The sequence below is a fragment of the Pseudomonas persica genome, from assembly GCF_900291015.1.
GTDB lineage: Bacteria > Pseudomonadota > Gammaproteobacteria > Pseudomonadales > Pseudomonadaceae > Aquipseudomonas.
In genome coordinates this window covers 115,027-171,841 of the sequence record NZ_OLKL01000029.1, presented here as the reverse complement: position 1 = coordinate 171,841, position 56,815 = coordinate 115,027, and the positions used below count along the sequence as shown (strand labels likewise).

Sequence of the window (56,815 nt, the reverse complement as noted above, 5' to 3'; positions counted from 1 at the left end):
GCCTCCAGGATCAGGTTGAACGGTGTCTGCGTCGCCCGCCGGAACCGGCTGAACCCCGCCTCCTCGAACACCGCCCGCAACCGCGCTTCCCCGGCTTGGGCACCCAACCCCAACCCTACCTCCTGCGACAACGAATTAGGCGTGCAGATAAACGTCGATGCCGCATAGAACAAGCGCCCGACCGGTGTCAGGTTGCCGTCCAGCGAATCCTCGGCGTAAGGCTCCACCAACATCACCGTGCCGTCGGCCTTCAAGGCACGGTAAGCATGCTTCGCGGCCCCCACCGGGTCGCCCATGTCGTGCAGGCAATCGAAGAAGCACACCAGGTCATGGTCATGTCCTGGGTAGTCCTTGGCGCTGGCCTGCTGGAAGCTCACCCGTCCCGCCAACCCCGCCTCGCGCGCACGCTCGTTGGCGATGGTGATGGAAGGCCCGTGGTAGTCGTAGCCGACGAAGGTGGATGCCGGAAATGCCTGAGCCATGACCAGCGTCGAAGCACCATGCCCACAGCCCACATCCGCCACCTTGGCGCCCGCCTGCAGCTTGGCCACCACGCCCTCCAGCGCCGGTAGCCATTCGGCCACCAGGAAGGTGCGGTAGCCCGGCCGGAAGAACCGTTCGGTGCCGCTGAACATGCAGGGGTGGTGGTCGCCCCACGCCAGCCCGCCGTCGCCGCGCATGGCCGCTACCAGCTTGTCCTTGTCATGGAACAGCGCTGCCACCACCGCCGCACCACCGGCCATGTAGGCCGGGGAATCTTCCAGCGCCAGGGCCATGGCCTGCTCTTCGGGCAACACGAAACAGCCTTTGTCATGCACCATATAGCCCGAGGCGGCCTGCGCGCTGAGCCATTCGCGCACCAGCCGTGGGTGGCAGCCGGTCTTTTCCGCCAGCGCTTCGGGGGTGGTCGGCTGGCTGTCGGCCATGGCCCGGTACAACCCCAGTTCGTCGCCAAGAATCACGTTGGCCAAGGTCGCCGCCGCGCCCATGTCGCCCACCAGCTTGCCCATGAAATCGTGAAGCCTTGCCTCGTCCATGACCTGCCCTCCTCTGCAAGAAGGCCATCGCCAGCGAGGGATATCCGCTCCGGGGAGGCGGTGGTCGATTGAATGGTGTGAGCCTGCCGAGCGTTGCCCAACGCAGGCCACTTGTAAGTCTAGATGCCCTGATCAGAAGGCTTTGCCTGCCCAGCCAACTTTTCCAGTAGCACCTTGGCCAGCGCCTTGTCCGAGAACGGGTTCTGCCCGGTTATCAGTTCGCGGTCCACCACCACATTGGGTTGCCAGGCCTTGGCGTAGCCCATGTCGCCCCCGGCCATTGCCATGGCGTTGGCCGGGTAGAACAACAGCCGCTGGTCCTTGAGCGAACCTTCGAACACCTGCTCCTCCGGGTCGGAGAAGATGGTCATCTTGTAGCCCTTGTACAACCAGTCGTTGGCTGCCGGCTTCTCGCCACGCGCCAGCGCCGCCTGGTAGCCGGCCGGGTCCTGCTGCGCCGAAAGCAAGGCAATAGGGCCGTGACAGATGGCTGCAGTGGGTTTGCCCGCCTGGTGAAAATGCCGCAGCAAGGTGCCCACGTCCGGATTGTTGGCCAAGTCGATCAACGGCGCATGGCCGCCGGGGATGAACAGCCCGGCATAACGCCCCAGGTCACCTGCCAGGACTTCTTTCACCGACAGGGTATCGTCAATACCCGGCAGGCCTTGCACGACCTTCTCGATCCGGCGCATCTCCGCCGCATCACCGGCAAAGTAGCTTGGGTCGATCGAACGCTGGTCGACGCGCGGGGCATTACCCTTGGGGGTAACCAGCACCAGCTTGTAACCAGCCTTGAGCATCTGGTCGGCAGGCACGCCGAACTCGTTGAGGTAGTAGCCGGTGGCGTAGCGCTTGCCGTCCTGCAGCGGCAGTTGGTGCTCGCTGGACAGCAGCACCAGCACCTCACCCTTGGGTGCCGCATGGGCACCAGCGGCAAGCAGGGTGCCGGCAACAGCCAAGGCAAGCCGGGACATTTTGGTCATGCAACAATCTCCTGATCTGGCAAATAGGGCCTTCCGCTCATGGTGGCGGGATGCGTTCATGCTAATGGCAAGGCTATGATTCGATAATTCGAAAGCCCGCATGCCTGTGATCCAGAAAATGAATATCACCAGCAAGGACCTCAACCTGCTGTACCTGTTCCATGTGCTGTATCAGGAACGCAACGCCACCCTCGCCGCCCAGCGCATGGCGCTGAGCCAGCCCGCGCTCAGCCACAAGCTCAACAAGCTGCGCCATCAGTTTGGCGACCCGCTGTTCGTCCGCGCGCCCAGGGGCCTGACCCCGACGCCGCGCGCCCACGAACTGGCGCCCGAGGTAGAACGCTTGGTGGTGGGCCTGGAAGGTTTCTATGAACGCTGCGAAGGGCAGGACTTCCTCGCCCGCCCTGCCCGCTTGCACCTGTATAGCACTGACTATGTAGAGCAGACGCTGTTGCCCAGGCTGCTGCCGATCCTGCGCAGCCAGGCACCGAACCTGACGCTGGTCACCCACAACACCCGCGGCCAGCTACCTCGCGAAGAACTGGAGAAAGGCACCTGTGACCTGGCTGTTGCCGGGTTCTACACCGACCTGCCAGAAACCTTCCACCAACAGCGCCTGCTAAGCGAACACTTTGTAGTGCTGGCCTCGCGCAGCCATCCAGGCCTGGGCAACGGCCTCGACCTCGATACCTTCCTCGCCAGCGACCACCTGCTCACCACCCTCACCGGCGACCTCGATGGCCTGGTCGACCGCGCCTTGCGCAGCCTGGGAATGCAACGACGGGTCGTGGCTGGTCTGTCGAGCTTCTTGGCACCCACGCGCCTGCTGCGCGGCACCAACCTGCTGCTCACCTGCCTGCGCTCGCTGGCCATCGAAGCCAGCGCGCGTGATGATGACCTGCTCATCTACCCGCTACCGCTGACATTGCCAGCGGTCGAGGTGATGCAGATCTGGCACGAACGCACCCATGCCGATCCTTTGCGACGCTGGTTCCGCCATCAGCTATGGAGCGTCGCTCAACAGGCAGCGGCCGGCGCAAGTAACAATTCCTAAACAACAATGTGACATTTTTTTTCAGCTTTCTCCCCAAGGAGCTGTCAAATGAAGGTCACGGTTTTCGGTACCGGCTATGTCGGCCTCACCCAGGCAGTGTGCCTGGCCCAGGTGGGCCACTCGGTGTTGTGCATGGATATCGACGCCGAGCGGGTCGCCAGCCTCAATGAAAGCCATTGCCCGATCTTCGAGCCCGGCCTTGCGCCGATGCTGGAGAAGAACCTGGCCTGCGGTCGCCTGCGTTTCACCACCGATGCCAGCGAGGCGGCCAACTACGCCAGGTTGCAGTTCATCGCCGTCGGCACCCCGCCACAGGCCGATGGCAGCGCCGACCTGAAGCACGTATTCGCCGTGGTCGACAGCATCCTCGAACATGCCGACGGCCCCAAGGTGATCGTCAACAAATCCACCGTACCGGTCGGCACGGTGCACCGCATCAAGGCACGCATCGCCCAGGCCGTGGCCGATAGCAGCCGCTTCCACGTCGTCAGCAACCCCGAGTTCCTCAAGGAAGGCTCGGCTGTCGATGACTGCATGCGCCCGGAGCGCATCATCATCGGTGGCGCCGAACCTGCCGAGGTGGAGTTGCTGCGCGAGCTGTACCTGCCGTTCAGCCGCAACCGCGAAAAACTCATGGTCATGGATGCGCGCAGCGCCGAGCTGACCAAGTACGCGGCCAATTGCATGCTGGCGACCAAGATCTCCTTCATCAACGAAATCGCCAACATGGCCGAGCACTTGGGCGCCGACATCGAAATGGTGCGCCGCGGCATCGGCTCGGACCCGCGCATCGGCTACGACTTCATCTACGCCGGCTGCGGCTTTGGCGGCTCGTGCTTCCCCAAGGACCTGCAAGCCCTGCGCCGCAGCGCCGAGGCCGAAGGTTTCGAACCGCAGCTGCTGCGTGCGGTGGAGTCGGTCAACGAGCAGCAAAAGGGCCGGCTGTTCAGCAAGATCCAGCGCCACTACCCACGTGGCCTGCGGGGCAAGGTCTTCGCTTTGTGGGGGTTGTCGTTCAAGCCCAATACCAACGACATCCGCGAGGCCTCCAGCCGGGTCCTGCTGGAAGCCCTGTGGGCCGCCGGCGCGCGGGTGCAGGCCCACGACCCGCAGGCCATGGAAGAGATCCTGCGCCACTATGGCCCGCGCGCCGACCTGCAACTGGTGCCGTGCAAGGACGATGCGCTGCGCGGCGCCGATGCCCTGGTGATTGTCACCGAATGGCAGGACTACCGCGTGCTCAACCTGGACAAGGTGCCGCAACAACTGGCCGATCGGGTGGTATTCGATGGGCGCAACCTGTTCGAACCCGAGCATATGGCCGCCGCCGGCCTGACCTACTACGGTATCGGCCGTGGCCAGGTGCAGCCAGCATGCCCGTACTGATTACCGGCGTGGCCGGTTTCATCGGCTACCACGTTGCACGGCGCCTGTGCGAAGCAGGCATCGAGGTGGTCGGCATCGACAACCTCAATGCCTACTACAGCGTCCAGCTAAAGCTGGCGCGCCTGCAGCAGCTGTTCGGCTTTGCCAATTTCCGCTTCCACACCCTCGACATCGCCCACCCCGGCGAACTGCAACAGCTGTTCGCCGGGCAGGCGTTCGGTGAGGTGATCCATCTGGCGGCGCAGGCCGGGGTGCGCTATTCGCTGGACAACCCCGGCGCCTATGGGCAGACCAACCTGGTCGGCTTTCTCAACCTCCTCGAAGCCTGCCGCCAGCAGCCGCCCCGCCACCTGATCTACGCCTCCAGCAGTTCGGTGTACGGCGCCAACGCCAAGCTGCCGTTCAGCGTCGACGACCCGGTCGAGCAACCGCTGTCTCTGTACGCCGCCAGCAAGCGCGCCAATGAACTGATGGCGCACAGCTACGCACACCTGTACCAGCTGCCGACCACCGGTCTGCGTTTTTTTACCGTCTACGGCCCCTGGGGCCGCCCCGACATGGCCTTGTTCAAGTTCACCCACGCCATGCTCCAGGGCCGGCCAATCGCGGTCTACAACAACGGTCTGATGGGGCGCGACTTCACTTATATCGACGACATCGTCGAGAGCATTGTGCGCCTGCGCCTGAAGCCGCCACTGCCGGCCGAGGGGCAACCGCCCTGCCAACTGTTCAACATCGGCCGAGGCCAGCCGGTACGGCTGCTGCACTTCATCGAAAGCCTGGAGCGCGCCCTGGGCATCAAGGCCCGGCGCGACTACCTGCCGCTGCAAGCGGGTGACGTGCTGGAAACCTGGGCCGACGTCGGCTCGCTGACGCGCTGGATCGACTACACCCCGGGCACATCGCTGGAACACGGCGTCAACGCCTTCGTTGGCTGGTACAGGGATTTCTACCGGGGTTGAACCGCGCAATCACAACAAGATCACAGGTAGCCTCATGACAGATCCTCTTGACCTCTCGGTACTCATTCCCGCCAGGAACGAGGTCGACAACCTGCCGTCACTGCTGATGGAAATACGCACCGCGCTGGCGGCCGAAGACTATGAAGTGCTGGTGGTCGATGATGGCAGCAGCGACCGCACCCTGAGCGTACTGCAGCAACTGAAAAGCCAGGGTTACACGCAACTGCGCATCCTCCGCCACGAGCGCTCGCTGGGCCAGAGCACCTCGCTGTGGCATGCCGCCCAGGCGGCACGCGGGCGCTGGCTGGCGACCCTGGACGGCGACGGCCAGAACGACCCGGCAGACATCCCTGGCATGCTGGCCCTGGTGCGCGCCAACCAGGACCTGGCCGGTGGCGTCAAGCTGGTGGCCGGGCACCGGGTCAACCGCCGCGACAGCGCCAGCAAGCGCTGGGCCTCGCGCTTTGCCAACGGCCTGCGCAGCCGCCTGCTCAAGGACGCCACGCCAGACACCGGCTGCGGGCTGAAACTGATCGAGCGCACGGCCTTCCTGCGCTTACCCTATTTCGACCACATGCACCGTTTCATCCCGGCACTGATCCTGCGCCACAACGGCCGTATGCTGGTGCACCCGGTCAACCACCGGCCACGGCACGCCGGGGTATCCAAGTACGGCAATCTGGACCGCGCCCTGGTCGGCATCCTCGACCTGTTCGGGGTCTGGTGGCTGATCCGTCGCACCCGCCTGGACACGCCCGCCCAGGAGCTCGAAGGATGACCCGTGAGACCCTGTGGTTGATCATCGGCTTCGCCGGCCAGGCCGTATTCACCGGGCGCTTCGTGTTGCAGTGGCTGTACAGCGAGTTCAAGCGCCGCAGCGTGATCCCGGTGGGTTTCTGGTACCTGAGCATGCTCGGCAGCGCACTGTTGCTGACTTACGCCATCTATCGCCAGGACCCGGTGTTCATCATCGGCCAGAGCTTCGGCTTGCTGGTCTACCTGCGCAACCTGCAGCTGATCGCCCGCCATCAGGAACAGAAGGAATAACCCTTGCCAAGGTTCAACACGCTCGGGGCCGAACGCCTGACCCTGATTGCCTTCGCGGTGCTGCTGGTGGGCGCAGGTATCGGCTGGCGCCAGCCGATGAATGTCGATGAAGAACGCTTTCTCGGCATCGCCCTGGAAATGCTGCAGAGCGGCAACTGGTTCATCCCGCACCGGGCGGCGGAAATCTACGGCGACAAGCCGCCGCTGTTCATGTGGACCGTCGCCCTGTTCAGCCACCTGACCGGCTCGCCCAAGGTTGCCCTGTACCTGCCAGGGCTGCTGTCGGCTGCGACCATCACCTGGGTGCTACATGACCTGGGGCGGCGCCTGTGGCACCGGCGCATCGGCATGATCGCCGCCTTGCTGTTCCTGGCCACCTACCAGACATACAGCATCCTGCGCACCGGGCAGATCGACAGCTTCCTGTGCCTGTGGGTGGCGCTGGGTTTCTACGGCATGGTTCGCCATCTGCTGCTGGGGCCGGCCTGGGGCTGGTTCTACCTGGCCTGCGCGGCCATGGGCCTGGGTATCATCAGCAAGGGCGTGGGCTTTGTCCCGGCGCTGATGCTGCTGCCCTATGCCTGGGCGGTGCGCCAGCGCTGGCACGGGGTGGTAGTCATGCCCGGCCAGGGTTGGCGCTGGAGCCTGGGGCTGCTGGCGCTGCTGGCCGGTTGCGCGGTGTGGCTGCTGCCACTGCTGATATCGATCGCCCATGGCGGCGGCACGACTGAGCTGGCCTACCTGAAGGAAATCCTGCTGCGCCAGACCGCCAGCCGCTATGCCAATGCCTGGGACCATCGCGAGCCGTTCTGGTACTTCTTCGTCAAGGTCATTCCCAAATACTGGTTGCCACTGGTGCTGGCCCTGCCCTGGCTGATACCGGCCTGGCGCCGGCAGCTGCAAAAACACGACGGGCGCTTCCTGCTGCTTGGCTGGGTAGCGCTGGTGCTGTTGTTTTTCAGCCTCAGCAGCGGCAAGCGCAAGCTGTACATCTTCCCGGCGCTGCCGGGCCTGGTGCTGGCCATCGCGCCACTGCTACCGTGGCTGCTCCAGCGCTGGCTCAGGAGGCGGCCGGCCTGGCGCAAGGCGTTCACTGCCGTGGCCCTGGTATGGTTCGCGCTGTGGTTCGCGCGCGGCTTCGTCGAGCCGCTGAAGGAAGGCCGCAACCCGCATGAGACATTGATGAGTGAAGCTGCGCGGGCCACCGGCGGTGCCGAGCTGGTGCTGGTCGACTGGCGCGAGGGGCATTGGCTGTTCGCCCGGCAACCCATCGTGCACTTCAGCTTCACCGACCAGTCCAAGGCAAATGCAGCCGCCTACTGGCTGCGCCACAACCCCACGGCCTTCGCCCTGATCCCGGCTTCGGAACTGGGCCGCTGCTTCAGAACCGACAAGGCACGCAGGCTGGGCGAGACCTCGCGCGCCGAGTGGTATGTGGTCGGCGCCGATGCCGATAACGGCCAGTGCCAGGCCACAGCCCCAAGTCACGTCTACCATTTCGCCTGGGCGGCTTCGCCCGGCAACCTGCAAACCGCCGCGGAGCACCCCGGGAAATGACCAGCCAGACCCTGCCGGCCCAGCGCCGGCGTTGGTGGCAGCGGGTAAACCGCTGGCGCCAGGTAGCCGCCGTGACGCTGCTGCTGGCCATGGGTGTGCTCGGTATCGAGGCCGCCCGCTCGTTCTGGCCCCAGCAGCTCTACGCCCACCTGAGCAACCGCTGGAGCGGCGACACCGCACCCGGCCAGAACATCTGGCTACCGGCCTACCAGCTGGCGATCGACGCCAAGGTGGTGGAACAAGGCCTGGGCAACCTGTCCGGGATCACCTACGACGATGACCACGACCGCTTGCTGGCCATCACCAATAGCTACCCCATGGAGCTGCTGGAGCTGAGCAAGAGCGGCGACATCCAGGCCCGCTACCCGCTGGTGGGCTTCGAGGACGCCGAGGGGCTCGCCTACCTAGGCAAGGGTCGCCTGGCCATCAGTGACGAGCAGCTGCAACGGCTAAGCGTGATAACCCTGCCCGACCACCCGCAGCCAATCGACGCCAGCCAGGCCCAGTGGATCACCCTCGGCATCAACCCGACCCACAGCAACAAGGGCTTCGAGGGCGTGACCTACGACCGCCAGCACGACCGTCTGTACGCCATCAAGGAACGTGCCCCACGGCAGCTGTTCGAGGTAACCGGCCTGGTCGATGCCTTGAATGGCGGGCCCTTGCACCTCACCGTCAATGACCGGCGTCACTGGGTCAAGCGCAGTGTTTTCGCCACCGACCTGTCTGACGGCTACTATGACGCGCGCACGGGCCACCTGCTGCTGCTCAGCGACCAGGCGAAGAACATCAGCGAACTCGACAGCGATGGCCGCTTCGTCAGCATTCGCTCGCTGCGCGCCGCTATCGGTGGACTGGGCCGCGATGCACCGCAGCCCGAGGGCATCACCATGGACAATGCCGGCAATCTGTACGTGGTCAGCGAGCCGAATTTGTTCTACCGGTTCAGCAAGCCTTGAGCTTGATGCCTGTCAGTCAAGCGAACTGGGGCCGCCTTGCGGCCCATTGTCGACAAGCCACCCACCTTGTGGGAGCGGGTTCACCCGCGAGGAATTCCACGCGGTGCATGGCACCGGCTACGCCGGTGTTCGCGGCCGATCCCACAGGGATCTGGGCAAGCTGCCAGATTTTGCACAAGATACAGAGCCTGCGCTGTTTTCATCAATCCAACATCCACCCGGCATCGCCCTCCTCCAGCACTCCACCGTGATCCGTCCGGTCACCTTTACGCGCCACGGCCGCGCCTTCGATCAGGAAATGCTCAGCCCCACTTTCGATCACGGCGCCGCACGTGGTCCGATCCCCCACCCTGGCAACCGCCCTGCCATTGAAGGTGTACGTGGCACTGCCGCTTTCCACCTGGTTGGTGCCATGTAGCGGGCAGACATGTCGATGACCTACAAGTACGACAGGGTTCATTGAGCTTCTCCTTCTGATGGCCCAGTACGCGATTCACGGTCCATTTCCTGAGGCCAATCAACCTTCGGCGCCAGGCAGTGCATGTGGCTGAGGCCATCGTCATCGTTCCAGTCACGGGGTGGGTGCACGAATTTCGGCAGGGCTTCGGGGCCTTGCTGCATGAATAGCCGGGCGATAGCCCAGTAGGCTTCTCCGTGGTAGAGGTCGTGGGTGAATAACACGCGGTCGATGACTTCGTCGGTGTCCGGGTTGCGAACCGACAGCATGACGTTTTCGATCAGGCCACCGTAGCCGGGGGCGTAGACTCGGTAGACTTCGGCGGTTACGTCGTCCCAATTGTAGGCGACAGGTTTGACGCCCCAGTGTTTGCGGCTGAACAGGAAGAGGTAGTTGCATCTGAATTGATAAACATAGATCTTTCGACGCAAGCGATTAAAACGTATTGGTTCGTCTCGTGGAAGTGCCAAGTCTAGCCGAACAAATGAAAAGACGACCCATATGCAGATTAGAGGCCCGAGTATCAAGATTAGCTTCATAATCCAATCGAAGGCCTGACTGTAATCAATGAGACCCCAATACACTTGTACAGTTACAAAAAACAAGAACAGCAGCGTCGGAATGCCAAGCAAGGCCAATACACCTCGTAGACGGACTGTAGATCGAGGCAACTCCATGTATACATCATCAGCATGGTTTGGTGGCGGATTGATATCATTCAAATTCAAGAGAGATGTGGGTGCTTCGTGGGCGCTCGGTAGATCGTAGCGCCAGGCTGGCGCACGTCTCATTAACACTCTTGGCTCATGCGTCGTCATTTGCCCTCCGGTTACATACCTCAATATACGCACTTTCAATTTCTCGGTCCGGCCAGTACATTACCAGCAATGTTGCTGCGACAATGGAGTGCGCTCCAATTGTCGGCATGAGTTCTATAAGGCCTGAGATAGCCAATTGGGACCGGTCATTACCCTCCGAAAAAGAAGAGTACTTTTTATCAATATTAAAGTCGCTTTTATAGTCGGGCAGCCTAGGTGGAGAAAAGCCAGGGAAGCTGGCCGACTTGGAAAAGCCAGTTGAGCGACGTGCATGAAACTCATCCACAACCAGCGTCTCTCCTCCCGTGTAGTCCGGGAACTGGCCATCACCTAGACGATGGACTGTCAGGCACCACCGATATGCCGACATTCCGTCTTTGTACTGAGGTAGGATTATCTTGAATTTTATTTTTTGTTTCCGTTCAAGACCGGTCAACCCTCCGATCCTTGGAGTGGCCGGGTCGCTTACCAGATTCGATTCGAAGTGGAATTCTGCCTGTACACCTAGCGTGGCGGCGTTGAGCTCCGCAAATGCGATGTCTGCGTATTCCGGGCTTCTCCAGTGAATGACTGGCGTCTCATCTGCCTTTCCAAAACAGCACCGTCGGGCCCACCGTTCCAGAGCGGATGACTCATTCTCTTCAGCGCTTTTGCTAAGCGTATAGGCAGTCAACGCCAGCACTACAGCGAGGCCTACGGGTCCCCATACAGTGGAACTTAATGCTGTTCCAGCGACGGCAATGGCGCTGGCCCCGTAAAAACCTGCAGCCAACCAGTATCGTATCGCTGCTGCACCATCTCCTGCTGCCGATACACGTTTAGCAGCAGAAACTGCCTGTGCTGCCTCAACAAACCCGACGACAGCGCCTACTACAGCACCGATTTTTATCAAGGTCTCGCCTGTGGCAGTAGCACCTTTGGCCCATGGCATACCCTTATAGGCACTTGCCCGCAACATGAGCCCAACCAGTTCGATATGCCCTCCCAACACTCCCAAGTACGATCCTTGCAACGCCAACTTGGCCTCATACGCCTTGGGCCCAATCTCCGTTTCCGCCTTTTCCTGATTCCTGCCCAGGCTGTCCTGTTGCAAATACAACCCGCCTATCGCCAGCAGAACCTCCCAGCTGCCAGCAATCCCGCGCAACCCGGAAAAACCGGTTCTAACCAATCGGGCTGCCTGCTGCGTCGTGATCTTCATCCCCTGCAACAACCTGCGCGCATCGGTTTCCAGCGTCCCCGCCGCCACCGAGATATCCACCAGGGCAAGCTGCGCCGCGCTGCTCGCCTGGGTCACGCCCATGCTGACTTCCTTGAACAACCGCCCATGCACCTCCTCAGCCTTGCCTTCGACCCACACCGTCACACTGATCATAGTATTGGTGAGCCGTGGATCGAGCACGGCCAGGCTCATCAAGCCGTGCTGGATAATCGGCCGCACCTTGCGCATGGCCTTCATCGAGCCAAACTCGAAGTCATCGATATTGCGGCGCATCCGGTCCCGCGCCTCGGCGATCGACGCATTGGCCTTGTGCTGCAACTCCCGGAGGTGGGCACTTTGCAAGGCGTAGTACTCACCCAGCTTCATCTTCACTTCCAGTTCGATCAGGTGCACGCCGTTGTAGAGAAACTGCGTGGCGCTGTTCAGGTGCCGCACGGCCTTCTGAATGCCAGGCGACAGACATGGCGCCAGCCGCTGACTGGCCGCATTGAGCGCACCCTGCGTTTCAGCAATGGCCTGCTTGAGGGTGTTGCGCATGCGCAGGCCGGCGTCATCGCTGGCGATGATCTTGCTCAGCATGCCGTAGAGCTTGTCGCTGTCGTTCCAGTTGATCGCTTCTGTGGCGGAGAAACTGGGCAGCAGCCCGGCCAGCAATGACTGGTCGCGCATCAGCAAGGCGCGGTAGGGCGGGCTGTCCGGATCCTGCAGCCATTTCAACCAGAGCAGTTCGCTGGTGCCGGATGCGGGAACATGCGGTTCAAGGCGGAGGACGACAGCTTCCGTAACGCCGCCACCCAGGCACAGGGCCATGGTCTTGGCATAGGCCACCCCGGACTCACGATCGTTACCGTCGTAGTCGTACGCCTCGGCCACCTTGAACATGGGCGTATCGAACAAGGCAGCGTACGCCTTTGCATCCTTGTCGATGTAACGCTGAAACTCGCGCTCCTGCTGCTCATATTCAGCCTGGAACGCGGCCCGCTGCGGTTCGTGGTAGCGCTCTTCAAGCCGCTCGTCACTCTCCTGCTGCGCACGCTCGACCAATAGCTGCCGCTCGACTGCCGGGGCGGTGAACACCGGCGGCCCATCGCCCGTCATCGGTTCCAGCGACGGCACCTTCTGCGCCGCCCATTCCCTGTGCGTGGCACGAATGATCTGCAGGATCTGCGAGGTCTGCAGTTGATAGGCCCGCATCGGTTCTTCACGCCAGGCCTGACGCTTCAGTACCCAGTTCAGGCGCTGATGGTTGTACTCCTGAATCAGCCCGACGGTGTCGTCGAGCACCACCGCCAGCACGCCGTTTTCCAGCTTGTGCCGGTTGATCGCATTGATCAGATACCCACGCAGGGCGAACCGGCGCAACCAGCGGCTGTGGAAGCCATGCGCACTGTCGAAGGGGGCACAGCCATGCTGGGCATACTCGAACACCTGCTGGTCGACCCCAAGCTTATCGGGCGTCATGGCGATGCCTAGGAGTTCGGGATTGCTGCGTGCCTGAATCAGGTCCAGGCCCTCGAAGCGATGCGCAGGCGACGCGCCGCTCTTGTAGGCGTTCAGCACGCTCACCGGCCAAGGATCGCTGGAGAAGGCCAGCCAGGCGCTGGCGTACCTGCTGGTATCGATGTTGAGAAAGGCCGAAGGAATGTCGTGATCTGCGTTCACGCATTTTTCGGGCAGCGGCGAAGGCGGGCCGTCTGGCGGCTCATAAGGATTAAAGCGGCGCAGATGACCTTGCTCGCTGACGGCATAGGCGTGCCAGACCTGCTGGTCGAGCAGGACATACAGGTAGCCCCTGCGCAAAGTGCGCAAGCCGATCTTTGTCGAGATATGCCGGTTATCCGCCACGGTGGAGACACACCCGGGGCGGGTATCCGGCACCAGGGCGCGACGCAGCGGCAGGATCGGCAGGCCCTGGCGCTCGCAGGACATGCACTGGTCGTGCGGGAGCCCGGCTTCGGCGGCTGCGAGGGCAATACGTTGGCTGATGGTCATAAACGACTCTCGGATTTCGGCAGGCATTCGATCAGTTGGCGCCATTGCGCCTCGGAGTAGCGGGCAAGCAACGCGGCAAGAGGGGCCCGGCCTCTGGCTGCTGCGTCGATCATTTCGCCCACCGCAGGTACGGTATGCAGCCTGGGGTGAATGCACAGGTGATGGAGAGCGAAAACCACGATGTCCTCCATCTCGCTCAGGCCCAGCCTGCGCGCATCATCGACATGGTTCGAAGCACGCACCGCAGCAAACGGTGGAATCTGACACTGGTTGACGTTGTGCGAACCCGCCCGCAACACTCTCCAGGTAGCCAGTACACGTTCAATCAGCCCCACGTCATCCTGAATCCGCCGCGCAGGTGCCGGCAAAGGGTGTCTCTGCCCGCTCTGCCCTTTCAGGCTTGCCAACCTCCCACCGCTACTCAGGAACAACCAGTCACTGATCGGCCACCACGGGCCTTGTTCAAGCCGCTCGAACGTCGCCGCAAGCAACTCCAGACGGACTGGTTCGTAGACCGGGTAGCAGCCAAATTCCCGATTGGGATCGGGTAGCCGACACAAGACTGTGAGATGGGACGCGACAGTGGCCGAAGGTGCCTCACTGAACAGCCAGCCACATAGGTAACGCCGTTGCTGAAACAACGCCCTCTGCGCTGCTCGGGCGGTCAGCTCCAGCAGACAGCGACCGGGGACCGTTCCGGGCGAAGCCAGGCAGGCCAGTACGGGATGCAGTTGGGGTGCATGGGCCAGGTCGGCCCGGTGCACACGGGTAAAGGCATGCTCACCCAAGGCATTGCGCAGCGGGGCAAGCACGGCGTGGTCGCCATTGTGAGCAGTCGCAAGCGGATCTATCAGCACATGGCAGTACAAGTGCGCCCGATGGTGGCTTTCGATGAGCCTGACCAAGTCATCAGTGTCCATCAGACCTTGGCCTCGCACTTGTTGCTGGCGTCAGGGGTAAGCATGAGTGACTGGCTATTTCCAGCCCCTGACGCAGCCGCGCTGGTTGGCCCCAGCAGGTCGAGTTTCAGCCCATTGATGGTGATGCCCTGCTCATCCAGTACAATGCTACCGCCCACGGTTCTGAACTCGATCCGCTCACTGGCGCGCACCTGATAGGTCGTCGTACGTTGCTCCATGCCCTGCCCGACGGTGACCTTTTGCGCACCTTTGACGACAAGCTCGGCGTCCTTTCCGACAAAGACCTGGTGATTGGCCCCCGTTGATTCGCTACGGTCGTTGCCTACCTTCTCGATCAGGTCATGCTTGATGTCTACGCTGCAGGTTTGCCCGATGAGCTGGGTATGGTCACGCCCGGTTTCCTGGCGGAAGTCATTGCCGATATTCAAGTGCTCATCATTGCCGACCTGCTCGACACGATTACGCCCGATACGCGTGGTCTCATCATTACCGACTACATTGTTCTGGTCCCGCTGGGCATGGATGAACACTTCTTCCTTGCCCAGTTCGTCCTCGAAGCGCAGCTCGTTGAAGCCATCGCCCTTGTGGGTCTGGCTCTTGATGGTCATGCGAGTCTTGTGTTCGGGCAGGTCGTACGGCGGCAACTGGTTGCCGCAGTAGGTACGCCCGGTGATCATCGGCTAGTCGGGGTCGGCGTTGACGTACTGGATGATCACGTCCTGGCCGATGCGCGGAATGGCCATCGAGCCCCAGCTGCCGCCGGCCCAGCCTTGCGACACGCGCACCCAGCAGGAGCTGAATTCGTTGTTCTCGCTCTCCCGATCCCAGGGGAAGCTGACCTTGACCCGGCCCCACTCGTCGCAGTAGATCTCTTCCCCGGGCGGCCCGACGACGGTGGCCATGTGTGGGCCGTCGATGCGTGGCTTGGGCAACGGCGCCGGACGCCATTCGATCCGGCCGGGTACCAGCACGGCTTCCTGCGAGTAGCGCGTTCCTTGTTCGGCTCCGGCAGCTTCTTCTTGCAAGCTGGTGAATTGGCTGCCCTCGTGATGTATACGCATCACACGCCAATGTGCGTTGAGGTCTTTGCGCGGATGTTCGATGAGGGTGAAGCTCAGCCCCGGTTGCAGGCGGACATCGTCACCCTCGACTTCGGCAATATGGGCGTCATGGCGCAGGGCCGTTAGACGGGTGGCGGTGAAGGGTACACCGACCGCATCGCGCTTGTAGCGGCCGGGGTAATCGAAGCGCTCATAGTCCCGGGACTGATGGGTGATGCCACTGTCACCTGCGCGGTGTTCCTGCCGGTACTGCGGATTGGTGAAGGTGTAGTCCCGCTGCACCTGGCGTGCGGTGCGCACCTGTTCGCTGTAACGCAGGCGGCGCAGGCAAGGCCTGGCCTGGTCGCCACCGCTGTTGGCGCGGTACAGCACCTGGTCGGGGCCGATGTCACCTTCATCGAAGAAGACATCATCCTCGTCGTCGGCCTTGATCGCGCTCCGGCTGATCTGCCCCAGCGCCAACAGTCGGTCAGTGATGACCAGTTGGTGGTGTTTCGGCGTGTGCTCGAAGCGATAGACGAAACCCTCTTCACCAGCCAAGCGGGCGATGAAGTCGAGGTCCGTTTCACCGGCCTGTACGCAGAACTCGCGCACCTGATGCTCGCCCATACTCTTGATTTCGAAACGGGCAATGCCCTGGCGCTTGAGCATCAATTCGAGAATCTGCGGCACGGTTTTCTGCTGGAAGATGCGCCAGTTCGAACGCAAGCCGGCACGGGCCAGCACGGGCTCGACCAAGGCGCGGTAACGGGTGCGATAGAACCCCGTCTCACCCTGGCTGAAGCTGCTGACCAGGCCGTGCACATAGCGCAGGGGGCGCTCACCGCACCAGATCGTGAACAGCACCGGCTTGTCGAGCAACTGGCCGAAGTCGACATCGTCTTCGAAACTGATCAACTCCAGCTTCAACTGGAACGGTGTGCTGATGGCTTCGTCGAATTCGAACGAAACCACTTCGAACTCATGCTGGCCAGCCAGCGGCTGGAAGGTAAAACGCAAAGCGGATTGGCTAGGCATGTGGATTCCCCCTGCTACTGCTGCAAAATGCCGTTGAGCGATTCCAGAACCTCGGCGGTGATCAAGCTCAGGCGGTAGCTGTAGTAGCAGTAGGCGCAGACCATGGCGATAGCAGAGATCACCAACGGGCTCCACCAGGGCCATTCCCAGCGCCGCATGCGGTGTGGGCGATGGACGACGTTGGTATAGGGATCGCCCGGGAATTCCGGCGCGGGGCTGCGCAGTTCACGAATGACCCTGTGCATCCGCGAAATCAGGGCGTTGATGATTTCATCGCACTTTGGGTCTAGGGCGTACTTGCCCTTCAGGCCCAGGCAAAAGCAGAAGTACAGGAACTCCAGCACATCCTGGAATTCCTCGGGCGACTGCATCATCCGCTCCAGCAACAGGAAGATCTTCTCGCCACCGTGAGTTTCGTCATGGAAGATGCTGAGCAGTGGTTCTTGGCTCCAGCACGAATTGTTGCCCCAGGGTCGGCTCATCACGGCCTCGTCCAGATACAGGCACAAGGCATAGGAATAGACTTCGAGATGCGCAGTGGAATAACCGTGCTGCTGTATTTCCTCGCGGATGGCGCTGACCTGGGTCTGCAGGGTCTTGTGCACGTATTCGATGTTGGGCAAGTCATCCAGCGTGCGCAGGCGCATGACCAGGCCGAACAGCGGGTTTGCCGCGTCAAGCATCAGGTTGGCGAAGCCGCCGCGTAGCTGGAAGTCCGGGTCGGCCGGATAACCCTCATGACCTGCGCGCCTGCCCTGACCGGGCGGATAGGGTGAATCGGTGCCCTCCGGGACATCGAGCATGGCATGCAGGCTGTTTTCAGTTACGTCATGGGCAGTGTTGGCTGACTGGAATTTTCCAGGAGGCACAGCAGATGGGCCGGGCATGAAGAGGTCCTTGTCTTCCAGTAGACTGAAGACATGAACACTATCGGGGAATCAATTCTTCGAGGAGCTTGGGGCGTCCCAAAACGTTGTAGGAATTTTCTCCTTTTCTCCTTTTCTGGACGCCTCAGCAGTTGATCGGTTACCCCGAGTCCCAGCAATTGTCGCCGTGATGCCGGAATTCTGGGGCCGCTTTGCGGCCCTTTCGCGACGCAAGGCCGCTCCTGCAACGACTGCGCCAGCCCTCGTGTGGGCGGTGCAGCGCCGCAACCGTTCAATCAGCCAAACAACCTGGCCAGAAAACCCAGCTTCTTCTTGTACGAGCGCCGTGCTTCCAGCGCATCCTCCAGGCTCACCGCCAGGAACCGCGCCTGCTGGCTGGGCTGCATCTGCCCGATCAGGTCCAGGTCGGCGCTGATCACCGTGCCGATCATGGCGTAGCCGCCACCCGACACCGCATCACGGTGCAGGATGATCGGCTCCAGCCCCGCCGGTACCTGGATCGAACCGATCGGGTAGCAGCTGTCGACGATGTTCGACGGGTCCGAGCCGGCCCCGAACGGCTGCTCCCGCGGCTGAAAGCTCAAGGCACTGCCGCCCTTGTAGCGATAGCCAATACGGTCTGCCTCGGAACCGACCGTCCAGGCCTCGGTGAAAAAGCTCTGCGCCGCAGCCTTGGTCAGGCGGTGAAAATACAGCCCCGGCACCACCCGCAGCACCACCTCGCCACCCAGGGCCTGGCGCAAGGCCATCGGCAGGCTTGCACCGGCGCGGGTCTTGCCGCTGGCTACGCCGACCGGCAACAGGTCGCCCGCCATCAGCTTGCGCCCATGGAAGCCACCCAATGCACCCAGCGCATAGGTTGAGCGGCTGCCGAGCACCTCGGGTACATCGATACCACCGGCCACCGCCAGATACGCCCGGGCGCCTGCGGTAGGAAAGCCGAAACGCAACACCTGCCCGGCACGCACGGCAAATGCGGTGTCCGGGCGTTGCTCGCGGCCATCGAGCAAGGCTGGCATCTGCGCACCGCACACCGCCACCAGTGCATCCTGCTGAAACTCCAGCTCCGGCCCCACCAGCGCGCACTCCAGGCCCGCGGCGCCGGCCGGGTTGCCCACCAGGTGGTTGGCCGCCCTCAGGGCGTACTGATCGAGAGCGCCGGACGGCGGGATGCCCAGGTGGTAGTAGCCTTCGCGGCCCAGGTCCTGCACCGAGGTAGCCAGGCCGGGTTTGAGTACCTTGATCATGCCAGCACCTCTTGCAGGGTCCGTGGATAGCCGACCGGGTCGGCGAGGAACGCGTCCAGGGAGAATTCCACCGGGCGAATGCGCAGGTCGAAACGGCCTTCTTCTACATCCGCCACCGTCTGGTCGTAAGTACGGCGATCGATGGGCTTGAACTGCACGATGTCTCCCGGGCGGAATAACACCATATGCTCCTTCAGGTAGTTCAGTGTCTGCTGCGGGTCGTAGATCGGCGCCGGGGTCACGCCGAACATCTGGTAGCCGCCGGCCCCGCGCACGGAATAGATACACCCGAAGCAGCCGCCATGGCCGAGGGTGAGTTTGGGAGTGTCCGTACGCGGGCGCAGGTACTTGGGCACCTGCAGTTGCCGCTCGCGCTCGACCATCTGGAACATGAACGGCAGGCCAGCGACGAAGCCCACCATCGACACGAACCACGGTGCGCCGCTGTGTGCGGCAATGAATGCCTCGACATCGGCCAGGCCGTTGACCCGCGCGGCGTACTCCAGGTCGGTGCTGCCCGGGTCCTGGTGGCGGTCACGAAAACGCATCAGCGTTTCATGGGTCCAGGGGTCGTTGTACAGCACCGGAATCTCGATGATCCGCGTCTGCAACGAGCGCTCGGCCACCGCCTGCGCTTCAGCACCGCGCACCGCTGCCAGCAGCGCCTGCGGTGCGATACGGTCCGGGTCGAAGCGGATCTGGAACGAGGCGTTGGCCAGGCACACATCCAGCACGCCATCCAGGGCCAGCCGTTCCACCGCACGGGTGACGGCCATACCCTTGAAAAAAGCCTCCAGCGACATGCTCTCGCTGACTTCGGCAAACAGGTGCTCGTCGGCGCCAAAGCTGTAGCGGATCGGGGTTGTAGCAAGCGGTTCGGCCATGACTGTTCCTTTTCTTGGAGTCTTTATAGAAAGGCAGGCGAAAGCAAACTGCACAGGCTCAGCGTGGCGCGCGTACCACGATACCGGCAGCGTCCAGCGCCTTGCGCGTGGCCTCCACCAGGTCGAGCGCACTTGGGGTATCACTGTGCAGGCAGATGGAATCGAACGCGATGGCCAGGTCCTGCCCCTCGACCGTGCGCACCACGCCTTGCTGGCAAGCCCGCAACACCCGCTCAGCAACGGCCCTGGGCTCGTAGCCCCGCACATTGCGGGTAAACACGATCGACCCGCTCAGGTCGTACTCGCGGTCGGCGTAGAACTCGCGAATCACCGGCTGGCCCAGTGCCTGGGCAATGCGGCAGATCACCGAACCCGGCATGCAGTACAGCAGCAGCTCCGGCTCGATCACCCGCAGGTTTTCCACCAGCAGCCGCGCGGCTTCTTCGTCACGTGCCAGATGCATGTACAGCGCACCGTGCGGTTTGATGTGCTGCAGGCGCACGCCTTGGGCGCGGGCAATTTCACGCAGTGCGCCGAGCTGGTAGAGCATGTCGTCGACCAGTTCCTGGGCCGGGGCATTAATGTGCCGGCGGCCGAAGCCGACCAGGTCGCGGAACCCAGGGTGCGCCCCCACAGCAACGCCTAGGGCCTTGGCCCGCTCGACGGTGCGGCGCATGGTGCCGGGGTCACCGGCATGGAAGCCGGTGGCAATGTTGGCCGAGCTGATGTAGCCCATCAGCTCGTTGTCGACGCCGTCGCCAATGGTCCACGGGCCAAAGCCCTCCCCCATGTCCGAGTTGAAATCCACCACCTGCATGACTGTCTCTCCTGGCGTTTGTGACTGCATGCAAGCCACGTTAGATTCTCCGCACCCCCTTGGGAAGATTTATAAACAGATAGGGTGTCTTCGGAAAATCAGATACCCAGGGAGCCTACCGTGTCACTGACCCTGCGCCAGGTCCGCTACTTCGTCGCCACCGCCGAGATCGGCCAGATTTCCCAGGCGGCGATCCACCTGAACATTTCCCAGTCTGCCGTGACCACGGCGATCAAGGAGCTGGAGGCGATGCTCGGCGTGATGCTGTTCCAGCGCTCGGTCCAGGGCATGAGCCTGACCGAGGCCGGTCGGCACTTCCTGAACCGCGCCTACGTGATCCTGCGCAGCGTGGACGATGCGCTTAACAGCCCGCTGCCGGATGTGCGCGCCAGCGGCCTGCTGCGCCTGGCAGCAAGCTATACGGTGATCGGCTACTTCCTGCCGCATCACCTGCAACGCCTGGAACACTGGCACCCGGACGTGACCCTGGAACTTTACGAACAAGAGCGCAGCGCCATCGAGCAAGGCCTGCTGGAGGGGCGTTTCGACATGGCGGTGGTGCTCACCGCCAACCTCACCCACCCGGACATCGTCTCGGAAACCCTGTTCAACTCCGAACGCCGCCTGTGGCTGCCCGGCCACCATCCGCTGTGCGAGCGCTCGGCGGTAAGCCTGGCCGATGTGGCTTGCGAGCCGTTCATCCTGCTGACCGTGGATGAAGCCGAGCAAAGCGCCATGCGCTATTGGGAACAGGCCGGGCAGCGGCCGAAAGTGCGGGTGCGGACCAGTTCGGTGGAAGCCGTGCGCAGTATGGTCGCCAATGGCAGCGGTGTGGCGATCCTGTCGGACCTGGTGCACCGCCCGTGGTCACTGGAAGGCAAGCGTATCGAGACGGTGACCATCAGCGACCCGGTGACGCCGATGAGCGTGGGGTTGGCCTGGCACCGGGAACGGGCGTTCAGCCCGGCGATGCAGGCCGTGCGCAACTACTTCCATGATGCATTTCTGGCGCCGCAGCAGTTGTCGGCACGGCGCTGACCAGTTTTTTGCCGGCCCGGCCTCTTCGCGGGCATGCCCGCTCCCACAGGGGCCGCGTGGCTTTCAAGTATCCAGACCAAGGCCGGCTTGCTTTTACCGCTCCACGGGCATAGCGTTCGGGAGTTTTCTTTACTGTGCCCAGGAGCAACTCCATGTACACCGGCATCGTCCAGGCCGTCCGCCCTCTGCTTGATGTGACCACCTACCCGGGCCACAACCAGTTCACCATCGACCTCACCCCGGAACTGCTCGACGAGCTGAAGATTGGCGCCAGCGTCAGTGTCGAGGGCACCTGCCTGTCGGTCACCGAAATCGATGGCACCCGGGTCAGGTTCGACGCCATGGCTGCCACCCTCGAACGCACCAACCTGCGCCACTTCCAGGCCGGCCAAGGCGTCAACATCGAGCGCTCGGCGAAGATGAACGCCGAGGTCGGTGGCCACCTGATGGCTGGCCACATCGCCACCACCGCCGAAATCGTCGAGCTGTCGATCAAGGAAACCGGCGCCTTCATCAAGTTCCGCATGCCACCGGAATGGGGCAAGTACGTGTTCCCGCGCGGTTTCATCGGGGTCAACGGCTGCAGCCTGACCGTCGCCGATGTCGAGGACAACCTGATCACCATCAACCTGATCCCGGAAACCCTGCGCCAGACTACCTTCGCCAGCTACAAGGCCGGCGAGCTGCTCAACATCGAAGTGGACCACCAGACCATGGTCCTGGTCGATGTCGTAGAGCGCACCATCAAAGGCACCCTGGCCCGCGAAAAACTGCTGCCCTGAGACCCGCACATGCTGCCTACCGTCCTCCCCGCACGCACAGCCAAACGGCTGCGCCTGCAAATTCTGCGTGGTCGTGTCGGCCTTGGCCTGGTCGCCGGCCTGTCGGTGCTGGCCGGCATGACCGATGCCATCGGCCTGCTGGCGCTGGGTGACTTCGTGTCGTTCATGAGTGGCAACACCACGCGCCTGGCCGTCGCCATCAGCGAGGCGGACCTGGCCCTGGTGCTGCGCCTGAGTGGTGCGGTGCTGGGCTTCGTCGTCGGCAACGCCCTGGGCGTGCTGCTGGCGCGCGGTTTCCGCCGTCGGGCCTGGCCGGTGCTGCTGGTGGTCGCCGCCCTGCTGGCCTTTGCAGCCGCATGGCCCCTGGCAGCGACCTTTCCCGCGCTGCTCGCTGCCACGCTGGCCATGGGCATGATCAATGCCGTGGTCGAACAGGTGAACGGCCTGCCCATCGGTCTGACCTACGTCACCGGCGCCCTGTCGCGCTTCGGGCGTGGCCTGGGGCGCTGGCTGCTGGGTGAGCGGCGCAATGGCTGGCGGGTGCAACTGGTGCCCTGGGCCGGCATGCTGCTGGGTGCCGCGCTGGGAGCCTGGCTGCAACACCACCTGGGCCTGCTGGCACTGACCGGCAGCTGTGCACTGGCGTGTGTACTGGCCATGGTGTCGCGGTTCATTCCAGGCGCCTGGCAACGCGGTTACATGCCGCGCTGATCACCTGTGCGGCTTGCCGGCGATGCGCCGCGAAAGCGGCGCGCGCTGAAATCAGATGCCTTCGCGGGCCAGGTCCATGGCGAAGTAGGTCAGGATCAGGTCGGCACCGGCACGCTTGATCGCGCCAATGCTTTCACGCACCACCCGGCCTTCATCGATGGCGCCAGCCAGGCCGCCGAACTTGATCATCGCGTACTCGCCGCTCACCTGGTACGCCGCCAGCGGCAGGCGCGATGCTGCGCGGATATCGGCGATCACGTCGAGGTAGGCACCGGCCGGCTTGACCATCAGCACATCCGCCCCTTCCTGCTCGTCGAGCAGCGATTCACGCACGGCTTCACGGCGGTTCATCGGGTTCATCTGGTAGCTCTTGCGATCGCCCTTCAGCGCGGTCCCACCGGCTTCACGGAACGGGCCATACAGCGACGAGGCGAACTTGGTGGAATAGGCCATGATCGCGGTATCGTGGAAACCGGCACCGTCCAGCGCGCTGCGGATGGCCTGGACCTGGCCGTCCATCGCCGCCGACGGGGCAATGAAGTCGGCACCGGCGGCAGCAGCGATGACCGCCTGCTTGCCCAGGTTGGCCAGGGTGGCGTCGTTGTCCACACCATGGTCGTGCAGCACACCGCAGTGGCCATGGCTGGTGTATTCGCAGAAACAGGTATCGGACATCACCACCATTTCCGGCACGGTGTCCTTGCAGATGCGCGACATGCGCGCGACCAGGCCGTTTTCGTTCCAGGTGTCGCTGCCAACAGCGTCCAGGTTGTGCGAAACGCCAAAGGTCATTACCGACTTGATACCGGCGCGGGCGTAGCGCTCGATTTCCTGGGCCAGCAGCTTCTCGGGGATGCGGTTGACACCCGGCATGCTGGTGATCGGCACGAAGTCATCGATGCCCTCTTCGACGAAGATCGGCAGGATCAGGTCTTCAAGGCGGAATTCGGTTTCCTGGAAGATCGTGCGCAGGGACTCGTTCTGGCGCAGGCGGCGTGGACGAACGGACGGGAATTGGTTGGACATGACAGCTCCAGGGAATTTGAACGGCGTATACCTTATGCCTGTCGCGCGCCAGTGAAAAGGCCAGATAACGAGATATTGTCTTGCGTCAAAGGCAATGGCCGCATTTTTCCTGTACCGGCCTCTTCGCGGGTAAACCCGCTCCCACAAGTACAGCGCGATTCCTGTGGGAGCGGGTTTACCCGCGAAGAGGCCAGTGCAGGCAATCTATTACTGAAGCCAGGGCGGCGCAGGCTCCTCTGCCCTGGCCAACCCATGCTCGGCCTCGGCCCGCGCCGCACGCCGGCGCGCATCATCCAGCCGGGCCGCATCGATCTCGCGCATCACGCCAGACACATCGGCGGCATGCTCGTCTTCCTCGAACAGCCCCGTCAGCAGGCTGTCCGGGCGCAACTCGCCCGCCTCGTACAGGGCCCACATTTCCTGCGCATAGCGGGTGCTTTTCAGCTCCGGTGCAAAGCGCCCGAAATAATGGGCCATGTTGGCCACATCACGCTGCAGCATGCTGAAGGCATGGTTGTTGGCCGCTGCATCCACCGCCTGCGGCAGGTCGATGATCACCGGCCCGTCCGGGCCAAGCAGCACGTTGAACTCCGACAGGTCGCCATGCACCAGCCCGGCACACAGCATCAGTACGATCTGGTGAATGACGAAGGCATGGAACGCCCGGGCCTCCTCGGCGTCGAGGTGCACGTCGTTCAGGCGTGGGGCCGCGTCACCGTCGGCATCGGTCACCAACTCCATCAACAGCACGCCGTCCTGGAAGTCGTAAGGCTTTGGAACCCGCACGCCAGCGCCGGCCAGGCGGAACAGCGCCGCCACTTCAGCGTTCTGCCAAGCGTCTTCGGCTTCCTTACGGCCGTATTTGCTGCCCTTGGCCATGGCCCGGGCCTGACGGCTGTTGCGCACCTTGCGGCCCTCCTGGTACTCGGCGGCCTGGCGGAAACTGCGCTTGTTGGCTTCTTTATAGACCTTGGCGCAGCGCACCTGGCTGCCGCAGCGCACCACATACACGGCAGCTTCCTTGCCACTCATCAACGGCCGCAGTACTTCATCGACCAGGCCGTCCTGGATCAGGGGTTCAATTCTTTTCGGTGTCTTCATCAGGCTGCGTTCGGGGTCCTGGCTGTGTTGGCGGACATCCTCTCACAGCCTGATGCGACTTGCTCGTCTGTCTTCAGGGCTCAGGCGCCCTGCCCTACACTGCCAACCGCCACCTCGCGCGCCCGACGCCGTGTCACCAGAAGGCCCGAACACACCACCAGCACGGCCAGCACCATGGTCGATACCACTTCCAGACGGTGGTCCGGGCGGAACAGCATCAGCACCAGCACGCCGCTGATGAACAGAATCACTCCCCAGGTCAGCCACGGGAACAGCCACATGCGGTAGCCCAACGTCTTGCCCTGCGCGTTCAGGCGCTGGCGCAGGCGCAGCTGGGAAACGGCGATCACCAGGTACACCAGCAGGGCAATGGCGCCGGAGCTTGCCATGAGGAAGCCGAACACCTTGGCCGGTACCAGGTAATTGGCGATCACCGCCAGGAATGCCGCGCCGGTAGACAGCAGCACCGCCACCACCGGCGTGCCACTGCGGCTGGTCACCTGGGCGCAGGCAGGGGCGTCACCGCGGCGGCTCAGCGAATAGACCATGCGCGAGGCGGTGTACAGCGACGAGTTCAGGCAGCTGGTCACCGACGTCAGCACCACGACGTCGATGATGGCCTTGGCATTCGGCACACCGAGGATGTCCAGCACCGTGACATAGGAGCCTTCGCTGGCCAGGCGCGGGTCGGTCCACGGCACCAGCGCGATGACGATGAAGATCGACAGGATATAGAACAGGGTGATCCGCCAGATCACCGAGTTGGTGGCCTTGGAAATATGCTTGCCTGCTTCGTCGGATTCGGCCGCGGCAATGGTCACCACCTCGGCCCCGAGGAACGAGAACATGGTAATCAGCATGGCGCTCAGCACCGCACCAAAACCGTTGGGCATAAAGCCGCCGCTATCCCACAGGCGCGACACGCCGCTGACAGCGGAGCCTGGCAGCAGGCCGAAGATGGCGCACACACCCAGCGCGATGAAGCTGACGATGGCCACCACCTTCACCAACGCCAGCCAGAACTCGAACTCACCGTAGTTCTTCACGCTGAACAGGTTGGTGGCGGTCAGCAACAGGGTAATCACCAACGACAATACCCAGATCTCCAGTTGCGGGACCCAGGAATTGATGATGGTGGCAGCGATGTTGGCCTCGATGGGAATGATCAGTACCCAGAACCACCAGTACAGCCAGCCGATGGTGTAGCCGGCCCACTTGCCAATGGCGAGGTCGGCATAGGTAGAGAACGAACCGGTGTCCGGCGAGGCAACGGCCATTTCAGCCAGCATGCGCATTACCAGCACCACCAGTGCGCCGGCCAGGATATAGGCAAGGATGGTGGCGGGCCCAGCTTCGGCAATCGCACGGCCGGAGCCGACGAACAGGCCGGCGCCGATCACGCCGGCAATGGACAGCATGGTGACATGCCGTGATTTCAATCCATGACTCAAATTGTTCTTGTGGGTTTGCATGGCGCTACCTTGTTGTTTTTGTCATGCCCACGCAGGGGCCGCCGGCTTGCACGTCACCGACGCAGGCGCGAAAAAGCCCGCCCTGCCCTAGATGGTGAGTAGGGCAGTACGGGTTGAGTAAAACGAAACCGCAGAACGTATTACGGGTACGTCAGCCGGCAGCCCGCTGACCGGGCGCCAGGTCGGCTTTGGGGAAACCGCCGCCCTGGCGGCCGACCTGTTCACATACCTTGTCGACGATGTAGGCGCCGATCGGGATGGCGGAGGTGGCGGCCGGCGACGGCGCGTTGCACACGTTGACGCTGCGCGCGGTGTTGACGAACAGGAAGTCATCGATCAGCTTGCCGTCACGCGACACGGCCTGGGCACGCACGCCGGCCGGGTAAGGCGTAAGGTCGGCCTTGGTGATGCTCGGGCAGTACTTCTGTACCTGCTTGAGGTAGCCGCCCTTGAACAGCGAGTTCTTCATCTCGATCAGGCCCGGGCGGAAGTTCTTCGCCAGCACCTTGAGGATGCCGGGGGTGGTCAGGGTCTGGAACAGGTCGCCGGGGCTGACGTCGCTCTTGCGGTAACCCTCGCGCTTCATCGCCAGTACTGCGTTGGGGCCAACCGTGACGGTGCCATCGATCATGCGTGTCAGGTGCACGCCCAGAAACGGCATGGACGGGTCGGGAATCGGGTAGATCAGGTGGTTGACGATCTGGTTGTGCTGCTTGGGTAGCAGGTAGTACTCGCCGCGGAACGGGCAGATGACGAACTCGGTACGCAAGCCGAGCATGCTCACCACGCGGTCGGCCATCAGGCCCGAGCAGGTCACCAGGAAACGGCTGCGGAATTCGTCCCCCTGCGTGCGTACGATCACTTCGCTGGCCAGTTCCTGCAGGCCGACCACCTCGGCGCCATAGCGGATTTCGCCGCCGGCGCGCTGGAACTCGGCGCCCATGGCCGCAGTCACCTCCGCGTAATTGACGATGCCACTGGACGGCACGAAGATGCCGCCCATGCCGACGATATTGGGCTCGCGCTCGCGCAACTCGGCCGCCGACAACCAGTAACGCTCCAGGCCATTGGCCGCGGTACGCTCCCACAGCGCCTTCATGCGCTGCATTTCCAGGTCGTTGGTGGCCACCAGCAGCTTGCCGCACTCATCGAAGCGGATACCGTGCTGGGTGCAGAAGGACTTGGTGGCCTTGTTGCCTTCCAGGCAGAAGCGCGCCTTGAGGCTGCCGGGGGTGTAATACACGCCGGCGTGGATCACGCCGCTGTTGTGCCCGGTCTGGTGGCGGGCCGGGCCGGACTCTTTTTCCAGCAGGAGAATCTTCGCGTCCGGGTAGACCTTGACCAGGTGCATGGCCGTGGACATACCCACAATGCCACCGCCAATGATGATGAAATCGTACATAGCCTTACCTCACACGCAGGCATTGCCTGACTGGCTCACCAAGGCCCGAAAGGGCCCTGGTGGCATCGTTTTATGCAAAGACGCGTGGGCAGGCACCCGCCCCGCGTCCTGTCATTATTGCCCACGCTGGTACAGCGGTTTGGGGAAGGCTACGTAGCCGCGCTGGCGCATCAGCTCGCGGCGCAGGCCTTCGTGCGGCGTAAAGCGGTCGCGGCCATGCAGCCAGAACAGGTTGTTTATCAGCAGGAAGCTACCCACGCCCACCGGTACCGACAGCTTCTTCTCGCTGCCTTCCAGCGATTCGGACAAGGCGCTCAGCCAGATGCCCTCTTCGTAGTTCTCCGGCTGCACGAACTGGTCGATGTAGCGCATGGTCGGGCGACCTTCGGCATCGGTGTCGAATACCGAGTGGAACACGTCCTCGAACACCTTCTTGCTCGGCGGTGCGGTCCAGCGCATTTCGCGACGGGCCAGCGGGTGGCGGAAGAACTCGTCGCACTGCTCCCAGTCGTCCAGGTGCAGCAACAGTGAGTTGCCGCCTTCCATGTTCTTTTCGTCGATCTTCAGCATCAGCACATAGTCGGTGATCTGGTTGACGAAGGTGCCGTCGTTGTGCAGCTCCATGACCCGGTGCGGCTGGCGCAGGTAGCTGTCGGAGTTGTCGCTGTTGACCACCACGAAGCGGGCATAGAACTGGCCGCTCATCGCGTCGTAGTTGGAGCGGCCGATCAGGTGTGCGCAGGCGGTGGTGAACTTGACCATGTCCTCGGCCTGGCTCACGTCATCCAGGCCGACCGGGGTGATCAGCATCCCGCCGCTGGCGCGATTGAGGATGGTATTGAGCAGCACCGGCCGCAGGGTGCCGTGGCACAACTCGTCGAGAATCTCGCCAACCCGGAAACGCAGGAACGACTTGTACTCCAGCGCCTGCACCGGCCACTGGGCAACGGCCTGGACGAACGCTTCGACCGTTTCGCGGGCAAAGGTCAGTTCAAGCAGGCGCGGCGACTGTTTCGAGGGGGCGATGGTGTAACCACGCGGTTCGAGCGGCAGTGGCATCACAAGTTCGTCGATCTGCGTAAAAGCGTTCATGGCAGTGTCCTGGCAAAAAAAGTGGGTGGCGCCGTCCGGTCATGAGCTGGATCAGTGCGGGCGAGATAAAAATATCGTCACAAACTTAAAATGTCTACATTTTTGTTATTCGGCGACGAAAAGCATTTTTGTCCATTGTTTTTCGCCAGCGAGCGCTTTCGGTATGATCGGCAAAACCGTTTGAGGAACAGGACTTTGGAAGCGCTCGCCCCCCGACAAAACTCAGCATTCAGCGGGTATGAGAGGCTCAAGAAGGACATTATCCGCGGCGTGTTCAAGCCCGGAGAAAAGCTGTTGATGAGCACTCTGAAGGAACGCTATGACCTGGGCGTGGGCCCGCTGCGCGAAGCGCTGTCGCAGCTGGTGGCCGAGCACCTGGTGAACGCGATCAGCCAGAAGGGCTACCGCGTGGCGCCCATGTCGCTGGACGAGATGAACGACATCTACGATGCCCGCGCCAACCTGGAGGCGATGATCATCACCCTGGCCATCGAGCGTGGCGACGACGCCTGGGAGGCGTCGGTACTGGCCCACTCGCATACCCTGGCCAAGGTGGTGGAAGTGAAGACCCGCGAGCAGCGCCTGGATGTGTGGGACGAACGGCACAAGGCGTTCCACACGGCCATTGCCTCGGGCTGCGGCTCCAAGCACCTGCTGCAGGCGCGCACCTATCTGTTCGACCAGGCCGAGCGCTACCGCCACCTGTGGCTGACCCAGACGGTGTTTTCCGAACAGGCCCTGGAGCTCAAGCGCCAGGAGCATGCTGCACTGGTTGAAGTGATTCTGGCCCGTGACGCCAAGCGCGCCAGTGCCATGATGCGTTCGCACCTGATGACTCCGGTGCCGATCATTGCGCAGATCATGCATGCTGAAGGGATTGGCGCACGCTGAGACACCACGGTGCCTGCTTCGCGGGTAAACCCGCTCCCACAGGGATGTCACCGCTCTTGGGGGCGACGCTGCACCTGTGGGAGCGGGTTTACCCGCGAAGAGGCCAGTGCAGGCAAAAGACGCCAGATGAATTTTTCTTAAATCGCCGTTTGGCTATTCTTTGGCACAATCAAGTTTCCATTAGATGCCTGGGAACCAGCATGCCTCGCGTACTGACCATCGAAGACGACGCCGTCACCGGCCAGGAAATCGTCGCCGAACTTACCAGCCACGGCCTGGAGGTGGATTGGGCCGACAATGGCCGTGAAGGCTTGGCCAAGGCCATTGCCGGCGGCTACGACCTGATCACCCTTGACCGCATGCTGCCCGAGGTGGACGGGCTGACCATCGTTACCACCCTGCGCAGCCTCAAGATCGCCACACCGATCCTGATGATCAGCGCCCTCTCCGATGTCGACGAGCGGGTACGCGGCCTGCGTGCCGGGGGTGACGACTACCTGACCAAACCGTTCGCCTCCGACGAGATGGCTGCGCGGGTCGAAGTACTGCTGCGCCGCAACAGCGTACCCATGACCCAGACCCGCCTGCAGGTCGCCGACCTGCAACTGGACCTGATCAGCCACGAAGCCCGCCGCGGCGAACAAACCCTCAACCTGCTGCCCACCGAGTACAAGCTGCTGGAATACCTGATGCGCCATAGCGGCCAGGTGATCACGCGGATGATGATTTTCGAGGAAGTCTGGGGCTACCACTTCGACCCGGGCACCAACCTGATCGACGTGCACATCGGCCGCCTGCGCAAGAAAATCGACTCACCCGGCCAGTCGCCGCTGATCCGTACGGTACGGGGCTCGGGCTATGCCATTGCTGAACCCGTCTAAGGGCTGGAGCTCCTCGACCAGCCGCCTGCTGGCGCTGTACAGCTTTCTGTTCGTGGCCTGGAGCAGCGTCCTCATGGGGGTGCTGTACTTCGAGGTATCCAGCTACCTGAACAAACTCACCCGCCATTCCATGCTGCAGCGCCAACACCTGTTCGCTCACATGAGCGGCAAACAGCTGGACGACGCCCTGGTCGCCAGCCAGGCCTTCGAAGAACGCAGCTTCGACGCCTATGGCCTGTTCGACAGCCAGCTCAACCCGATCGGCGGGCGCATTCGCGCCATCCCGCCAGAACTGGGGCTGGACGGCAAGGTTCACGAGCTTAACCGCTGCCTGGACGCCGACGACCCGCACATGCCGCGCGACAGCTGCGACGCGGTGGCGATCAAGGTGCAGGATGGCCGCTGGCTGGTGCTGGTGCGTGACAACGGCTCGCTGTTCGTGGTCACCCGGATCATCCTGCATGCCCTGCTCTGGGGGATCTCGCTGACCCTGATCCCGGGCTTTGCCGGCTGGTATCTGCTAAGGCGACGGCCGCTCAAGCGCATCCGCGCGATCCAGGCCCAGGCCGAACTGATCGTCGCCGGTGACCTTACCCACCGCCTGCCGCTGTCGGCCCGACGTGACGAGCTGGACATGCTGGCGGCCATCGTCAACGCCATGCTCGACCGCATCGAGCGGCTGATGCACGAGGTCAAGGGCGTGTGCGACAACATTGCCCATGACCTGCGCACCCCGCTCACGCGCCTGCGCGCGCAGCTGTACCGCATTCGCCAGCAAAGTGACGTCGACTCCACCCAGGCCGAGGCACTGGACCTGGCGATCGGCGAAACCGACACCCTGATGGCGCGTTTTCGCGGTTTGTTACGCATCAGCGAACTGGAAGACCGCCAGCGGCGGGCCGGTTTCGTCCAACTTGACCCGCATGAACTGCTGGTGGAGTTGCACGACTTTTACCTGCCGTTGGCCGAAGATGGCGGCATTCGCCTGGAATTGCGACAACCCGATGAGCTGCCGGCATTGCACGGTGACCGCGAGCTGCTGTTCGAGGCGCTGGCCAACCTGATGGGTAACGGCATCAAGTTCACGCCCGAGGGTGGACTGGTGCGAATTACTGCCACGCAGGATGACAAGGGCCTGCACCTGGCCATCGAGGACAGCGGGCCGGGTATTCCGGAAGAGGAACGGGCGGCAGTGCTGAAGCGCTTCTACCGTAGCGATGAAGGCCACCGCCATGCGGGGTTCGGGCTGGGGCTGTCGATCGTGGCGGCGATCGTCGACCTGCATGGGTTCGGGCTGGAGGTTGGCGAGAGCCAACTGGGTGGAGCGAAGCTGGTATTGCATTGCCCATTGACCGGGCTACCTAAATAAAAGCCGGGCCGCTCTGCGGCCCTTCGCGGGCTTGCCCGAGAAGGGCTGCAAAGCAGCCCCAACAAAGCGGATCAGTCAGCCAGACGCCAGGTAGTCCCACCCTTGCCGTCTTCCAGCACCACACCCATGGCGGTCAGCTGGTCGCGAATGCGGTCGGACTCGGCCCAGTTCTTGTCCGCACGCGCCTGCAGGCGCGCCTGGATCAAGCCCTCGACCTCAGCTGCATCCACCTTGCCTTCGGCACCGGCACGCAAGAAGTCATCGGCTTCCAGCTGCAGCACACCCAGCACATCACCCAGCTCGCGCAGGCGACCGGCCAGGCCGGCAGCGGCCTCCACATCGCTGTCGCGCAGGCGGTTGATCTCGCGCACCAGGTCGAACAGCACGGCGCAGGCTTCGGGGGTGCCGAAGTCGTCATTCATGGCCACGCTGAAGCGCTCGACAAACGCTTCGCCACCCTTGGCCGCCACCCGTGGCAAGCCGCGCAAGGCGTGGTAGAAACGCTCCAGTGCGCCCTTGGCATCACGCAGGCTGTCTTCCGAGTAGTTGATCGCGCTGCGGTAGTGGCTGGCCACCAGCAGGTAGCGCACCACTTCCGGGTGATACTTCTCGAGCACGTCGCGGATGGTGAAGAAGTTGTTCAACGACTTGGACATCTTCTCGCCATTGATACGGATCATGCCGCAGTGCATCCAGGCATTGGCGTACTGCTTGCCGGTGGCCGCCTCGCTCTGGGCAATCTCGTTCTCGTGGTGCGGGAACTCCAGGTCGCTGCCGCCACCGTGGATGTCGAAGCTTTCACCCAGGCAGCAGGTGGACATCACCGAACACTCGATGTGCCAGCCCGGACGCCCCGGGCCCCATGGCGATTCCCAGCTCGGCTCGCCCGGCTTGACACCCTTCCACAGCACGAAGTCCAGCGGGTCCTGCTTGGCTTCATCGACCTCGATACGGGCACCGATGCGCAGGTCTTCGATCTTCTTGCGCGACAGCTTGCCGTAGCCGACGAACTTGCCGACGCGGTAGTACACGTCACCATTGCCGGGGGCATAGGCGTAACCCTTGTCGATCAAGGTCTGGATCATTGCGTGCATGCCGGCGATATGGTCGGTGGCACGCGGTTCCTGGTCCGGCGGCAGGATGTTCAGACGGCGCTCGTCTTCGTGCATCGCGTCGATCATGCGGGCGGTCAGCGCGTCGAAGCTTTCGCCGTTCTCGTTGGCCCGGTTGATGATCTTGTCATCGATGTCGGTGATGTTGCGCACGTAGGTCAGCTCATAGCCGCTCTTGCGCAGCCAGCGGGTGACCAGGTCGAAGGCCACCATACTGCGGCCATGGCCCAGGTGGCAGTAGTCGTACACGGTCATGCCGCACACGTACATGCGCACCTTGTTGCCATCCAGCGGCTTGAAGACTTCCTTCGCTTTGCTCAGCGTGTTGTAGATGGTAAGCACGGCGGTTCCTCAGCTACCCCAGGAGTCACGCAGGGTGACAGTGCGGTTGAACACCGGGCGACCCGGCTGGCTGTCTTTCAGGTCGGCGCAGAAGTAGCCTTCGCGTTCGAACTGGAAGCGGTCCTCGGGCTGCGCCTGGGCCAGCGACGGCTCGGCACGGCAGCCGCTGAGCACTTGCAGCGAGCCTGGGTTGATGTTGTCCAGGAAGCTGCCGCCCTCCTCGGTCTTTTCCGGGTTCGGCGAGCGGAACAGCCGGTCGTACAGGCGCACTTCGCACTCGACACTGCCCTCGGCCGGCACCCAGTGGATCACGCCCTTGACCTTGCGGCCTTCCGGGTTCTTGCCCAGGGTGTCCGGGTCGTACGAGCAGCGCAGCTCGACGATGTTGCCGTCGGCATCCTTGATCGCCTCGTCGGCGCGGATCACGTAGCTGCCGCGCAGGCGCACTTCCCCGGTCGGCTCCAGGCGCTTGTAGCCCTTCGGCGGCTCTTCCATGAAGTCGTCGCGGTCGATGTACAGCTCACGGGAGAACGGCAGTACGCGCACGCCCATGTCCTCCTTCGGGTGGCGCGGCAGCTCGAGCTGCTCGACCTGGCCTTCCGGATAGTTGGTGATGACCACTTTCAGCGGGCGTAGCACGCACATGGCGCGCGGTGCGGTGCGGTCCAGGTCGTCACGGATGCTGAACTCGAGCATCGACATGTCGACCACGCCGTCGGAACGGTTGGTGCCGATCATTTCGCAGAAGTTGCGGATCGAGGCCGGGGTGTAGCCGCGGCGACGGAAACCGGACAGGGTCGACATGCGTGGGTCGTCCCAGCCTTCGACGTGCTTTTCGTCGACCAGCTGCTTGAGCTTGCGCTTGGAAGTGATGGTGTAGTTCAGGTTCAGGCGGCTGAACTCATACTGGCGCGGGCGTGCCGGCACCGGCAGGTTGTCGAGGAACCAGTCGTACAGCGGACGATGCCCTTCGAACTCCAGGGTGCAGATCGAGTGGGTGATGCCCTCGATGGCGTCCGACTGGCCGTGGGTAAAGTCGTAGTTGGGGTAGATGCACCACTTGTCACCGGTCTGGTGGTGGTGGGCATGGCGGATGCGGTACAGGATCGGGTCGCGCAGGTTCATGTTCGGCGAGGCCATGTCGATTTTGGCCCGCAGCACGCGCTCACCGTCCTGGAACTCGCCAGCCTTCATGCGGGCGAACAGGTCGAGGTTGTCTTCCACACTGCGCTCGCGGAACGGGCTGTTCTTGCCCGGCTCCTTGAGGTTGCCGCGGTATTCCTTGGCCTGCTCAGGGGTAAGGTCGCAGACGTAAGCCTTGCCACGCTTGATCAGTTCGACTGCCCAATCGTGCAACTGGTCGAAGTAGTCGGAGGCGTAGCGCACGTCGCCGGCCCAGTCGAAGCCCAGCCACTTGACATCGCTCTGGATGGCGTCGATGTACTCCTGGTCTTCCTTGGCCGGGTTGGTATCGTCGAAACGCAGGTGGCAGACACCCCCGAATTCCTTGGCCAGGCCGAAGTTGACGCAGATCGACTTGGCGTGACCGATGTGCAGGTAGCCATTGGGCTCCGGCGGGAAACGGGTGACGATGCTGCTGTGCTTGCCCGAGTCCAGGTCGGCCTGGATGATCGGCCGCAGGAAGTTCGCAGGGACAGCGGGGGCGCCTTTGGCAGCGGCGTTGGGCGCGTTGTCGGCAGTGGGCTTGCTCATAGGATCCTTGAATGCACGTGTCCGGCCTGGGTAGGCCGATTGAATCAAAGGGCCTATCATAGCCGAAGCAGTCAAGCTGCTGACAGTCGGGCCCGGACAAACTGGCGTGATTTATCACGGCTTTTTGCCGCAGCCTGGCAAAATGGCCAGTGCGCGCCATGTGTCGCGATCGCCTGATCCTGCGTCAGGTGATAACCCGCGCCCTGCGCACCCTAATTCCCGATTGCCTTGAAAGAGCGAGTTTCAGCATGTCCAAAGTCAAACTGAGCACCAACCACGGCGACATCGTCCTGCAACTGGACGCCGAGAAAGCGCCACTGACTACCGAAAACTTCGTTCAGTACGTCAAGGACGGCCACTACAATGGCACCGTGTTCCACCGTGTGATCAAGGGCTTCATGATCCAGGGCGGCGGCTTCGAGCCTGGCATGAGCCAGAAGAAAACCCGCGCCAGCATCCAGAACGAAGCCGACAACGGCCTGAAGAACAAGAAGTACAGCATCGCCATGGCCCGTACCATGGAGCCGCACTCCGCCTCGGCGCAGTTCTTCATCAACGCCTCCGACAACGACTTCCTCAACCACAGCGGCAAGAACGTGCAGGGTTGGGGCTACGCGGTATTCGGCGAAGTGATCGAAGGCCGTGAAATCGTCGACGCGATCGAGAAGGTCGCCACCGGTTCCAAAGCTGGCCACCAGGACGTGCCGAAAGACGACGTGGTCATCGAGAAAGCCGAGATCGTTGAGTGATCCTGCTGATCTCCGATCTGCACCTGCAAGAAGAACGCCCGGACATTACCCGGGCGTTTCTTGATCTGCTCGATGGCCGTGCCCGCCACGCCAAGGCGTTGTACATCCTCGGCGACTTCTTCGAAGCATGGATCGGCGACGATGCCATGACCCCCTTCCAGCAGTCGGTCTGCCACGCCATGCGTCGGCTGAGCGACAGCGGCACGGCCATCTACCTGATGCATGGCAACCGTGATTTCCTGATTGGCCAGGCCTTCTGCGACGCTGCGGGCTGCACGTTGCTGCACGACCCCTGCGTGATCGAACTGGGCGGTGAACAGGTGCTGCTGATGCATGGCGATACCTTGTGCACCCGCGACCTGGCCTACATGAAAATGCGCCGTTTGCTGCGCAACCCGCTGAGCCTGTGGGTGTTGCGGCACCTGCCGCTGTCGGCCCGCTACAAGCTGGCACGCAAGCTACGCAGCGAAAGCCGCACGCAAACGCGGATGAAGTCCACCGAGATCGTCGATGTCACGCCGGAGGAAGTGCCGAAGGTGATGGCGGCGCATGGTGTGCGCACGCTGGTACATGGCCATACCCACCGGCCGGCGATACACAAGCTGGTGGTCGACGGGCAACCGGCACGGCGTATCGTGCTGGGCGACTGGGACCGCCGGGGCTGGGCCTTGCAGGTTGACGAGCAAGGTTTTCAGCTGGCGCCGTTCGAGTTTTCCTGAGCAACCAAGTCGCCTTCTTCGCGGGTACAACCGCTTCCACAGGTATTGCGCCGCTTGTAGCCCTGGTGCAGTACCTGTGGGAGCGGGTTTACCCGCGAAGAGGCCGGCACAGGCTGACACCTCAAGGCCGGCTGACTACCGCCCCCTTGTCCCCTTCACTGATCACCACTTCCCGGTACTCAGGATCAGCCTTGATCTGCGCCTCGGTAAACGGAATCACCGCCAGTTGCCCGGCCGCAAACGCCTTGGTCTGGTCACTGGCATGCACCGAAGCCGCTTCACTCGACTGGGAGAACGCCAGTAGCCCGCGGGCCTCTGGCCCCTTGTCGGTAAAGCTGACCACTTGCAGGTAGCTGGTACCACTGACCACCAGCCGCTTGCCCTGGCCGTGCGGCACGCTGTAGATCGCGTTGTACACGCCCAACGCCTGCGGGCCACCCGGTACCGGCGTGCCATCGCTCGCCTGTTGCACCTGCCCCCAGCGCGCCTCCCCCGCTACGCCGCTGTCACTTACCAGCTTGAGCGAAGCGAGCGCGGCCTGGTGCAGCAGCTTGCGCACGGCCGCCTGCTCGACCGCCAGCCCACGCGGGGTGTGCTGCGGATCGGCCGGGTCGAAGGCCACCCGCCAGCTTTCCGGGTGCTCGACCAAGGCATCGAACAGGTTCTGGAAATGCACCAGACCAATGCCGCTATCGAGGTTGGCCTTGCCATTCCAGGCGGCCAGACTGCGGCACAGGGCCTGCACGTCCGCACCAGCGCCTTTGCACCATTGCAGCAGGTCTGGCAGCACCAGGCTGGCCAGGTAGACCTCGTCATCGGTCACCATACGCTGCAGGTCGTCGACGCCCAACCGGGCGTTACCCTGCAGGCGTTGCAGGGCAAAGCGGCCACGCATACCCAGTGGCTGGTCACCGCGGCTGACCAGCGGCGAGTAGCCGGTCAGCGGCTGCGCCGGGTTGGCCATCCAGGCCGGGTCATTGGAATTCTGCACGAAATCTTCGCGCTCCAGGCTCGGCAGCAGCCGTGCCGGGAAGATCCCCGGTTGCGCGGCCTGCACATCGACTTTCCACTGGCACGCGCTGCGTGAGCCATCCAGTACCACCAGGCGCCCTTGTGCCTGCGGGTTGCTGCATGCGTCCAGCAGTTGCTGATCCACATAAGGCACCACTGACTGGTTCAGGTACAAGGCCTTGCCAGCCTGGTCCACCGCCAGTGTGTTGACCCAGGGAATGCCCTGCAGTTGTTCGATCGAGCCTTTCAACGTCACCAGGCTGTCGGCACGGTTGATCTGGTACCACTGCCGCAACACCCGGGTGTTCTCGAGGTTGGCGTCGCGCAAGCTGTAGGCTGCATGTGCATCCCAGTCCAGGCGCCCCGGCCATTGCACCACCGGGCCGAATTGCGAGCTGTAGACCTGGCGCTGCACCTGGCTGATGCGGCCATCTTCGGCCTTGACCGCTACGCTGACGGTTTGCCGGGCCAGCGGCAGCGACTTGCCATCGAGCAGGTAGCGGGTCGGGTCCTTGGGGTCGAGCTGCAGGCGGTACAGAGTGAAGTGCTTCGAGGTATCGACCGTGTGCGTCCAGGCCAGATGCTGGTTGAAACCGATGTTGACCACTGGCAGGCCCGGCAATGCCGCCCCCATCACATCGAGCTGGCCGGGAATGGTCAGCTGCATCTGGTAAAAGCGCATGCCCCCCACCCAGGGGAAGTGCGGGTTGGCCAGCAACAGGCCGCGGCCATTGGCCGAACGCTGCGCTCCGACGGCCACCGCATTGCTACCGCGTTCCGTGGCAAAACGTTGCTGCCGGGCCAGCGCCATGGCAAACCCCGTCGGCGCCTGCTGGCTGGCCAGTGTTGGCGGTTGCGCCCCCGCCAGCGCCTCGACGAACTGCCCGACACCGCCTTCGGCCAGCAGCCGACGGGTCAGCTTGACCAGGTCCTCGCTGCTGATCGGCCGCAGCCACTCGCCGTTGCCACATTCGCTGGGCAACCCTTGGCTACGGCGCTCTGCCAGCGCCCGGTTGTAGCCGCTGGCATAACCTGCCAGCAGCGCCTGCACCGGTGCCGGCTGCGCCTGCAAGAACGCACTGACCGCTGCCGGGCTGTTGAGCCAGGTGAAGAACACATCGCTGGCCAGGTTGTCACGCTGCTCCAGGGTCTTGCCCTTGGCGCCGAAGTAGCGTGAGCGCTCGCCGCTCACGGTCAGCACTTCATTGGCCAGCAGGCACAGGTTGTCCTGAGCGTAGGCGTAGCCGATGCCATAGCCCAGGCCACGTTCGTCCTTGGCCACGATATGCGGCACCCCGTAACTGGTTCGACGAATCTGCGCGCTGGCATCGGCGGCGGCGGACTGCGCCGGCACTACGCCGATGCTGAAAGCTACCAGGGCGGCAGCCAGGCCAGCGCATGTCATGGGACGGGAAAGTGGAAACACGGGCACTCCTCGGGTTCGGGGTCATCCCGATCAGACGAATGGCCAGGTGAGAACTTTACGTACTACAAGGCCATGGAACGTCTTGAACAGAACCAAGGATTTTTTTGCGATTGGGCTGCAGTTTTTTCGTTCTCATTCGTCCTAGTAAGTGAGGCACCCATATTTCGGGTTCGTCCACGAAAAGGAGCATTCACATGTACAACCCGCAACCCTCAATCCAGACTGGGCACGTCCCAGGCAAAGCGCCCAAGGGACAGGACGTTTTGGCTGACGAACGCATCGGCAACGAACAGATCCGCGAGCTATTGCGCAGCTTCGGCCTGCGCACCAGCCTGATCCGCCTCAAGGTCATCGATGCCTTGCACGCCGCCGACCGCAATGGCCGCAGCATTGGCGTGCGCGGCGTGCACGCGCAGCTGGAACAGCTGGATATCCCGCTGTCGTTCCTCAGCGTGCGCGAAGTGCTCAAGCGGCTGTGCGCCGAGGGCGTCATCCAGCTGGGGGGCGACAAATGCTATAGCCTCAACCCCCAGGCGCGCGCCGTGCTGGAGCAAGCGCCTTCGCGCTGAGCGCATGGCCGGCCATATCTGGCCGGCCCGCCAAGGTCAGGGCTTGACCTTGCGCCGCAGAATGCCGTTGATCACCACGACCACCACGGCGATGGCGATGGCCAGCATCTGGAAGGTCTGCTCACTGATCGTGCCCTGCTTCTGCAGGTGCGACAGACCCAGCATCAGGCCCAGTACCACCAGGATGATCAGAAGAGAATATTTGAGGCGCTGCACGTGTGTCATCGAAGGTTCCTTGCAACATCAGGGGCAAATGGCTCGCAACGAGCACGAGCCGCGCCAATGATACAACGGTCCCCCGCCCCGGCGCTGCATTTCCTGCTGGGTGAGGTGGCGGCTGCCTGAAAGCATTGGGCTCCCAAGCACCCATGCCGGAGGCACCATGTACAAGCCCCTACTGTTCACATCGCTGTTCCTGACACCCTTTTCCCTTCATGCACTGGACACCCGCCAACCCGCAGCCGAGCAACTGCTCGAACTGGGCCGCGAACTGGCTGCCCACGCCGGCAGCAGCCAATGGCAACAACTGTGGCAACGCGTGCGCCGGGCCGGTTACCTGCAGGTCAATGGTGCTCCGGTGCATTTCAGCGTACCGCTGGCGCAACTGCCCGAACTGGCCCGGCAAACCCTTGCCCGGGCCGACCAGGTACAAGCGCTGCAGCAGACCCAGGCGCTGTACCGTCGCAACTTTGCCGACCAGGTCATCGGCCAGCGCGACGGGCAGCCGCTGCATGCGCTGTGCCTGCTGGTCGATTGGCGCACGCTACCACAAGGCATGCTCGACACCCCCCAGGCCTACCTGCGCAGCGCCAGCCTGCTGAGCAGCTACCCGTGCGATTGAGGGTTACCGGGCCCAACACGTATCACAGGGAGAGACCTGATGGGAAATCACCCGTCACAGCGAAATGTTGAAGCCATGTCCTACAACACCGGATATCGCTGCCTGCAAAACCTGTTCGCCGAAACTACAAGCCCCAACCTATATGCCGCCTAGCGACGCGCCTCGGCTGTCACAGAAAATCCAGTCACACCTTCGACATAACGCCGCTGGTGATCGGGTAGCCCAGCCCATCCGCCCCGAAGGAGCGCCATATGCAATTGCCAGACTTGAGCCAAATCGACATCAGCCAACTGCCCCACTCGCTGCAGGCCCTGATCGACTGCATCGGCATCGACAGCGCCTACCAGCTGACCTGCGCCTACGGCGGCAGGCCCAAGTACATCCCCAAGCATCGCGAGCGCACCAAGCTTGCCGACGTGCTGCCGGCCGAAGCACTCGACGCGCTGATCAAGCGCTTTGCCGGTGTCGCCCTGGAGATCCCCAAGGCAGACCACTTCCTGCGCCAGTTGCGCAACCTGCAGATCCAGAAGGAAAGCGCCAGCGGCTTGTCCCGCAGCCTGCTGGCCGACAAGTACGGCCTGAGCCTGCGCCAGATCGGCAACATCCGTCGCCAGGAACCTTGCACTCGCTGAAGCCCAGACATCGTGGCCGCCATTGACGGCCACCTTACCCACTAGAAAGAGCATCCCGATATGTCGATAGATAACAGCCTCATCGGCTCCGTAATCAACGCCCTGCCGATGGACCGCATGATCGCAGGCCCCCTGCAGGCCATGGTCCAGGCCCAGGTCACCGCAAGCAAGTCGTACGCCGACTTCCTGATGCAAGTGTGCGTCCAGGACGGCAAGGCCGTTGCCATCCAGTTCGACTACGACGAAACCATCGTCGACGAACAGGGCGAATACAAGGGCGTGGTCAGCAAGACCATGAAAGTGCCGCTGGTGGCGGCCATCACCCACCCGAACATTTCCATCGAAGAAGGTAATGTCGAGTTCGAGCTGGTCATCAACCAGATGTCGGAAGACGTTTCCAGCAAGGACATGAACGCCGAGGCGACCGGTTCGCTGGGCTGGGGGCCGTTCAGGCTGAACGTGAAAGGCAGCGTCAGCCACAAGTCCACGCAAACCCGCAAGACAGATACCCGCGCCCGCTACGCTTTCAACACGACCTTGAAGCGCCAGGAGCCGCCTGAAGCGATGATGCGGGTGATCGAATTCCTGACCGATGCCGCGACAAAGCCAACCGTCGTCAAAACCGCCACACTGGACAGCCAGGACGCAATTTCCCAGGCAGATACCTTGAAGAACCCTGCGGCCGATGGCACTCCGGCCCCTGGCGCCGGTACGCCTTGAGACGTACCTCCCTGCCCCGAACAGCCCCCCAGACCAGCGACAAGGGGGGCACCACCTGGCCTGAGGAGTCGAATCATTGGATAAATCCCCCGCCCCCATGACCTCCATCGACCTGCGCGAAATCACCCGTGGCCTGCAGGAAGCGGCCAGCGCTACCAACAGCCTGATTGCGCAGCAGTACATCAACCTGTTCGACCAGTTCTTCGAGTGCGACAGCGAGGCGTTGGGCGCGCCCATGAAAGCCAAGATGGTCGAGGTGGCCATGGACGGCCAGCACATCATGCGCGTGCCGCTGTTCGCGCTGGTTTCGCCCAAGGGCCTGGCCCTGGAGCGCATGCAGGTCGACCTGTCGGTGCGGGTCAAAGGCACCGAAGCGCAACAGGCACTGCTGACTGCAGGCGAAAACAAGGCCGCGAGCTTCAAGGTCACCCTCGGCGGCCAAGGCCGTCAGGGTGAGAGCCGTGACCCCGATGAAGTGCAAATACGCATGCAGTTCCAGGCCAGCGAACCACCAGAAGCCCTCAACCGGCTGATCGAGGAATACACCAGCCTGATCGTCCCGATACGTGCCCCCAGCCCGCCGCCCTCCCCCGATACCAATGAGTTCATCGAGGCGGCCACCGTCCGTTGACGACCGCCCCGCGCCGGCTCAGAAGTCGCGCTTGTAGAAGATGTCCAGTGAGCTGGCCAGCCCGCTGGCGGCCTCGAGGTACACCTTTTTGCTCAGCTTGTAGCGCAACGCAATGGTGTTCGCAGGCTCGAACACCCCTACCCCATAACGCAGGCTCAGTTTATCGGTGAGGTTGCCGCTGGCGACCACGCTGGTGGTATTGCCCGAACCTTCGGTGTCCAGCTGGAAGTCGTCGATGCCCAGGCTCGAGGCCAGGCTGCCGGTGATGCCGGCGCTACCTGCCAGCCCCAGGCCCAAGGCTGCCTCGGCGAGCATGTTGTTGTCTTCGCCGGAGGCGCCCAGCGGCCGTCCCAATACCAGGTAGGACAGCGCCTGCTCCTGGCTCATGGCCGGCTCCGAGAACACTTTGCTGGTGGGCTGTTCGGCACTGCCGCTCAGGCGAATACCGGCAATCACGTCGTCGACCTTGCGGATCGCCTCAATGTCCAGGTAGGGCTGGTCGATCGGGCCTGCGAACAGCAGCCGCGCCCGGCGGATGGTCAGGCGCTGGCCGTAGGCACGGTAGCGGCCGTCGGCCAGGCTCAACTCGCCGCGGGTATCGAGGTTGTCGCCGATGTGCACATGGCCGAGCAGGTTGGCCTTGAGGCCAAAGCCACTGAACGAAAGCTTGTCGCGGCCCACTTCGACATCAATGTCCATGGCCATCGCCATGGGTGGCTTGCCCTCCTCGGTCTGGTGGCCGACGATCACCGTGTCATCCGAGACCTTGACAGTGGATGGTGGCAGCTCGCGCACGGTGATCGTGCCCTTGGGCACCTGTACCTTGCCGGTCACCGCCAGCTTGTCGTCGATCAAGCGCAAGGTCAGGTCGGGGGCGACCTCCAGTGTCGCATAGGGCTCGACCGTGACGGGCAGTTGCTGGCCCTGCAAACGCAGGTCCATGCCCAGTGCCTGGCCCCAGGTGAGGTTGCCACTCAGTTGGCCACGCCCCGCCTCGCCACTACGCCAGCCGCCATTGAGCTGTACCTGCTCGCCGGCAATCACTGCCTGCAATGAAAGCTCCTCGAGGCTGACCGGCAGCTCGGCGCCACTGACTTCGCCGCCGCTGAGCATCAGGTTGCCGTTGACCTGCGGCGCCAGCAGGGAGCCCGACAGCCGGCCAGTGCCATTGAGCTGCCCGGCAAGGCGCTCGACCATCGGCACGAACGGGCGCGCCACTGACAGGTCGAGGCCGGCCAGGCGGAATTCACCCGACAGCGGCTTGTTCTTGCCCAGTGGGTCGAGGCGGATGTTGACGTTCAGCTCGCCCAGGCGCTCGCCGCGGAACGCCAGGCGGGTATCGATGCGCCGTGGCGCCAGCGTGCTGTCAAGGCGCAGGGCCTGGTACGGGAAGTCGACCCAGCGATCCTTGTCGCGCACGCGCAAGGTACCGCCACTGGCGTCGACGATGATGTTGCCCTTGGGGCCGCTGGCCGGGATATCCAGGTTGATGTCGGCATTGAGCAGGCCCTGCCAGGCGAAGTCCTTCGGTAGCCACTGGGCCAGGCTGTCCAGCGGGAATTGCTTGAGGTGGTAGCGCAAGCGCGGATCGGGGGCCAGGCGCTGGTCATCGCCACACAAGCTGGCCTGACCGGAGCGCCAGCAGTGCGCGGCAAAGTCCAGCTGCCCGCTGGCCAGCCGCTGCAGGCGCGCCGGGGCCTGCAACTGCCAGTCCTGGCCACCGGCCTGGATCCGCCCACTGGCCAGGCGCCCACGCCAGTCACCCTTGCTCAACTGGCCATCCAGGCCGAGGTCAAGCTTGATTTGCGGGCCGTCCAGCGCCAGGGTCAGAGCTTGCTGGCGAATGTCGCCTTTGCCGTTGGCCTGCAAGGTGCCCAATGCCGTGTCACCCAGGTGAATAGCGCTGGCCTTGAACTCGATCACGCCGCGCTGGGCGTTGTCCAGGCGGGCATCCAGGTCCAGCTGTTGCAGGCGGTTTTCCGCCTGGGCCAGCCGCTGGCCCTGCAGGGTCAGCGTACCTTGCGGGGCCTGCAAGGTGCCAGCGACGTCCAGCCGGCCCTTGACCTGGCCCTGCAACCTTGGCCACAACTGGCCCAGGCGCGGCAGGTCGAGGTCGAGCCGCCCAGCCAGGCGTTGCTGCAGGCTGCCACTGCCATTGATACGGTTATCCCCCAACCGGACGGCCAAGGCGCCCAAGGTCCAACTCTGCCCTGCCCCTTGGGCCTCGACCGTGAGCGCTGCCGGCTGGCCGCGCAGGCGGCCTTTCAGGTCGAGCCGGGCGTCGAGGCTCAAGGCGTCCCCCTTCATCTCGCCTTTGCTGCGCAGCGGCCCCGCCAGGGTACCCGGCAATTCAGCCAGCCAATAGGCCGGGTCGAGCGCCGACAGCTGCAGGTCGACATCCCATGCCAGGTTGTCGGCAAAGCGCACGGCGACACTGCCGGTGGCCTTGCCTTGCCCAGCAGTCAGCGCCAACTGCGGCAGCTTGACCTGGCTCAGGTCACCTTCGAACGGGCTGGCCAGGCTGAACGCACCGGCCGGGCCAGTCAGGTCGCCATTGAAGGTGCCCTGGTAGTTGCCATCGCGATAATGCACCTGGGCCATGAATCGCTTGAGCGTGACCTCAGGCGGTGTCTCCAGTGGATACAGGCGTAGCCACGGGAAGTCCTGCCAGTCCAGTCGGGCATCGGCGACCAGGCCTTGCTGCCAGTCGGCCGTGGCCTGCAACTTGACCCGTTGGGTATCGCTGGCATTCAAGTCCAGGGCATCGAGCCTGGCGCCTTTGCTGTCGACCAGCCCGGACAACAGCAAGGCGATCGGTGACTGCTCGGCCGGCAGGCTGGCCGCCCCCGACAGTTGATAACCCTTGAGCAGGTTGCCACTGGCATCAAGCTTGAGCTGGTTGAACTGCACGGTATCGGGCAACGAGCCTGCCGGCTTGAAGGCCTCGGCGCGGATCTGCAAGGTCGCCGGCAGGTGCTCGGCCAACGCCTGCAATTGCCCGCTCAACGTGGCATCAAGGTAACCGCTGCTGACACCGGCAAGCTTCAGGGTTTTCTGCAACTCCCCGGTGGCGCTCAGCGCCAGTTGCCAGGGTTTGCCATCTACCGCAGGCAGTTGCAGCTGCGCCTGGAGTTGCACCGGCCAGTCAGCTTCGGGCTGCAGGTCGCCCTGCAGGTCCAATTGCAGGGCGTCGCGCTGCAGGCGCAAGCTGTCGATGCGTAGCCCGGTGTTGGTCCAGTGCGCCGCCAGTTGCAGGTCGCCAAGCAGGTCACTGCCATCCAGGCGCAACTGGCCAACCTTGGCCTCACCCAGTTCGATGGCCAGCGGCAAGCGCAGCGCCGGCAACTGCAGCGGGCCACTGTCGGCCGACTTGGTGCTGGGCGCAAAGGCCATGTCGATGCGCTGCGCCTGCAATTGGTCAATGCACAAGGTAGAACGCAACAGGCATGCCGGCGACCAGGCCAGCAGCGGCGCCTGCACCTCTAGCGTGCTGCCACCGTCCGCCCAGCTCAGCCGGCTGGCTTGCCAGCTACCTGCCAGGCGGCCCTGGAAGTCAGCCACCTCAAGCCCGGGCACCTTGCCCAGCACCCAGCGGCTGCCAACCTCGGTCCCCAGCAGCAAGCCGAGTGCCAGGCCCAGGCTCGCGACTACCCCGAGCAGGCCCGGCAGAATGTACTTGATCACGCGTTTCACAGCTCAGGCCCCATGGAAAAGTGCAGGCGAATTCCCCCTTCATCATCCAGCGCCTTGGCCAGGTCCAGGCGCAGCGGCCCGACCGGCGACACCCAGCGCACGCCAAAACCGACACCAGTCTTGAGGCTTGGTAGTTCCAGGTCGTTGAACGAGTTGCCCTGGTCGACGAAGGTTGCCAGCCGCCACTTCTCGGCCAGCGAATACTGGTACTCGACACTGCCGGCGACCAGGTAGCGCCCGCCAATGCGGTCGCCGTCGCTGTTCTTCGGCGACAGGGTCTGGTAGTCGTAGCCACGCACGCTCTGGTCGCCACCGGCGAAGAAGCGCAGCGACGGCGGAATGTTGTTCTTGAAGCCATTGGTCGCGCTGCCACCGAACTGCACCCGGCCAAGCAGGCGGTGGTTATGGCCAAGCGTGGTCAGGCCCTTGAGCAGCACGTTGCCATGCAGCAGATTGGTGTCCGAGACCAGTCCTTCCTTGGCCGCCTGTACATCGAACTGCAGACGGTAACCGTTATGTGGGTCGATGCGGTTGTCACTGCGCAGGAAGGAGAAACTCACCCCCGGCATCAGCAGGTTGCTCAACCCGGAGTCATCACCCAGGCGGTATTCCTCGCGCTGGTACTTGAGAGAAATCACCCGCTGCCAGCCGCTGGGCAGCTTGCTGTGCCACTCGGGGCCCACCGTCAACAGTTTGCTGAGGGTGTCGGTGCCGGCAATTTCTTCGTTCTGGTAGCCGCCGGCAAAGCGCAACTTGTCGGTCAGCGGGGGGTCGAGGGGGATGTCGTACCACAGGCCGACGTTCTGCCGGGGCGCCGACAGTTCGGTTTCCCAGCCGTAGCTATGGCCCTGCGGGTTGACCCAGTGGCGGGTCCAGTTGGCCTTGCCGCGTGGCCCGACGTCAGTCGAGAAGCCCAGCCCCAGGCCCATGGTGCGCGGTTTGCGGGTTTCCAGGCGGACATCCACGGGGACCTCTTCGCCCACGGCGGCGGTGGGCGCCGCATCCACGCGCACGCCTTCGAAGTAGCCGCTCGATTGCAGGTCATTGTTCAGTTCGGCGATCAGTTCCGAGTCGTAGGGTGTACCCGGCTTGAACGAGACCATGCGCTGCAGCAGGTCGTCGTCCAGCGGTGTGTCGCCACCGAAGGTGACGGCGCCCAGGCGATAGCGCGGGCCGCTCTGGTAGACCAGTTCGATATCGGCCACACCAGCCTGGGGGTCGACCGCCAGGCGCTGGCGGCTGAAGCGCCCACTGAAGAAGCCATAGCGCGACGCCTGGTTCTGGATCAGCCGCTTGGCATCTTCGTAATGGCCGTGGTTGAGTTGTTCGCCCGCGCGCAGGGCCTTGCTATCGGGCACGCGAAAGGCCTTCATCTCGCTGGCGGGGCCTTCGATGCGCACGGCCACGTTGCGCAGGCGAATCGGCTCGCCGGGGTCGATGGTGATGATCAGCTGCGGGGAACGGTCGGCCTCGCTGGCGGGCTTGACCTCGGTATCGATCTGCGCCTGGTAGTAGCCAAGTGCCTGCGCGGCTTTGCGCGCCTGCTCCTGGGCGCCGCGACTGAAGCGCAGCAGCGCTTCTTCATCGCGGTCGCCAAGGGTACCGATATAGCCTTCGACATTGGCCTTGAGCGCCTTGTTGGCCGGTTTGACCTTCACCAGCAACTCGCTCTGGCCCCATGCTGCGAAACTGGCGGCCCAGATAACCAGACCCCAGGTCAATCTTCCTGAATACGTCATGCGGCGCATGCTACCAGAGCCGGGCGCTCAAGGGAGCCGCCGCGCGGTCTGCTCAGGCAAAAGCTGAATTGGAGGAGACCGGGTTGGGATGGAAGAGCACCCTCTCTCGGATTGGTCCTACAGCTACCTCGCCAATTTCCTCATAGCCCTGGCGCTGGTAAAAAGCCAGGTAGTGCTCGTTGCCGGTGTCCAGCACCACACCCTGGGTACCAGGGTCTTCTGCGCACCAGTCATGCACAGCTTGTAACAATTGTTCGCCGTAGTGCTTGCCCTGAAACTGCGGGTGCACGCCCAACAGCGGCAGCACATGCACCTCATCGGTGGGCAGGCTGCTGGCCAGGGCGGCCTGGTAGTCCATGTAGTGGCGCGTACAGCGCAGCCCGGTGCCCAATATCATGCGCAGGCGCCAGGCCCAGCTGTCGGCCACCCCCAGCCGGCGCAGCGGCGGTACGATCAGGGCCAGGGCGATCAGGCGGTCCTCCACCAGCAGGCCGATGGCAGGCAGCTGCAGGTAGAAGTGTTGGCGTACCCATTCGCGCACCATCACTCGCAGGCGCCGCTCATAGCCTGGGCGTTGCGCCTCGAAGATATAGGCGAAGGTAGGTTCGTGACGGTAGGCGTTGTACAACAGCGAACGCGCCTCACGGCTGTAACCATCATCGAGCAGGCAGACACGAGCCGGAACGGCAGTGGTTTCGGGCATTGCGGGCAGTCCTCCTGGAACGGGCGTACAGTGCTCTGGAAAGGACGTTAGCAGCAGCCTCCCGAAGCCGCCATGCTGGTGATGGCAAGCGATGTCGGCTAGCATCGCGCCTTTTACCGGGATTATCTTTCCATGAAGATCGTCTGTTTCAATATCAACGGCCTGCGGGCCCGCCCGCACCAGCTGGCGGCGCTGATCGAAAAGCACCAGCCGGACGTGATCGGCCTGCAGGAAACCAAGGTCAGCGACGATCAGTTCCCGCTGGTCGACGTGCAGGCGCTGGGCTACCACGTGCATTACCACGGCCAGAAAGGCCACTACGGCGTGGCCCTGCTGTCGCGCCAGGCACCGCTGAGCCTGCACAAGGGCTTTGCCAGCGATGAGGAAGACGCCCAGCGCCGCTTCATCTGGGGCACCTTCGCCGATGCCGATGGCAACCCGATCACCATCATGAACGGCTACTTCCCCCAGGGCGAAAGCCGCGACCACCCCACCAAGTTCCCGGCCAAGCAGCGCTTCTACAACGACCTGCAGGCGCTGCTGGAAGGTCAGTTCCGCAACGACCAGCCACTGCTGGTGATGGGCGACATGAATATCTCACCGCAGGACTGCGACATCGGCATCGGCCCGGACAACGCCAAGCGCTGGCTCAAGACCGGCAAGTGCAGCTTCCTGCCGGAAGAGCGCGAGTGGATGGAACGTTTGAAAGGCTGGGGCCTGGTGGACAGTTTCCGCCACCTGTACCCGGAGGTGACCGACCGCTTCAGCTGGTTCGACTACCGCAGCCGCGGCTTCGAGGACGAGCCCAAGCGCGGCCTGCGCATCGACCTGATCATGGCCTCGCAGCACCTGGTGCCGCGGATCAAGGATGCCGGGGTTGACTATGAACTGCGCGGGATGGAAAAACCGTCGGACCATGCGCCGATCTGGCTGGAGTTGAGCTGATCGCCAAGGGCTGCTGCGCAGCCCATCGCCGGCAAGCCAGCTCTCATAGAACTGCACATAACTCGTTGAATTAGCAGGGCCCCTGTGGGAGCGGCTTTAGCCGCGAACACCGGCGCAGCCGGTGCCATGCACCGCGTTGGATTCTTCGCGGCTNCACAGGATGCACGGACCGCTTGCGAATTCAGTTCTCTATGCGACAGCGCAGACCAAAGGGCTGGGCCATCTCCCACAGATACAGCGCAGGGTTCAAGAGTTGTGCAATCCCCTGTGGGCGCTGGCTTGCCGGCGATGGGCCGCAAAGCGGCCCCAAAATGACAGGAGCGAAAGAGATTCAAGGCAACCTTCCTTGCTCACAACCCCAACCGCAACGCCTCCCCCACCCCCGCCCCGCGCACATCGTCCGCCGCGCTGACCAGAGCAAAGTTATAGGCCCCATGCGACCAATACCGCGCCTCCAGCTGGCCATCCACCCGCTGCCCGTCCGGCATGCGCCGGTACTGATCACCCGGTGAGCGCAGGAACAGGCTGATACGCTGGCCCTTGCCATCCTCGAACACCAGCAGCGCCGCGGGCCCCTGCTCATTGCTGAGCAGGCGCGCGCCCACTGGTTTGAAGCCATAGCCTGCCAGGTCCGGCAACTGGCCCACGCGGCTGAAGTGCCGTCCCAGCCAGTCGCGCAACTGGCCCGGGTCGCTGGCCTGGATATCCAGTACCTCGCTGCCGGCGAACAAACGGTGCGCCTGGACGGCATCGGCCATCGGCAGGTCGGCGCGCGCCAGGGTCGCATCGCGTACCTGCCAGCCGCCCAGGCCGCCAACCCCCAACGCCACCACCACGGTCGCCGCTGCCGCCCAGCGCCGCTGGTGGCGTTGGCGCAATTGCCGGCGCAACTGGCCAAGCTCCAGCTGCGCCGCCCCAGGCAGTTCACCGAGCCCGGCCAGTGCCGTGCGCAAACGACGGGCGTCGGCACGCCAACCTTCCACCTTGGCCGCAGCCTGCGGGTTGGCCGCCAGCCAGGCCTGCACCTCGGCCCGGCGCACAGGCTCCAGGCGCTCGTCGACGTAAGCGTGCAATTCGTCTTCGCTGGGGATCAGGCGCGTCATTTCAGTCTCCGCAAGGCCGGGGGCTGGGGGTTGCCCTCGGTCAGTTCGCGCAAGGCATTGCGGGCACGCGACAGGCGCGACATCACAGTGCCGATGGGAATGCCCAGGGTTTGGGCGGCCTCCTTGTAGCTCAAACCTTCGATGCTGACCAGCAGCAGCAACGCACGCTGTTCTGCTGTGAGCCGGGCGAAGGCCTGCAGGTCGGCCTGGGCCAGGACAATGGCCTCGAGGTTGTCGCCGACCGGCTCGTCGTCGCGCTCGGCGCGGCCGAACCAGGACAGCCAGCGCGCATGCAGGCGCTCGCGGCGCTTACCGTCGAGGAACAGCCGATAGAGGATAGTGAACAGCCAGGCCCGCAGTGCATCGGCGTCGCGTTGCTGGTCGCGGCGGCTCAAGGCCCGCTCGACCGTGGCCTGCACCAGGTCGTCGGCGCTGCCCGGCTCGCGGGTCAGCCATACGGCAAAGCGGCGCAGGCGGGCCAGCAGCTCGCGCCACTGGTGGTCGTCCAGATCATGCATGGCAAAGTCCCGGTCTCTGGGGTTGTCAGTGTAAGAGGCAGACGCCTGTGAGGAAATTCTATTCCCGACAAGGGAATAAGTTTTTCCCTGCGCCGTCGTACCGGCACCTTCACTGAACCGGACAACGACCATGAACTCACCCCTGCACGGCCCAGCCAAGGCCCTGCGCCTGACCGCCATCGGTGCCGTGATGCTGGCCGCAGGCGTCGGCTTTGCCTATGCCGCCGGCTGGCTCGGCGCAACCGGCCTGACGCCACAGCGCATCATCGACACCTTCGAAGCCCAGGCCGGGCATTACCCGGGTTACCGCAAGAACCACGCCAAGGGCCTGTGCGTCAGCGGCTACTTCCAGCCCAGCGGGCAGGCCGCCAGCCTGTCGACGGCGCGCGCCTTCAGCCAGCCGCGGGTGCCAGTGATCGGTCGTTTCGCCATCGGCGGCGCCAACCCGTTCGCGCCGGATACCGGCATACCGGTGCGCAGCCTGGCCATTGAGCTAAGCACCGACGACGGGCAGGTCTGGCGCACCGGCATGAACAACCCACCGGTGCTGGCGATAAACACGCCACAAGCCTTCTATGAGCAGGTACTGGCGGGGGCGCCAGACCCTGCCACCGGCAAACCGGACCCGGGCAAACTGCAAGCGTTCTTCGCCGCCCACCCGGAAAGCGCGGCATTTCGCCAGTGGGCAGCGAGCTACAAGCCCAGCAACAGCTTCGCCAATACGCAGTACCACAGCATCAACGCCTTCCGCCTGATCGACGCTGGCGGCGCGGCCCACCCGGTGCGCTGGCAACTGGAGCCGCAAACAGCATTTGCCGCCCTGCCTGCCCAGGTCAATGACAAACAGTTCCTGCAGCACGACCTGCAGCAACGCCTGGCCCACGGCCCGCTGCGCTGGACACTGCGCCTGGTGCTGGCGGAACCTGGCGATGCGGTGGACGACCCTGCCAGCCCATGGCCTGCCGAACGGCGCAGGGTCGACGCCGGCACGCTGGTGCTGGAGCAGGTCGACAGCCCCGGGCAAGGGGCCTGCCGCGATCTCAACTTCGACCCGCTGATCCTGCCCCGGGGGATCCAGGCCTCCGCCGACCCGATCCTCGCCGCCCGTTCGGCCGCCTACTCGGAATCCTTCAACCGCCGCAGCCGCGAATCGCTCGGCACCGGAGCCCGCCCATGAAAACCCACGCCTTCCACCCCCTCGCCCGCCTGTTGCACTGGCTGATGGCCGTGCTGATCCTGGCCATGTTGTTCATCGGTGTGAGCATGGTCACCGACCTGTCGCCGCGCCACCCCGTGCTGATCGGGCTGCACAAGGCCACTGGCCTGGCCCTGTTGGTGCTGGTGTTGCTGCGCATCGGTGTGCGCCTGACCGTGCCCCACCCGGCCCTGCCGCGCGACCTGCCCACACTGCAACGCCGGGCCGCCGGGGCCTCGCACCTGCTGCTCTATGGCCTGATGCTGGCCATGCCACTGCTGGGCTGGGCCATGCTGTCGGCCGGTGGCTACCCACGCCCGCTGGATTTGCCGGCCATCGCCCCACATGACCTGCAGCTGTATGCCGTACTGCGCGAGGCCCATGGCTGGGCTGGCTACCTGCTGTTCGCCACGGTGCTGGTGCATGTGGGCGCAGCCTTGATGCACGCGTGGGTGCGCCGCGACGGCGTGTTGCGTAGCATGTGGCCTGGCCCACTGCGCCGCAGCGAATGACTGACGGCAGCCCGGGGCTCGACAACCGATAATAGTTCTTAACAAGATCGGCTTTCTATTTGCCGTACCGCCCTGGACTGCCCCATGAATGTCGCAAAGGATCCTGCAACCCTTACCCCAGCCAGCAGCCTGGACTTGCGTCCCCTGCTGCTGGCCAACATGGCCTGTACCATGTCGATGATGGCCTTCGTCGCCCTGATCGGCCCGATCGCCCGTCAGCTCGGCATGGCCACCTGGCAAGCCGGTGCCGCCGTAACCGTGGCAGGCGTGGTCTGGGTGCTGCTGGCCCGCCCCTGGGGGCGCGCGGCAGACCGCCTGGGCCGTCGGCGCATCCTGCTGCTGGGCAGTGCCGGCTTCACCCTGGCCTACTGGCTGCTGTGCCTGTTCGTCGAAGGCGCGCTGCGCTGGCTGCCGGGAGCGAGCCTGGCCTTCATCGGCCTGATGGTCGCGCGCGGCTGTATCGGCGCCTTCTATGCAGCCATCCCGGTGGGCTGCAATGCGCTGATCGCCGACTATGTCGAACCGCAACGCCGGGCCCGGGCCATGGCCTCGCTGGGGGCGGCCAACGCCGTCGGCCTGGTACTGGGGCCGGCGCTGGCGGCGCTGCTGGCGCGGCATAGCCTGAGCCTGCCGTTCCATATCATGTCGCTGCTGCCAGCCAGTGCCTTCCTGGTCCTGCTGTTCACCCTCAAGCCGCGGGCGCTGCCGCACAGCCATGCCCCCAGCCCGGTGCGGATGAACGACCCGCGCCTGCGCCGGCCCTTGCTGGTGGCGTTCAGCGCCATGCTCAGTGTCACGGTGGCGCAGATCATCGTCGGTTTCTTCGCCCTCGACCGCCTGCACCTGGGCCCAGCCGAAGCCGCCCAGGCCGCCGGCATCGCCCTGACCACGGTGGGCTTGGCGCTGATCCTGGCGCAGGTGCTGCTGCGCCAGCTGGAATGGCCACCGCTGAAGCTGATCCGGGTCGGCGCCACGGTTTCAGCCTTGGGCTTCGCCTGCGGTTCTCTGGCCACCACGGCACCCTGGCTGTGGGCTTGCTATTTCGTCGCGGCGGCGGGCATGGGCTTTGTCTTCCCGGCGTTTTCAGCACTGGCGGCCAATGCCATGCACGCCTCCGAGCAAGGCGCCACGGCCGGCTCCATCGGTGCTGCCCAGGGCATGGGCGCAGTGATCGGACCACTGGCCGGCACCTTGGTATATGCCGTCGATCCACGCTTGCCATTCCTGGCGGTGGCTGCACTGTTGCTGCTGGTCGGGTTATGGCCGATGCCGCGCAAACAGCGGGCCTGACAAGCACAGCGCGCAAGTGTGCAGAGTGTGTTTTAATGCGCATCGCTCATTATTTTTGACACCTCTGATTACAAGGCGGCTATGGACACGGGGACGCGACTCAAACTGGTGCGTGAACGCAACAACCTCTCCCAACGGGAACTGGCCCGCCGCAGCGGACTGACCAATTCGACGATCTCGCAGATCGAACAGAATCGCGTCAGCCCTTCGGTCAGCTCCCTGAAAAAACTGCTCGAAGGCATTCCGATGAGCCTGGCGGAATTTTTCAGCTTCGACGAGCCGGTGCGCGAAGAGCGCTATGTGTTCCGTGCTGGCGAACAGCCGGACCTGGGCCGCAACGGCCTGCGTATGCTGCTGGTCGGCGCCAGTGTCGAAGGCCGGCAGATGCGCATGCTGCGTGAGCTGTATGCACCGGGTGCCGACTCTGGCGAACCGATCGTGCATGCCGAGGGTGAAGAGTGTGGCCTGGTCACCCGCGGTACTGTCGAGTTGTGGGTCGATGGCCAGGTGAGCGTGCTCAACTCGGGCGACGGGTACTACATCCCCACTACCCTGCCGCACAGTTTCAAGAACATCGGCCCGGACGAGGCCGAGATCATCAGCGCCAACACCCCGGCGAATTTCTGATTGTCTGAATTGCGGTGGATGGCACCGGCTCCGCCGGTGCTCGCGGTTAAAGCCGCTCCCACAGGTTCAGCCTGTGGGAACGCACTCAGCTGGAACGGCTGCTGGCGCCCTGACACAGCGCCTGCTCGACAAAGTCCAGGCGGTCCTGCCCGAAGAACATCTGGTCACCGACAAAGCAGGTCGGCGCGCCAAACACCCCGCACTCCACTGCCGCTTCAGTCGCACGCCTGAGCGCGGCCTTCACCTCGTCATCCCCCGCCAGCGCGTGAAATGCCTGCGGGTCGAAACCGCCTTGGCTGAGCGTTTCGTCGAGGACGGTGCTATCGCTCAGGTTGCTGCGTTGCACAAACAGCCCGTTGAACAGCAGCGCCAGTAACGCCTCGAACCGCTCCGGCGAACGCAGCTGGGTGCCCACTGCTCCGCGCATCAGGGTCAAGGTATTGACCGGGAACCCCGGCGGCAACCCGAACGGCACCCCATAGCGCGCGGCGAAGCGCGCCAGGTCGGTGAACATGTAACGGCCCTTGGCCGGAATCATGACCGGCGAGGCGTTGCCGGTGGCCTGGAAAACCCCGCCCAACAGCATCGGCCGGTAGCGCAGCATGGCACCCTGGCGGGCACACAGACCAGGTAGTTGGGTCCAGGCCAGGTAGCTGGCCGGGCTGCCCAGATCAAAAAAGAAGTCGACAGTCTTGTGCATGGGTACGGTCCTTGCTCGGTGAAAGGGGCTTACCAACGTTCCAGCCAGGGGCGCAGGTCCAGCTCGAAGCTCCAGGCGTCGCGGGGCTGGGCGTGCAGGAACCAGTAACTGTCGGCGATGTGGGCCGGGTCGAGGATGCCATCCTGGTCCTTGAGGGCGTAGCGCTCGGGGAAACTGTCACGAATGAAAGCAGTGTCGATGGCGCCGTCCACCACCACGTGGGCGACATGGATGTTCCGCGGCCCCAGTTCGCGCGCCATGCTCTGCGCCAGCGCGCGCAGGGCGTGCTTGGCCCCGGCGAATGCCGCAAAGCCCGCCGCGCCACGGGTGCCGGCGGTGGCGCCGGTGAACAGAATGGTGCCGCGCTCGCGCTGAACCATGCGCCGGGCCACCGCTTGGGCGGTGAGAAAACCGGCAAAACAGGCCATCTCCCAGATTTTGAAGTATTTGCGCGGGGTTTCCTCAAGAATGCTACAGGGCACATTGGCGCCGATATTGAACACAAACGCTTCGATCGGGCCAATATCACGCTCGATGGTTTCGACCAGTTCCACCACCTCCTCCTCTTTGCGCGCATCGGAGCCAAAACCGTGAGCCTGGCCGCCGGCAGCGCGGATTTCATCCAGCAGCGGCTGCAACCTGTCAGCCTGACGCCGGGTCACACAGGCGATGTAGCCTTCGCGGGCAAAGCGCTTGGCGATCTCGCCACCAGTGGCATCCCCTGCGCCTATCACCAGCACTACTTTTTGTTGTTCTGCCATGCCCGCCTCCATTGGTGAATGATCGTTTAGTAAACGAACGCTATGTTATGATTGCCGCCACCGTCAAGCCCGCCTGCAGAGGCAAGTGAATGCGCTACACCAACGAACACAAGCAGCAAACCCGTGAGCGGCTGCTGGCCAGCAGCGGTGCGCTGGCCAAACGCGGGGGCTTTTCCAGCACCGGCGTAGCCGGGCTGATGAAGGCGATCGGTCTGACCGGTGGCGCCTTCTACAACCACTTCCCGTCCAAAGACGACCTGTTCACCGAGGTAGTGCGGCAAGAACTGTGCAACAGCCCGCTGGCGCGCCTGACCAGCCAGCACGCCAGCCGCGAACGCCTGGGCCGTTGCCTGCAGCAGTACCTGAGCCTGGCCCACCTGCACAATGCCGAAGGTGGCTGCCCGCTGCCGCCCTTGGGGGTGGAGATTGCCCGGGCCAAAGCCCCCGTGCGCGCGGTGACCGAGCATTGGCTGGTGGAACTGCACCGGGCCT

The 56,815-nt window shown here is 63.6% G+C and carries 52 protein-coding genes and 1 pseudogene (2 of these 53 running past the window's edge); 26 read left to right on the top strand and 27 right to left on the bottom strand.

Going from position 1 to position 56,815, the window contains the following annotated elements; genetic code table 11:
- Both FQ664_RS14945 and FQ664_RS14940 read right to left on the bottom strand, forming a co-directional pair.
- Positions 1–1,037, bottom strand: partial view of a class I SAM-dependent methyltransferase gene (locus tag FQ664_RS14945; protein ID WP_144172911.1) — the 5' portion only. 10 nt of this gene lie to the left of the window's left edge; only the first 1,037 of its 1,047 coding nucleotides appear in the window; it begins with the start codon at positions 1,035–1,037; its stop codon lies off the left edge, out of view.
- A 119-nt stretch (positions 1,038–1,156) separates the two neighbouring features.
- Complete coding sequence (locus FQ664_RS14940) at positions 1,157–2,020, bottom strand: type 1 glutamine amidotransferase domain-containing protein (RefSeq protein WP_144172909.1); 864 nt, start codon at positions 2,018–2,020, stop codon at positions 1,157–1,159.
- Positions 2,021–2,138: 118 nt separating this feature from the next.
- On the opposite strand from FQ664_RS14940, the gene FQ664_RS14935 reads away from it, so the two are divergent.
- The 7 genes from FQ664_RS14935 to FQ664_RS14905 are packed head-to-tail and all read left to right on the top strand — an operon-like array spanning position 2,139 to position 8,985.
- Positions 2,139–3,074, top strand: coding sequence for a LysR family transcriptional regulator (locus FQ664_RS14935; RefSeq protein WP_144172907.1), 936 nt, complete (start codon positions 2,139–2,141; stop codon positions 3,072–3,074).
- Positions 3,075–3,122: 48 nt separating this feature from the next.
- Entirely contained in the window at positions 3,123–4,460 is a 1,338-nt protein-coding gene (locus FQ664_RS14930; protein ID WP_144172905.1) for a UDP-glucose dehydrogenase family protein, read from the top strand.
- Positions 4,448–5,422: an NAD-dependent epimerase/dehydratase family protein gene (locus tag FQ664_RS14925; protein WP_144172903.1), complete on the top strand. Its 975-nt coding sequence runs from the start codon at positions 4,448–4,450 to the stop codon at positions 5,420–5,422. Before FQ664_RS14930 ends, FQ664_RS14925 begins: the two co-directional genes overlap by 13 nt.
- 34 nt (positions 5,423–5,456) lie before the next feature.
- Positions 5,457–6,200 (top strand): glycosyltransferase family 2 protein, encoded by a 744-nt coding sequence (locus FQ664_RS14920; protein ID WP_144172901.1) that lies wholly within the window; start codon positions 5,457–5,459, stop codon positions 6,198–6,200.
- Positions 6,197–6,469, top strand: a complete 273-nt coding sequence (locus tag FQ664_RS14915) for a lipid-A-disaccharide synthase N-terminal domain-containing protein (protein ID WP_144172899.1) — start codon at positions 6,197–6,199, stop codon at positions 6,467–6,469. The genes FQ664_RS14920 and FQ664_RS14915 overlap by 4 nt, the downstream gene beginning before the upstream one ends.
- Positions 6,470–6,472: 3 nt before the next feature.
- The gene (locus FQ664_RS14910) at positions 6,473–8,026 is read left to right on the top strand and encodes an ArnT family glycosyltransferase (RefSeq protein WP_144172897.1); all 1,554 of its coding nucleotides are present in this window, start codon (positions 6,473–6,475) and stop codon (positions 8,024–8,026) included.
- Positions 8,023–8,985 carry an SdiA-regulated domain-containing protein gene (locus FQ664_RS14905; protein ID WP_144172895.1) on the top strand — a complete coding sequence of 321 codons (963 nt, stop codon included), beginning with the start codon at positions 8,023–8,025 and terminating at the stop codon, positions 8,983–8,985. The genes FQ664_RS14910 and FQ664_RS14905 overlap by 4 nt, the downstream gene beginning before the upstream one ends.
- 202 nt (positions 8,986–9,187) lie before the next feature.
- Here FQ664_RS14905 and FQ664_RS14900 read toward each other — a convergent pair whose 3' ends face one another.
- The 9 genes and pseudogenes from FQ664_RS14900 to FQ664_RS14860 form a co-directional block, all read right to left on the bottom strand.
- A complete protein-coding gene (locus FQ664_RS14900; RefSeq protein WP_144172893.1) occupies positions 9,188–9,445 on the bottom strand; it encodes a PAAR domain-containing protein in 258 nt (85 codons plus the stop codon).
- Complete coding sequence (locus tag FQ664_RS27855; RefSeq protein WP_233694178.1) at positions 9,442–10,260, bottom strand: DUF6708 domain-containing protein; 819 nt, start codon at positions 10,258–10,260, stop codon at positions 9,442–9,444. The genes FQ664_RS14900 and FQ664_RS27855 overlap by 4 nt, the downstream gene beginning before the upstream one ends.
- The gene (locus FQ664_RS14890; protein WP_144172891.1) at positions 10,247–13,474 is read right to left on the bottom strand and encodes a T6SS effector BTH_I2691 family protein; all 3,228 of its coding nucleotides are present in this window, start codon (positions 13,472–13,474) and stop codon (positions 10,247–10,249) included. The genes FQ664_RS27855 and FQ664_RS14890 overlap by 14 nt, the downstream gene beginning before the upstream one ends.
- Positions 13,471–14,394, bottom strand: a complete 924-nt coding sequence (locus tag FQ664_RS14885; RefSeq protein WP_144172889.1) for a hypothetical protein — start codon at positions 14,392–14,394, stop codon at positions 13,471–13,473. Before FQ664_RS14885 ends, FQ664_RS14890 begins: the two co-directional genes overlap by 4 nt.
- A pseudogene (locus FQ664_RS14880) lies at positions 14,394–16,472 on the bottom strand (type VI secretion system Vgr family protein). Before FQ664_RS14880 ends, FQ664_RS14885 begins: the two are co-directional and overlap by 1 nt.
- A gap of 14 nt (positions 16,473–16,486) precedes the next feature.
- Entirely contained in the window at positions 16,487–17,359 is an 873-nt protein-coding gene (icmH, locus tag FQ664_RS14875; protein WP_144172887.1) for a type IVB secretion system protein IcmH/DotU, read from the bottom strand.
- Between the two features lie 275 nt (positions 17,360–17,634).
- A complete protein-coding gene (locus tag FQ664_RS14870) occupies positions 17,635–18,606 on the bottom strand; it encodes a 5-oxoprolinase subunit C family protein (protein WP_144172885.1) in 972 nt (323 codons plus the stop codon).
- Positions 18,603–19,490 carry a 5-oxoprolinase subunit B family protein gene (locus tag FQ664_RS14865; RefSeq protein WP_144172883.1) on the bottom strand — a complete coding sequence of 296 codons (888 nt, stop codon included), beginning with the start codon at positions 19,488–19,490 and terminating at the stop codon, positions 18,603–18,605. Before FQ664_RS14865 ends, FQ664_RS14870 begins: the two co-directional genes overlap by 4 nt.
- A gap of 58 nt (positions 19,491–19,548) precedes the next feature.
- Entirely contained in the window at positions 19,549–20,307 is a 759-nt protein-coding gene (locus FQ664_RS14860; protein ID WP_144172881.1) for a 5-oxoprolinase subunit PxpA, read from the bottom strand.
- A 120-nt stretch (positions 20,308–20,427) separates the two neighbouring features.
- Here FQ664_RS14860 and FQ664_RS14855 point away from each other — a divergent pair, with 120 nt between their 5' ends.
- The 3 genes from FQ664_RS14855 (at position 20,428) to FQ664_RS14845 (ending at position 22,838) form a co-directional block, all read left to right on the top strand.
- Positions 20,428–21,345, top strand: coding sequence for a LysR family transcriptional regulator (locus FQ664_RS14855; protein ID WP_144172879.1), 918 nt, complete (start codon positions 20,428–20,430; stop codon positions 21,343–21,345).
- A 152-nt stretch (positions 21,346–21,497) separates the two neighbouring features.
- Complete coding sequence (locus FQ664_RS14850) at positions 21,498–22,127, top strand: riboflavin synthase subunit alpha (protein WP_144172877.1); 630 nt, start codon at positions 21,498–21,500, stop codon at positions 22,125–22,127.
- Between the two features lie 9 nt (positions 22,128–22,136).
- On the top strand, positions 22,137–22,838 hold the full coding sequence (locus FQ664_RS14845) for a YoaK family protein (protein WP_144172875.1): 702 nt from the start codon (positions 22,137–22,139) through the stop codon (positions 22,836–22,838).
- Between the two features lie 51 nt (positions 22,839–22,889).
- Here the strand turns inward: FQ664_RS14845 and hemB are convergent, their stop codons facing one another.
- From hemB to glaH, 5 genes are all read right to left on the bottom strand, one after another.
- The gene (gene hemB / locus FQ664_RS14840; RefSeq protein ID WP_013972900.1) at positions 22,890–23,864 is read right to left on the bottom strand and encodes a porphobilinogen synthase; all 975 of its coding nucleotides are present in this window, start codon (positions 23,862–23,864) and stop codon (positions 22,890–22,892) included.
- 207 nt (positions 23,865–24,071) lie between these two features.
- On the bottom strand, positions 24,072–24,965 hold the full coding sequence (locus tag FQ664_RS14830) for a PA4780 family RIO1-like protein kinase (RefSeq protein ID WP_144172873.1): 894 nt from the start codon (positions 24,963–24,965) through the stop codon (positions 24,072–24,074).
- Between the two features lie 80 nt (positions 24,966–25,045).
- Entirely contained in the window at positions 25,046–26,437 is a 1,392-nt protein-coding gene (gene gabP / locus FQ664_RS14825; protein ID WP_144172871.1) for a GABA permease, read from the bottom strand.
- Between the two features lie 151 nt (positions 26,438–26,588).
- Positions 26,589–27,839: an L-2-hydroxyglutarate oxidase gene (gene lhgO / locus FQ664_RS14820; protein WP_144172869.1), complete on the bottom strand. Its 1,251-nt coding sequence runs from the start codon at positions 27,837–27,839 to the stop codon at positions 26,589–26,591.
- A 114-nt stretch (positions 27,840–27,953) separates the two neighbouring features.
- Complete coding sequence (gene glaH, locus FQ664_RS14815; RefSeq protein WP_144172867.1) at positions 27,954–28,931, bottom strand: glutarate dioxygenase GlaH; 978 nt, start codon at positions 28,929–28,931, stop codon at positions 27,954–27,956.
- A 195-nt stretch (positions 28,932–29,126) separates the two neighbouring features.
- Here glaH and csiR point away from each other — a divergent pair, with 195 nt between their 5' ends.
- The 3 genes from csiR (at position 29,127) to FQ664_RS14800 (ending at position 32,072) form a co-directional block, all read left to right on the top strand.
- Positions 29,127–29,822, top strand: coding sequence for a DNA-binding transcriptional regulator CsiR (gene csiR, locus FQ664_RS14810; protein WP_015270630.1), 696 nt, complete (start codon positions 29,127–29,129; stop codon positions 29,820–29,822).
- A 200-nt stretch (positions 29,823–30,022) separates the two neighbouring features.
- Entirely contained in the window at positions 30,023–30,703 is a 681-nt protein-coding gene (locus tag FQ664_RS14805; RefSeq protein WP_025338946.1) for a response regulator transcription factor, read from the top strand.
- The gene (locus FQ664_RS14800; protein WP_144172865.1) at positions 30,681–32,072 is read left to right on the top strand and encodes a sensor histidine kinase; all 1,392 of its coding nucleotides are present in this window, start codon (positions 30,681–30,683) and stop codon (positions 32,070–32,072) included. The genes FQ664_RS14805 and FQ664_RS14800 overlap by 23 nt, the downstream gene beginning before the upstream one ends.
- Before the next feature lie 71 nt (positions 32,073–32,143).
- Here the strand turns inward: FQ664_RS14800 and cysS are convergent, their stop codons facing one another.
- Both cysS and FQ664_RS14790 read right to left on the bottom strand, forming a co-directional pair.
- The gene (gene cysS, locus FQ664_RS14795) at positions 32,144–33,526 is read right to left on the bottom strand and encodes a cysteine--tRNA ligase (RefSeq protein ID WP_144172863.1); all 1,383 of its coding nucleotides are present in this window, start codon (positions 33,524–33,526) and stop codon (positions 32,144–32,146) included.
- 9 nt (positions 33,527–33,535) lie between these two features.
- Positions 33,536–35,239, bottom strand: a complete 1,704-nt coding sequence (locus FQ664_RS14790) for a glutamine--tRNA ligase/YqeY domain fusion protein (protein WP_144172861.1) — start codon at positions 35,237–35,239, stop codon at positions 33,536–33,538.
- 248 nt (positions 35,240–35,487) lie between these two features.
- On the opposite strand from FQ664_RS14790, the gene FQ664_RS14785 reads away from it, so the two are divergent.
- Positions 35,488–35,988, top strand: a complete 501-nt coding sequence (locus tag FQ664_RS14785) for a peptidylprolyl isomerase (RefSeq protein WP_144172859.1) — start codon at positions 35,488–35,490, stop codon at positions 35,986–35,988.
- Positions 35,985–36,707 (top strand): UDP-2,3-diacylglucosamine diphosphatase, encoded by a 723-nt coding sequence (locus FQ664_RS14780; RefSeq protein ID WP_144172858.1) that lies wholly within the window; start codon positions 35,985–35,987, stop codon positions 36,705–36,707. The genes FQ664_RS14785 and FQ664_RS14780 overlap by 4 nt, the downstream gene beginning before the upstream one ends.
- A 121-nt stretch (positions 36,708–36,828) precedes the next feature.
- Here FQ664_RS14780 and pvdQ read toward each other — a convergent pair whose 3' ends face one another.
- The gene (gene pvdQ / locus FQ664_RS14775) at positions 36,829–39,144 is read right to left on the bottom strand and encodes a bifunctional acylase PvdQ (protein WP_144172856.1); all 2,316 of its coding nucleotides are present in this window, start codon (positions 39,142–39,144) and stop codon (positions 36,829–36,831) included.
- A gap of 194 nt (positions 39,145–39,338) precedes the next feature.
- Between pvdQ and FQ664_RS14770 the strand changes: the two genes are divergently transcribed.
- Positions 39,339–39,713, top strand: a complete 375-nt coding sequence (locus FQ664_RS14770; RefSeq protein ID WP_144172854.1) for a fe2+ zn2+ uptake regulation protein — start codon at positions 39,339–39,341, stop codon at positions 39,711–39,713.
- A 36-nt stretch (positions 39,714–39,749) separates the two neighbouring features.
- On the opposite strand, the gene FQ664_RS14765 is transcribed toward FQ664_RS14770, so the two are convergent.
- Positions 39,750–39,938, bottom strand: a complete 189-nt coding sequence (locus FQ664_RS14765; protein WP_003248064.1) for a hypothetical protein — start codon at positions 39,936–39,938, stop codon at positions 39,750–39,752.
- Positions 39,939–40,095: 157 nt separating this feature from the next.
- Between FQ664_RS14765 and FQ664_RS14760 the strand changes: the two genes are divergently transcribed.
- The 4 genes from FQ664_RS14760 to FQ664_RS14745 all read left to right on the top strand — a co-directional run bounded on the left by FQ664_RS14760 (position 40,096) and on the right by FQ664_RS14745 (position 42,537).
- Entirely contained in the window at positions 40,096–40,554 is a 459-nt protein-coding gene (locus FQ664_RS14760; protein WP_144172852.1) for a hypothetical protein, read from the top strand.
- A gap of 251 nt (positions 40,555–40,805) precedes the next feature.
- Complete coding sequence (locus FQ664_RS14755) at positions 40,806–41,186, top strand: Mor transcription activator family protein (protein ID WP_144172850.1); 381 nt, start codon at positions 40,806–40,808, stop codon at positions 41,184–41,186.
- 60 nt (positions 41,187–41,246) lie between these two features.
- On the top strand, positions 41,247–41,906 hold the full coding sequence (locus FQ664_RS14750; RefSeq protein ID WP_144172848.1) for a DUF2589 domain-containing protein: 660 nt from the start codon (positions 41,247–41,249) through the stop codon (positions 41,904–41,906).
- 76 nt (positions 41,907–41,982) lie between these two features.
- Positions 41,983–42,537 (top strand): DUF2589 domain-containing protein, encoded by a 555-nt coding sequence (locus FQ664_RS14745; protein ID WP_144172846.1) that lies wholly within the window; start codon positions 41,983–41,985, stop codon positions 42,535–42,537.
- A gap of 18 nt (positions 42,538–42,555) precedes the next feature.
- On the opposite strand, the gene FQ664_RS14740 is transcribed toward FQ664_RS14745, so the two are convergent.
- From FQ664_RS14740 to FQ664_RS14730, 3 genes are read right to left on the bottom strand one after another with little or no spacing between them, the layout of a single operon-like run.
- Positions 42,556–46,230, bottom strand: coding sequence for a translocation/assembly module TamB domain-containing protein (locus FQ664_RS14740; RefSeq protein ID WP_144172844.1), 3,675 nt, complete (start codon positions 46,228–46,230; stop codon positions 42,556–42,558).
- Positions 46,227–47,969, bottom strand: coding sequence for an autotransporter assembly complex protein TamA (locus FQ664_RS14735; RefSeq protein ID WP_144172842.1), 1,743 nt, complete (start codon positions 47,967–47,969; stop codon positions 46,227–46,229). Before FQ664_RS14735 ends, FQ664_RS14740 begins: the two co-directional genes overlap by 4 nt.
- Before the next feature lie 52 nt (positions 47,970–48,021).
- A complete protein-coding gene (locus FQ664_RS14730) occupies positions 48,022–48,672 on the bottom strand; it encodes a GNAT family N-acetyltransferase (protein ID WP_144172840.1) in 651 nt (216 codons plus the stop codon).
- 132 nt (positions 48,673–48,804) lie between these two features.
- On the opposite strand from FQ664_RS14730, the gene xthA reads away from it, so the two are divergent.
- Entirely contained in the window at positions 48,805–49,617 is an 813-nt protein-coding gene (gene xthA, locus FQ664_RS14725; protein ID WP_144172838.1) for an exodeoxyribonuclease III, read from the top strand.
- A gap of 350 nt (positions 49,618–49,967) precedes the next feature.
- Here the strand turns inward: xthA and FQ664_RS14720 are convergent, their stop codons facing one another.
- Together FQ664_RS14720 and FQ664_RS14715 are read right to left on the bottom strand one after the other, a co-directional pair.
- Positions 49,968–50,720 carry an anti-sigma factor family protein gene (locus FQ664_RS14720; protein ID WP_144172836.1) on the bottom strand — a complete coding sequence of 251 codons (753 nt, stop codon included), beginning with the start codon at positions 50,718–50,720 and terminating at the stop codon, positions 49,968–49,970.
- On the bottom strand, positions 50,717–51,238 hold the full coding sequence (locus FQ664_RS14715) for a sigma-70 family RNA polymerase sigma factor (protein WP_144172834.1): 522 nt from the start codon (positions 51,236–51,238) through the stop codon (positions 50,717–50,719). The genes FQ664_RS14720 and FQ664_RS14715 overlap by 4 nt, the downstream gene beginning before the upstream one ends.
- A gap of 130 nt (positions 51,239–51,368) precedes the next feature.
- Here FQ664_RS14715 and FQ664_RS14710 point away from each other — a divergent pair, with 130 nt between their 5' ends.
- From FQ664_RS14710 to FQ664_RS14695, 4 genes are all read left to right on the top strand, one after another.
- A complete protein-coding gene (locus FQ664_RS14710; RefSeq protein ID WP_144172832.1) occupies positions 51,369–52,415 on the top strand; it encodes a catalase family peroxidase in 1,047 nt (348 codons plus the stop codon).
- Entirely contained in the window at positions 52,412–52,945 is a 534-nt protein-coding gene (locus FQ664_RS14705) for a cytochrome b (RefSeq protein ID WP_144172830.1), read from the top strand. Before FQ664_RS14710 ends, FQ664_RS14705 begins: the two co-directional genes overlap by 4 nt.
- Positions 52,946–53,029: 84 nt before the next feature.
- A complete protein-coding gene (locus FQ664_RS14700) occupies positions 53,030–54,235 on the top strand; it encodes an MFS transporter (protein ID WP_144172828.1) in 1,206 nt (401 codons plus the stop codon).
- An 81-nt stretch (positions 54,236–54,316) separates the two neighbouring features.
- On the top strand, positions 54,317–54,862 hold the full coding sequence (locus FQ664_RS14695) for a cupin domain-containing protein (RefSeq protein WP_087500627.1): 546 nt from the start codon (positions 54,317–54,319) through the stop codon (positions 54,860–54,862).
- Between the two features lie 85 nt (positions 54,863–54,947).
- Here FQ664_RS14695 and FQ664_RS14690 read toward each other — a convergent pair whose 3' ends face one another.
- Together FQ664_RS14690 and FQ664_RS14685 are read right to left on the bottom strand one after the other, a co-directional pair.
- Positions 54,948–55,562 (bottom strand): 2-hydroxychromene-2-carboxylate isomerase, encoded by a 615-nt coding sequence (locus FQ664_RS14690; RefSeq protein WP_144172826.1) that lies wholly within the window; start codon positions 55,560–55,562, stop codon positions 54,948–54,950.
- 29 nt (positions 55,563–55,591) lie between these two features.
- Positions 55,592–56,323, bottom strand: coding sequence for an SDR family NAD(P)-dependent oxidoreductase (locus FQ664_RS14685; protein ID WP_144172824.1), 732 nt, complete (start codon positions 56,321–56,323; stop codon positions 55,592–55,594).
- 89 nt (positions 56,324–56,412) lie between these two features.
- Between FQ664_RS14685 and FQ664_RS14680 the strand changes: the two genes are divergently transcribed.
- Positions 56,413–56,815 carry the 5' portion of a TetR/AcrR family transcriptional regulator gene (locus FQ664_RS14680; protein ID WP_144172822.1) on the top strand. The gene runs 161 nt beyond the window's last position, so only the first 403 of its 564 coding nucleotides appear in the window; it begins with the start codon at positions 56,413–56,415; its stop codon lies beyond the right edge, outside the window.

Excerpts from the sequence above, each read along its gene's own strand:
- FQ664_RS14700 (WP_144172828.1), top strand. The coding sequence starts at position 53,030 with ATGAATGTCGCAAAGGATCCTGCAACCCTTACCCCAGCCAGCAGCCTG.
- FQ664_RS14755 (WP_144172850.1), top strand. The coding sequence starts at position 40,806 with ATGCAATTGCCAGACTTGAGCCAAATCGACATCAGCCAACTGCCCCAC.
- FQ664_RS14915 (WP_144172899.1), top strand. The coding sequence starts at position 6,197 with ATGACCCGTGAGACCCTGTGGTTGATCATCGGCTTCGCCGGCCAGGCC.
- FQ664_RS14935 (WP_144172907.1), top strand. The coding sequence starts at position 2,139 with ATGAATATCACCAGCAAGGACCTCAACCTGCTGTACCTGTTCCATGTG.
- FQ664_RS14685 (WP_144172824.1), bottom strand. The coding sequence starts at position 56,323 with ATGGCAGAACAACAAAAAGTAGTGCTGGTGATAGGCGCAGGGGATGCC.
- FQ664_RS14720 (WP_144172836.1), bottom strand. The coding sequence starts at position 50,720 with ATGACGCGCCTGATCCCCAGCGAAGACGAATTGCACGCTTACGTCGAC.
- FQ664_RS14695 (WP_087500627.1), top strand. The coding sequence starts at position 54,317 with ATGGACACGGGGACGCGACTCAAACTGGTGCGTGAACGCAACAACCTC.
- FQ664_RS14735 (WP_144172842.1), bottom strand. The coding sequence starts at position 47,969 with ATGACGTATTCAGGAAGATTGACCTGGGGTCTGGTTATCTGGGCCGCC.
- FQ664_RS14710 (WP_144172832.1), top strand. The coding sequence starts at position 51,369 with ATGAACTCACCCCTGCACGGCCCAGCCAAGGCCCTGCGCCTGACCGCC.
- FQ664_RS14870 (WP_144172885.1), bottom strand. The coding sequence starts at position 18,606 with ATGATCAAGGTACTCAAACCCGGCCTGGCTACCTCGGTGCAGGACCTG.
- FQ664_RS14705 (WP_144172830.1), top strand. The coding sequence starts at position 52,412 with ATGAAAACCCACGCCTTCCACCCCCTCGCCCGCCTGTTGCACTGGCTG.
- FQ664_RS14830 (WP_144172873.1), bottom strand. The coding sequence starts at position 24,965 with ATGAAGACACCGAAAAGAATTGAACCCCTGATCCAGGACGGCCTGGTC.
- icmH (WP_144172887.1), bottom strand. The coding sequence starts at position 17,359 with ATGCCCGGCCCATCTGCTGTGCCTCCTGGAAAATTCCAGTCAGCCAAC.
- FQ664_RS14905 (WP_144172895.1), top strand. The coding sequence starts at position 8,023 with ATGACCAGCCAGACCCTGCCGGCCCAGCGCCGGCGTTGGTGGCAGCGG.
- FQ664_RS14750 (WP_144172848.1), top strand. The coding sequence starts at position 41,247 with ATGTCGATAGATAACAGCCTCATCGGCTCCGTAATCAACGCCCTGCCG.
- FQ664_RS14800 (WP_144172865.1), top strand. The coding sequence starts at position 30,681 with ATGCCATTGCTGAACCCGTCTAAGGGCTGGAGCTCCTCGACCAGCCGC.
- FQ664_RS14930 (WP_144172905.1), top strand. The coding sequence starts at position 3,123 with ATGAAGGTCACGGTTTTCGGTACCGGCTATGTCGGCCTCACCCAGGCA.
- FQ664_RS14715 (WP_144172834.1), bottom strand. The coding sequence starts at position 51,238 with ATGCATGATCTGGACGACCACCAGTGGCGCGAGCTGCTGGCCCGCCTG.
- gabP (WP_144172871.1), bottom strand. The coding sequence starts at position 26,437 with ATGCAAACCCACAAGAACAATTTGAGTCATGGATTGAAATCACGGCAT.
- FQ664_RS14770 (WP_144172854.1), top strand. The coding sequence starts at position 39,339 with ATGTACAACCCGCAACCCTCAATCCAGACTGGGCACGTCCCAGGCAAA.
- FQ664_RS14900 (WP_144172893.1), bottom strand. The coding sequence starts at position 9,445 with ATGAACCCTGTCGTACTTGTAGGTCATCGACATGTCTGCCCGCTACAT.
- FQ664_RS14865 (WP_144172883.1), bottom strand. The coding sequence starts at position 19,490 with ATGGCCGAACCGCTTGCTACAACCCCGATCCGCTACAGCTTTGGCGCC.
- FQ664_RS14845 (WP_144172875.1), top strand. The coding sequence starts at position 22,137 with ATGCTGCCTACCGTCCTCCCCGCACGCACAGCCAAACGGCTGCGCCTG.
- FQ664_RS14730 (WP_144172840.1), bottom strand. The coding sequence starts at position 48,672 with ATGCCCGAAACCACTGCCGTTCCGGCTCGTGTCTGCCTGCTCGATGAT.
- FQ664_RS14925 (WP_144172903.1), top strand. The coding sequence starts at position 4,448 with ATGCCCGTACTGATTACCGGCGTGGCCGGTTTCATCGGCTACCACGTT.
- FQ664_RS14785 (WP_144172859.1), top strand. The coding sequence starts at position 35,488 with ATGTCCAAAGTCAAACTGAGCACCAACCACGGCGACATCGTCCTGCAA.
- lhgO (WP_144172869.1), bottom strand. The coding sequence starts at position 27,839 with ATGTACGATTTCATCATCATTGGCGGTGGCATTGTGGGTATGTCCACG.
- hemB (WP_013972900.1), bottom strand. The coding sequence starts at position 23,864 with ATGTCCAACCAATTCCCGTCCGTTCGTCCACGCCGCCTGCGCCAGAAC.
- glaH (WP_144172867.1), bottom strand. The coding sequence starts at position 28,931 with ATGAACGCTTTTACGCAGATCGACGAACTTGTGATGCCACTGCCGCTC.
- FQ664_RS14890 (WP_144172891.1), bottom strand. The coding sequence starts at position 13,474 with ATGACCATCAGCCAACGTATTGCCCTCGCAGCCGCCGAAGCCGGGCTC.
- FQ664_RS14790 (WP_144172861.1), bottom strand. The coding sequence starts at position 35,239 with ATGAGCAAGCCCACTGCCGACAACGCGCCCAACGCCGCTGCCAAAGGC.
- xthA (WP_144172838.1), top strand. The coding sequence starts at position 48,805 with ATGAAGATCGTCTGTTTCAATATCAACGGCCTGCGGGCCCGCCCGCAC.
- FQ664_RS14885 (WP_144172889.1), bottom strand. The coding sequence starts at position 14,394 with ATGGACACTGATGACTTGGTCAGGCTCATCGAAAGCCACCATCGGGCG.
- FQ664_RS14940 (WP_144172909.1), bottom strand. The coding sequence starts at position 2,020 with ATGACCAAAATGTCCCGGCTTGCCTTGGCTGTTGCCGGCACCCTGCTT.
- FQ664_RS14765 (WP_003248064.1), bottom strand. The coding sequence starts at position 39,938 with ATGACACACGTGCAGCGCCTCAAATATTCTCTTCTGATCATCCTGGTG.
- FQ664_RS14760 (WP_144172852.1), top strand. The coding sequence starts at position 40,096 with ATGTACAAGCCCCTACTGTTCACATCGCTGTTCCTGACACCCTTTTCC.
- FQ664_RS14690 (WP_144172826.1), bottom strand. The coding sequence starts at position 55,562 with ATGCACAAGACTGTCGACTTCTTTTTTGATCTGGGCAGCCCGGCCAGC.
- FQ664_RS14805 (WP_025338946.1), top strand. The coding sequence starts at position 30,023 with ATGCCTCGCGTACTGACCATCGAAGACGACGCCGTCACCGGCCAGGAA.
- FQ664_RS27855 (WP_233694178.1), bottom strand. The coding sequence starts at position 10,260 with ATGACGACGCATGAGCCAAGAGTGTTAATGAGACGTGCGCCAGCCTGG.
- FQ664_RS14850 (WP_144172877.1), top strand. The coding sequence starts at position 21,498 with ATGTACACCGGCATCGTCCAGGCCGTCCGCCCTCTGCTTGATGTGACC.
- FQ664_RS14860 (WP_144172881.1), bottom strand. The coding sequence starts at position 20,307 with ATGCAGGTGGTGGATTTCAACTCGGACATGGGGGAGGGCTTTGGCCCG.
- FQ664_RS14920 (WP_144172901.1), top strand. The coding sequence starts at position 5,457 with ATGACAGATCCTCTTGACCTCTCGGTACTCATTCCCGCCAGGAACGAG.